The organism is Mycobacterium sp. 1165196.3, assembly GCF_001673415.1.
GTDB classification, from domain to species: domain Bacteria; phylum Actinomycetota; class Actinomycetes; order Mycobacteriales; family Mycobacteriaceae; genus Mycobacterium; species Mycobacterium europaeum_A.
Genome location: NZ_LZLU01000076.1, coordinates 1 through 49,380, shown reverse-complemented (window position 1 = coordinate 49,380; position 49,380 = coordinate 1). Strand labels below are relative to the sequence as shown.

Annotated in this window: 43 protein-coding genes and 1 tRNA gene; 22 read left to right on the top strand and 22 right to left on the bottom strand. The window is 67.8% G+C overall.

The window, feature by feature from the left end:
- From A5659_RS07950 to A5659_RS07940, 3 genes are all read left to right on the top strand, one after another.
- Window positions 1-567, top strand: a 567-nt coding sequence (locus A5659_RS07950) for a thiamine pyrophosphate-binding protein (RefSeq protein WP_231997772.1), incomplete at its 5' end; no start/stop codon positions are given.
- A gap of 11 nt (window positions 568-578) precedes the next feature.
- Entirely contained in the window at window positions 579-1,136 is a 558-nt protein-coding gene (locus tag A5659_RS07945; protein WP_231997771.1) for a DUF3592 domain-containing protein, read from the top strand.
- 51 nt (window positions 1,137-1,187) lie between these two features.
- Entirely contained in the window at window positions 1,188-2,342 is a 1,155-nt protein-coding gene (locus tag A5659_RS07940; RefSeq protein ID WP_067180258.1) for a glycosyltransferase family 1 protein, read from the top strand.
- Between the two features lie 13 nt (window positions 2,343-2,355).
- Here the strand turns inward: A5659_RS07940 and A5659_RS07935 are convergent, their stop codons facing one another.
- A complete protein-coding gene (locus tag A5659_RS07935) occupies window positions 2,356-3,594 on the bottom strand; it encodes a cytochrome P450 (protein WP_067180254.1) in 1,239 nt (412 codons plus the stop codon).
- Between the two features lie 194 nt (window positions 3,595-3,788).
- Here A5659_RS07935 and A5659_RS07930 point away from each other — a divergent pair, with 194 nt between their 5' ends.
- Entirely contained in the window at window positions 3,789-6,962 is a 3,174-nt protein-coding gene (locus A5659_RS07930; RefSeq protein ID WP_067180251.1) for an adenylate/guanylate cyclase domain-containing protein, read from the top strand.
- 7 nt (window positions 6,963-6,969) lie between these two features.
- Here A5659_RS07930 and A5659_RS07925 read toward each other — a convergent pair whose 3' ends face one another.
- The 3 genes from A5659_RS07925 to A5659_RS07915 form a co-directional block, all read right to left on the bottom strand.
- Complete coding sequence (locus A5659_RS07925) at window positions 6,970-8,457, bottom strand: FAD-dependent oxidoreductase (RefSeq protein WP_067180248.1); 1,488 nt, start codon at window positions 8,455-8,457, stop codon at window positions 6,970-6,972.
- 113 nt (window positions 8,458-8,570) lie between these two features.
- Window positions 8,571-8,762: a CsbD family protein gene (locus A5659_RS07920; protein WP_066866423.1), complete on the bottom strand. Its 192-nt coding sequence runs from the start codon at window positions 8,760-8,762 to the stop codon at window positions 8,571-8,573.
- A gap of 159 nt (window positions 8,763-8,921) precedes the next feature.
- Entirely contained in the window at window positions 8,922-9,746 is an 825-nt protein-coding gene (locus A5659_RS07915; RefSeq protein ID WP_067180244.1) for an SDR family oxidoreductase, read from the bottom strand.
- Between the two features lie 57 nt (window positions 9,747-9,803).
- Here A5659_RS07915 and A5659_RS07910 point away from each other — a divergent pair, with 57 nt between their 5' ends.
- A complete protein-coding gene (locus A5659_RS07910) occupies window positions 9,804-10,496 on the top strand; it encodes a demethylmenaquinone methyltransferase (protein ID WP_067180241.1) in 693 nt (230 codons plus the stop codon).
- Window positions 10,497-10,503: 7 nt separating this feature from the next.
- Here A5659_RS07910 and A5659_RS07905 read toward each other — a convergent pair whose 3' ends face one another.
- Window positions 10,504-10,920 carry a DUF732 domain-containing protein gene (locus A5659_RS07905; protein ID WP_066866417.1) on the bottom strand — a complete coding sequence of 139 codons (417 nt, stop codon included), beginning with the start codon at window positions 10,918-10,920 and terminating at the stop codon, window positions 10,504-10,506.
- A 112-nt stretch (window positions 10,921-11,032) separates the two neighbouring features.
- Entirely contained in the window at window positions 11,033-12,271 is a 1,239-nt protein-coding gene (menJ, locus tag A5659_RS07900) for a menaquinone reductase (RefSeq protein WP_067180238.1), read from the bottom strand.
- A 22-nt stretch (window positions 12,272-12,293) separates the two neighbouring features.
- Between menJ and grcC1 the strand changes: the two genes are divergently transcribed.
- The 3 genes from grcC1 (at window position 12,294) to A5659_RS07885 (ending at window position 14,604) form a co-directional block, all read left to right on the top strand.
- Window positions 12,294-13,301 carry a nonaprenyl/(2E,6E)-farnesyl/geranylgeranyl diphosphat synthase gene (grcC1, locus tag A5659_RS07895; protein ID WP_067180235.1) on the top strand — a complete coding sequence of 336 codons (1,008 nt, stop codon included), beginning with the start codon at window positions 12,294-12,296 and terminating at the stop codon, window positions 13,299-13,301.
- Window positions 13,302-13,458: 157 nt separating this feature from the next.
- Window positions 13,459-14,322 (top strand): zinc metalloprotease HtpX, encoded by an 864-nt coding sequence (htpX, locus tag A5659_RS07890; RefSeq protein ID WP_066866411.1) that lies wholly within the window; start codon window positions 13,459-13,461, stop codon window positions 14,320-14,322.
- Between the two features lie 57 nt (window positions 14,323-14,379).
- A complete protein-coding gene (locus tag A5659_RS07885) occupies window positions 14,380-14,604 on the top strand; it encodes a helix-turn-helix transcriptional regulator (protein ID WP_067020956.1) in 225 nt (74 codons plus the stop codon).
- 54 nt (window positions 14,605-14,658) lie between these two features.
- On the opposite strand, the gene A5659_RS07880 is transcribed toward A5659_RS07885, so the two are convergent.
- The 4 genes from A5659_RS07880 to A5659_RS07865 all read right to left on the bottom strand — a co-directional run bounded on the left by A5659_RS07880 (window position 14,659) and on the right by A5659_RS07865 (window position 19,635).
- The gene (locus A5659_RS07880) at window positions 14,659-16,212 is read right to left on the bottom strand and encodes a SulP family inorganic anion transporter (RefSeq protein WP_231997769.1); all 1,554 of its coding nucleotides are present in this window, start codon (window positions 16,210-16,212) and stop codon (window positions 14,659-14,661) included.
- A 242-nt stretch (window positions 16,213-16,454) separates the two neighbouring features.
- On the bottom strand, window positions 16,455-17,480 hold the full coding sequence (locus tag A5659_RS07875; protein ID WP_066866407.1) for an NAD(P)H-dependent glycerol-3-phosphate dehydrogenase: 1,026 nt from the start codon (window positions 17,478-17,480) through the stop codon (window positions 16,455-16,457).
- Window positions 17,481-17,541: 61 nt separating this feature from the next.
- Complete coding sequence (locus tag A5659_RS07870) at window positions 17,542-19,053, bottom strand: NAD(P)/FAD-dependent oxidoreductase (protein ID WP_067180231.1); 1,512 nt, start codon at window positions 19,051-19,053, stop codon at window positions 17,542-17,544.
- A 90-nt stretch (window positions 19,054-19,143) separates the two neighbouring features.
- Entirely contained in the window at window positions 19,144-19,635 is a 492-nt protein-coding gene (locus tag A5659_RS07865; protein WP_066866403.1) for a YajQ family cyclic di-GMP-binding protein, read from the bottom strand.
- A 69-nt stretch (window positions 19,636-19,704) separates the two neighbouring features.
- Here A5659_RS07865 and A5659_RS07860 point away from each other — a divergent pair.
- The 4 genes from A5659_RS07860 to A5659_RS07845 all read left to right on the top strand — a co-directional run bounded on the left by A5659_RS07860 (window position 19,705) and on the right by A5659_RS07845 (window position 22,812).
- Window positions 19,705-19,788: transfer RNA gene (locus A5659_RS07860), tRNA-Tyr, on the top strand.
- A 166-nt stretch (window positions 19,789-19,954) separates the two neighbouring features.
- Window positions 19,955-20,161 carry a hypothetical protein gene (locus A5659_RS07855; protein ID WP_066866401.1) on the top strand — a complete coding sequence of 69 codons (207 nt, stop codon included), beginning with the start codon at window positions 19,955-19,957 and terminating at the stop codon, window positions 20,159-20,161.
- A gap of 255 nt (window positions 20,162-20,416) precedes the next feature.
- Window positions 20,417-22,258: an alpha/beta hydrolase gene (locus A5659_RS07850; RefSeq protein ID WP_066866398.1), complete on the top strand. Its 1,842-nt coding sequence runs from the start codon at window positions 20,417-20,419 to the stop codon at window positions 22,256-22,258.
- An 8-nt stretch (window positions 22,259-22,266) separates the two neighbouring features.
- Window positions 22,267-22,812 (top strand): hypothetical protein, encoded by a 546-nt coding sequence (locus A5659_RS07845; protein WP_231997768.1) that lies wholly within the window; start codon window positions 22,267-22,269, stop codon window positions 22,810-22,812.
- Here A5659_RS07845 and A5659_RS07840 read toward each other — a convergent pair.
- Window positions 22,800-23,765: a DMT family transporter gene (locus tag A5659_RS07840; protein ID WP_066866396.1), complete on the bottom strand. Its 966-nt coding sequence runs from the start codon at window positions 23,763-23,765 to the stop codon at window positions 22,800-22,802. The genes A5659_RS07845 and A5659_RS07840 overlap by 13 nt on opposite strands.
- 116 nt (window positions 23,766-23,881) lie before the next feature.
- Here A5659_RS07840 and A5659_RS07835 point away from each other — a divergent pair, with 116 nt between their 5' ends.
- Window positions 23,882-24,382 carry a hypothetical protein gene (locus A5659_RS07835; RefSeq protein WP_231997767.1) on the top strand — a complete coding sequence of 167 codons (501 nt, stop codon included), beginning with the start codon at window positions 23,882-23,884 and terminating at the stop codon, window positions 24,380-24,382.
- A gap of 45 nt (window positions 24,383-24,427) precedes the next feature.
- Here A5659_RS07835 and A5659_RS07830 read toward each other — a convergent pair whose 3' ends face one another.
- The gene (locus tag A5659_RS07830; RefSeq protein WP_066866394.1) at window positions 24,428-25,435 is read right to left on the bottom strand and encodes an Lrp/AsnC family transcriptional regulator; all 1,008 of its coding nucleotides are present in this window, start codon (window positions 25,433-25,435) and stop codon (window positions 24,428-24,430) included.
- 99 nt (window positions 25,436-25,534) lie between these two features.
- Between A5659_RS07830 and A5659_RS07825 the strand changes: the two genes are divergently transcribed.
- Both A5659_RS07825 and A5659_RS07820 read left to right on the top strand, forming a co-directional pair.
- On the top strand, window positions 25,535-26,275 hold the full coding sequence (locus A5659_RS07825) for an SDR family oxidoreductase (protein WP_066866441.1): 741 nt from the start codon (window positions 25,535-25,537) through the stop codon (window positions 26,273-26,275).
- Window positions 26,276-26,289: 14 nt separating this feature from the next.
- Window positions 26,290-27,147, top strand: a complete 858-nt coding sequence (locus A5659_RS07820) for an LLM class flavin-dependent oxidoreductase (protein WP_066866392.1) — start codon at window positions 26,290-26,292, stop codon at window positions 27,145-27,147.
- A gap of 204 nt (window positions 27,148-27,351) precedes the next feature.
- On the opposite strand, the gene A5659_RS07815 is transcribed toward A5659_RS07820, so the two are convergent.
- Window positions 27,352-27,705: a hypothetical protein gene (locus A5659_RS07815; RefSeq protein ID WP_156748903.1), complete on the bottom strand. Its 354-nt coding sequence runs from the start codon at window positions 27,703-27,705 to the stop codon at window positions 27,352-27,354.
- A gap of 145 nt (window positions 27,706-27,850) precedes the next feature.
- Window positions 27,851-29,836 carry a molybdopterin-dependent oxidoreductase gene (locus A5659_RS07810; RefSeq protein WP_066866388.1) on the bottom strand — a complete coding sequence of 662 codons (1,986 nt, stop codon included), beginning with the start codon at window positions 29,834-29,836 and terminating at the stop codon, window positions 27,851-27,853.
- 128 nt (window positions 29,837-29,964) lie between these two features.
- Here A5659_RS07810 and A5659_RS07805 point away from each other — a divergent pair, with 128 nt between their 5' ends.
- Window positions 29,965-31,272, top strand: coding sequence for an NRAMP family divalent metal transporter (locus A5659_RS07805; RefSeq protein ID WP_066866386.1), 1,308 nt, complete (start codon window positions 29,965-29,967; stop codon window positions 31,270-31,272).
- 14 nt (window positions 31,273-31,286) lie between these two features.
- On the opposite strand, the gene A5659_RS07800 is transcribed toward A5659_RS07805, so the two are convergent.
- From A5659_RS07800 to A5659_RS07790, 3 genes are all read right to left on the bottom strand, one after another.
- Complete coding sequence (locus A5659_RS07800; RefSeq protein ID WP_066866384.1) at window positions 31,287-32,648, bottom strand: hypothetical protein; 1,362 nt, start codon at window positions 32,646-32,648, stop codon at window positions 31,287-31,289.
- 116 nt (window positions 32,649-32,764) lie between these two features.
- Window positions 32,765-33,994 carry a cytochrome P450 gene (locus A5659_RS07795; protein ID WP_066866440.1) on the bottom strand — a complete coding sequence of 410 codons (1,230 nt, stop codon included), beginning with the start codon at window positions 33,992-33,994 and terminating at the stop codon, window positions 32,765-32,767.
- A gap of 150 nt (window positions 33,995-34,144) precedes the next feature.
- On the bottom strand, window positions 34,145-35,032 hold the full coding sequence (locus A5659_RS07790; protein ID WP_066866382.1) for an NYN domain-containing protein: 888 nt from the start codon (window positions 35,030-35,032) through the stop codon (window positions 34,145-34,147).
- A gap of 47 nt (window positions 35,033-35,079) precedes the next feature.
- Here A5659_RS07790 and A5659_RS07785 point away from each other — a divergent pair, with 47 nt between their 5' ends.
- On the top strand, window positions 35,080-35,958 hold the full coding sequence (locus tag A5659_RS07785) for an alpha/beta fold hydrolase (RefSeq protein ID WP_066866379.1): 879 nt from the start codon (window positions 35,080-35,082) through the stop codon (window positions 35,956-35,958).
- Here A5659_RS07785 and A5659_RS07780 read toward each other — a convergent pair.
- Together A5659_RS07780 and A5659_RS07775 are read right to left on the bottom strand one after the other, a co-directional pair.
- On the bottom strand, window positions 35,955-37,214 hold the full coding sequence (locus A5659_RS07780; protein WP_066866377.1) for a cytochrome P450: 1,260 nt from the start codon (window positions 37,212-37,214) through the stop codon (window positions 35,955-35,957). The two genes, A5659_RS07785 and A5659_RS07780, sit on opposite strands and share 4 nt — an antisense overlap.
- Window positions 37,215-37,308: 94 nt before the next feature.
- Window positions 37,309-39,531, bottom strand: coding sequence for an FUSC family protein (locus A5659_RS07775; RefSeq protein WP_066866375.1), 2,223 nt, complete (start codon window positions 39,529-39,531; stop codon window positions 37,309-37,311).
- 111 nt (window positions 39,532-39,642) lie between these two features.
- Here A5659_RS07775 and galT point away from each other — a divergent pair, with 111 nt between their 5' ends.
- The 4 genes from galT to A5659_RS07755 all read left to right on the top strand — a co-directional run bounded on the left by galT (window position 39,643) and on the right by A5659_RS07755 (window position 43,463).
- Window positions 39,643-40,749 (top strand): galactose-1-phosphate uridylyltransferase, encoded by a 1,107-nt coding sequence (galT, locus tag A5659_RS07770; RefSeq protein WP_066866373.1) that lies wholly within the window; start codon window positions 39,643-39,645, stop codon window positions 40,747-40,749.
- Window positions 40,746-41,840 (top strand): galactokinase, encoded by a 1,095-nt coding sequence (locus A5659_RS07765; protein ID WP_066866371.1) that lies wholly within the window; start codon window positions 40,746-40,748, stop codon window positions 41,838-41,840. The genes galT and A5659_RS07765 overlap by 4 nt, the downstream gene beginning before the upstream one ends.
- Complete coding sequence (locus tag A5659_RS07760; protein ID WP_066877616.1) at window positions 41,837-42,592, top strand: Mut7-C RNAse domain-containing protein; 756 nt, start codon at window positions 41,837-41,839, stop codon at window positions 42,590-42,592. The genes A5659_RS07765 and A5659_RS07760 overlap by 4 nt, the downstream gene beginning before the upstream one ends.
- 184 nt (window positions 42,593-42,776) lie before the next feature.
- A complete protein-coding gene (locus A5659_RS07755) occupies window positions 42,777-43,463 on the top strand; it encodes a PAS and ANTAR domain-containing protein (protein WP_067180228.1) in 687 nt (228 codons plus the stop codon).
- A gap of 12 nt (window positions 43,464-43,475) precedes the next feature.
- Here A5659_RS07755 and A5659_RS07750 read toward each other — a convergent pair whose 3' ends face one another.
- Both A5659_RS07750 and A5659_RS07745 read right to left on the bottom strand, forming a co-directional pair.
- Window positions 43,476-43,961, bottom strand: coding sequence for a hypothetical protein (locus tag A5659_RS07750; RefSeq protein WP_066877618.1), 486 nt, complete (start codon window positions 43,959-43,961; stop codon window positions 43,476-43,478).
- Between the two features lie 40 nt (window positions 43,962-44,001).
- Entirely contained in the window at window positions 44,002-44,679 is a 678-nt protein-coding gene (locus A5659_RS07745; RefSeq protein ID WP_066866365.1) for an LpqN/LpqT family lipoprotein, read from the bottom strand.
- A 202-nt stretch (window positions 44,680-44,881) separates the two neighbouring features.
- On the opposite strand from A5659_RS07745, the gene A5659_RS07740 reads away from it, so the two are divergent.
- The gene (locus tag A5659_RS07740) at window positions 44,882-47,515 is read left to right on the top strand and encodes a GH92 family glycosyl hydrolase (protein WP_066877620.1); all 2,634 of its coding nucleotides are present in this window, start codon (window positions 44,882-44,884) and stop codon (window positions 47,513-47,515) included.
- A gap of 4 nt (window positions 47,516-47,519) precedes the next feature.
- On the opposite strand, the gene A5659_RS07735 is transcribed toward A5659_RS07740, so the two are convergent.
- A partial coding sequence (locus A5659_RS07735; protein ID WP_066866361.1) for a lysylphosphatidylglycerol synthase transmembrane domain-containing protein occupies window positions 47,520-49,380 on the bottom strand: 1,861 nt, incomplete at its 5' end.

The following is a 49,380-nucleotide window of genomic DNA, read 5'->3' as shown; positions in this document are numbered from 1 at the left end:
GCCGACGCGCTGGTGCCCGGCGACCAACTGGTGCTCGGGGCGTCCAACCCGGTCCGCGACGCCGCGCTGGTCGGCCTGGACACCCACGGCATCCGGGTGCGGTCCAACCGCGGCGTCGCCGGCATCGACGGCACGGTATCGACCGCGATCGGCGCGGCCCTCGCCCACGAACGCCACGGCGGGCCGGACACCCCGGCACGCACGGTCGCGCTGATCGGCGACCTGACCTTCGTGCACGACAGCTCCGGGTTGCTGATCGGGCCCACCGAGCCCACGCCGCGCCGGCTGACGATCGTGGTCTCCAACGACAACGGCGGCGGCATCTTCGAACTGCTCGAGCAGGGCGACCCGCGGTTCTCCGACGTGTCGTCACGGGTTTTCGGCACCCCGCACGACGTCGACGTGGGCGCGCTGTGCCGCGCCTACCACGTCGAGAGCCGCCAGATCGAGGTCGGCGAACTGGCGGCGGCCCTCGACGAACCCGGGGCCGGGATGCGGGTGCTGGAGGTCAAGGCCGACCGGTCGTCGCTGCGCCAACTGCACGCCGCCATCAAGGCCGCGCTGTGAGGCGCGCCTAGATGGCAATATCGCCAAAGGTGCTGCTGCACATACTGATTCATGGTCGCAGTGACGCGCCGCCGAAAACTCGCGTTCGGATCGTGTTGCGGTGGGCCCGGATTGCGGTGCTGATCGTCATCGGCCTGGTCACCTTGCAGTCGCTGTTGCTGGTGGCCGGCGCCTGGCGCGACGACATCGCGATCACCCACAACATGGGCGTCGCGCAGGCCGAGGTGCTCAGCGCCGGGCCGCGCCGCTCCACCATCGAATTCGTCACCCCCGAACGGGTCACCTATCGTCCCGAGCTCGGTGTGCTCTATCCGTCCCATCTGGCCACCGGGATGCGGATTTACGTCGAGTACAACAAGAACGATCCGAACCTGGTTCGCGTGCAACACCGCAACGCCGGGTTGGCGATCATCCCGGCCGGCTCGATCGCGGTGGTGGGCTGGCTGGGCGCGGCGGCGATCCTGATCGTGCTGGCGCTGCTGGACAAGTGGCTGGACCGCCGCGACGCGCCCCGAGACGGACCGCCGAGCTCGGCCGCAGACGGTGCCCGACCTGCAGATTTCGCGTGACGTATGCCAGCAGGAAACCTTGTCGACAGTCGATGCTGACACGGTAGTGATGTGCGCGTTGCCATCGTCGCGGAATCCTTCCTCCCCGAAGTCAACGGTGTCAGCAACTCGGTGATCCGGGTGCTCGAGCATCTGCGCCGGACGGGTCACGAAGCCCTCGTCATCGCCCCCGACACGCCCCCGGGCCAGCCTCGGGCGGACCGCATCTACGACGGCATTCGCGTGCACCGGGTGCCGTCGCGGATGTTCCCGAAGGTGACCAGCCTGCCGCTCGGGGTGCCCACCCCCCGGCTGGTGAAGGTGTTGCGTGGATTTGATCCCCATGTGGTGCACCTGGCCTCGCCGGCGCTGTTGGGCTACGGCGGGCTGCGCGCGGCGCGGTGGTTGGGGGTGCCGACGGTGGCGGTGTATCAGACCGACGTCCCGGGCTTCGCGGCGAGCTACGGCATCCCGATGACGGCGCGGGCCGCCTGGGCCTGGTTCCGTCACCTGCACGGGCTCGCCGACCGTACCCTGGCACCGTCCAGCGTCACGATGGAAGCTCTTGTCGCGCACCGCTTTCCGCGCGTGCACCGGTGGGCGCGCGGTGTCGACGTGCTGCGGTTCGCGCCGTCGGCGCGCAGCGAGGCGCTCCGGCGGCAGTGGTCGCCGTTGGGCAAGCCCATCGTCGGTTTTGTGGGCCGGCTCGCGCCCGAGAAGCACGTCGAGCGCCTGGCCGGCCTGGCCGCCAGCGACGCGGTTCAGCTCGTCATCGTGGGTGACGGCGTCGACCGCGCCAAGCTGCAATCGGCAATGCCGGCAGCGATTTTCACGGGCGCGCTCTACGGCGACGAACTCGCCGCGGCGTACGCCAGCATGGACGTGTTCGTGCATCCCGGTGAGCACGAGACGTTTTGTCAGGTCGTGCAAGAAGCGCTGGCGTCGGGGCTGCCGGTGATCGCCCCCGACGCCGGCGGCCCACGTGACCTCGTCACCCCGTGGCGTACCGGTCTGTTGTTGGCCGTCAACGAGTTCGAACCCCGGCTGTCCGACGCGGTCGCACACCTGATCGCCGAACGGCCGCGCTACGCGCTGGCCGCCCGGCGCAGCGTGGTCGGGCGCAGCTGGCCGGTCATCTGCGACGAGCTGCTCGGCCACTACGAGGCGGTGCTCTCGCCGTTTGCCCGGCGACAACTGAGCGCGACGCGTCACGCCCAAGGCGAATGAGCTAGGGCCCCGTTCACCCAACCGGGCCGAATTCGATTGGGAGCGTGAGTGGTCCGCTCAGTCCGGTGAGCGGCTTCCATGGGGCAGGGCCGGTGCGGTGAGCGTTGGGCATGCGTTGTGCCATCACCGTCAGGGCCTCGGCGAGCTCGAGCCGAGCCAGATTGGCACCCAGGCAGTAGTGCATGCCGGCGCCGAACGTCTGCATCGGCGCCGCCGCCGCGCGGGTGATGTCCAGCCGGTCGGGGTCGTCGTAGGCGGCGGGGTCACGGTTGGCCGCAGCGGTGTTGGCGATCACCAGCGTGCCGGCCGGGATCGTGAACCCCGCAATCTCGACGTCCTCGAGGGCGGTGCGCAGGGTGGCGCCCGCGATCGGCGAATGCCGCATCGTCTCCTCGACCGCGTTGGCCGCCAGCTCGGGATGCTCGGCCAGCATCGTCCACTGGTCGGGGTGGTCGCACAGCACCTGCACCGAGGCGGCCAGCTGGTTGCGGGTGGTGTCGGTGCCGGCCACCAGCAGGCCCGCCGCCAGCATCCGCAGCTCGTCGATGCTGAGGCGGTCCCCGTCGTCCTCGGCCCGGATCAGTTCGGAGATCAGGTCGTCGGTCAGCCGGTCGCGGCGCTGGGCGACCATGCCGTCGATGTAGGCGTCGAGTTCGTCCCAGGCCGCCAAGATCGTCTCTTGGTGGCCGGCGACCTCCCAGCTGAAGGCCTTGAAGATGTCGTCGGTCCATTCCGAGAACAGCCTCCAATCCTCGGCCGGGGCGCCCAACAGCGCGCAGATGATCGGGATCGGATACTGGCGAGCGATGTCGGCGACCACCTCGCAGCGCCCGGTCGCGGTGTGGCGGTCAACGAGTTGGTTGATCACCTCGACGATGGTCGTGCCCAGCCGCGCGGTGGCTCGCGGCGTGAAGGCATGGGAGACCAGTCGGCGTAGCCGGTGGTGCTCGGGCCCGTCGAGACTGATCAGGTTCGTCGCGACGCGGTCCCACAGCGGTCCGCTGGTAATCCCTTGGGAGGCAAGGAACATGCCTTGCGGTATACGGAACCGCGGGTCGCGCAGCACGGTGCGCACCAGTTCATAGGTCAGGAACTCCGGCCCGTGCGGGCCGATGGCGATCGGCGCCCGGCGGCGCGCCTCGCTGATGATCGCGTGGGCCTCCTCGAGGCTTCCGCAGAGCTCATAATCGATCGCCGGCAGGCCGGCATCGAAGACATTGGGGCAAACCGGCGGGTCAATCGTGGTGGTCATGGTGAGGCCTCAGTCGTCGGCGATGTGCTTCCATACCGAGTCTCGGCCGCACCCCCGCGCGGCACATGCGTAGCCGACTACCTGTCTTGCCCTGTCTTGCCGGCCTGGAATCAACACTCCCAAGCGGGGTGTTCAGCGGCCTATCCTTTCGGAGAACCACTGCAGACGTGGGGGCCGGATCAGCGGAGGGGCGGATGACGGCCATAGCAGCGTGCCGGACATGTGGCACCGAAACTCTTGATAACGCCCGGTTTTGTCATCACTGCGGCGCACGGGTACGCGACGGTGCTACCCGCGCCGAATACAAGCAGGTCACGGTCCTGTTTGCCGACGTGGTCCGCTCGATGGACATCGCCGCAACCGTCGGGACGGAGCGGCTGCGCGAGATCATGGTCGACCTGGCCAACCGCTGCGCGGCCGTCGTCCGGCGGTACGGCGGCACGGTGGACAAGTTCACCGGCGACGGCATCATGGCGGTGTTCGGCGCGCCGGCGGCAATGGAGGACCACGCCCTGCGCGCATGCCTCGCGGCGCTGAGCATTCAGGAAGAAGCCAAGGCGCTGGGCAACGAGGTGCAGGGCCGAGACGGTGCGACGTTGCTCGTGCGGGTGGGGCTGAACTCCGGTCAGGTGATCGCCGGTGAGCTCGGTTCTGGATCCTTCGGCTACACCGCGATGGGTGATCAGGTGGGCCTGGCCCAGCGGATGGAATCGGTCGCACCGCCGGGCGGGGTGATGCTCAGCGTCTCCACCGCGCGACTGGTTGACGAGGCGGCGGCGCTAAGCGAACCGGCGTTGGTCCGCATCAAGGGCGTCAACGAACCAGTCACCGCCCACCGGTTACTGGGCATCGGAGACCGGCACCGCGCCGCCGGTCGCGCCGACTCGAATCTGGTTGGTCGTCGGTGGGAGATGTCCGCCGTGGAGGGCTTGTTGGAGCGCGCCCTCGCCGGTCACGGCGCTGTGGTTGTGGTGGTGGGCGAACCCGGCATCGGCAAGAGCCGCCTGGCGCGCGAGGTGGCCGCGATGGCAGCGGTTCGGGGTGCGGAGGTGTTGACCGCCTGTTGTGAGTCACACACCAGCCAGGTCCCATTCCATGCCGTGGCGCGGCTGCTGCGGGCGGTCACGGGCATCGAAGGTCTTGGGGGACAGGCGGCCCGCGCGCGAGTACGGGACCGATTTCCGGACGCAGATCCCGAGGACGTGCTGCTGCTCGACGACCTGCTGGGCATCGCCGACCCGACCACCGCCGTGCCCGCGGTTGATCCCAATGCGCGTCGCAGGCGGTTGACCGCGTTGGTGCACGCCGCCAGACTGGCCCGCCAGCGCCCGGCGGTCTTTGTCGTCGAGGACGCCCACTGGATCGACGAGATCAGCGAGTCGATGCTGACCGATTTCCTCGAGGTGGTCCCGCGAACGCCCACGCTGGTGTTGGTCACCCACCGGCCGGAGTACCGGGGTGCGTTGACCCGGGTGTCCGATGCGCGCGCCATAGCCCTTGCACCGCTGAGTATTTCAGAAACGGCAGCACTGGTCACACATCTGCTCGGGCCGGACCCGTCGGTCGGTGCCCTGGGTCGCAGAGTCGCCGAGCGCGCCGCCGGTAATCCATTCTTCGCCGAAGAGTTGGTGCGTGAACTGGCCGATCGCGGTGTGCTACGAGGCGAGCCCGGTGCTTACACGTCGGCAACGGAGGTCGGCGAAGTGAGCGTGCCGGCCACATTGCAGGCGACCATCGCCGCGCGCATCGACCGCCTCTATCCGAAAGCCAAGCGCACGCTAGGCGCGGCGGCGGTCATCGGCTCGCGGTTCGGGCTGGACCTACTCACCGCGTTGGATGTTGAGCCCGAGATCGACGAACTGCTGGCGGCCCAGCTCATCGATGTCGTCGGCCTCACTCGGCGCCCGGAGTATGTGTTCCACCATCCGCTCATTCACTCGGTGGCCTATGGCGCACAACTCAGATCGGATCGCTCGGAGCTGCATCGGCGGGTGGCCGCCGCAATCGAAGCCCGCGATCCGCAATCGGGGGACGAAAACGCCGCGTTGATTGCCGAACATGTGCAGGCCGCCGGTGATCTGCCCGCCGCCTACGACTGGCACCTGCGCGCCGCCACCTGGGCGACCAACCGGGACATCAGCGCCGCGCGAGCGAGCTGGGGGCGCGCGGCAGACATCGCCGACGCTCTGCCCGCCGATCACCCGCGCCGGCCGGCCATGCGCATAGCGCCGCGCACCATGTTGTGCGGGACGGGCTGGCGAGTCCACGCCAGCCTTGCCGGTGACCGCTTCGATGAATTGCGGGAGTTGTGCAGCGCCGCGGGAGATAAGGCGTCACTTGGGATCGCAACGGCGGGGATGGTGGTTGGCTACGCGCATCAGGATCGGGTGCGCGAGGCGTCGCAGCTGGCCTCGGCTGCCTGGGCCCTGGCTGAGTCGGTCGCAGACCCGAACCTGACGGTGGGTCTGTCCTTCCCGGTGATCTACGGCAAGATCGAAAACGCCGAATGGTGTGACGTGCTGCAATGGTCACAAGCCACTATCGACCTGGCCGACGGTGATCCATCCAAAGGCAACTTCCTAGTGGGATGCCCGTTGGCGCTCGCCTTTGTGTCGCGGGGTATGGCGCGATATTCGCTGGGTCGTCGCGGATGGTCAGCAGACCTGCGCCACGGCTTGGCTATGGCCCGCCGCGCTGACGCCGCGTCCTACGCCGGGGTGGTCGGCTACATCTATCTGCTGGGAATACCGTTCGGCGTGCGCAGGCCCGATGACGTTGCGCTGCACGAGATCAAGAACGCGCTACGAGTCGCCGAGCGATCCAGCGATGACGTGGTGGTGGGATTCATCAAGGCGACGCTGGGCGTTGCGCTGGTGCACCGCGACAGCCATGACGAGCGCAGTCGGGGCCGGCAGGTGTTGGTTGAGATCGGGGAAGTGTTCTCGGGCCAAGGACACAATCTGAGCGATTTGCCGATTGTCGAGGTCTACGCGGCCCGTGAGTCGGCGAGGCAGGGAGATCACGACGCTTGCCTACCGGCGATTCGCGCCGCCGTCGACCATCTATTTCGTTGCGAACGCCTTCTGCTGTGGGGCATTCCGGCCACGGCGGTTCTGGTGGAGACGCTGCTGGCTCGCGCGACCGACCATGATGTGGCTGAAGCCGAGGTCGCGATCGACCGGTTGGCGACCGCTCCGGCCGATGAGGGTTTGGCGATGCGTGACATCTGGACGTCGCGGATGCGGGCGCTGCTGGCCCGCGCCCAGGGTGACGCCTTTGCTTACACGCGATTTCGGGATGAGTATCGCGATATGGCCAAAACAGTCGGCTACGAAGGGCATATCGGCTGGGCCGAGATGCTGCCATGACGGGGTACTACCTTGTCGCGCCGGACACGCGTTGCGGACTCAATGGGCCGCAACGGATTTCGAACCGCTCCCGGACCGTGTCGAGGACGCGGCGCTGGCGCTCCCGTTCGCGGCGGTGCGTGAGCATGAACCGCGCCACAGCTGGCAGGCGGCGCGCCAGCGGATACCACTTGTCGAAATCGAGGCCGTTCTCGGCGAACACGCGGCTGGGCACGTTGTCGTAGATGAGGCTGAGGTTGTGGCCGACGAGTGCGAAGAGCACGTACGGGAACGCCAGCGGCGCCTTCTGCCGCAGATGCATCCAGTCGATTTCGTAGAGCGGGATCTCTCCGAGCTTGCCCAAGAACATCAGGTGGCCCAGGAAATACCCCATGAACGCGGGCAAGTGCAGCGTGGCCGACCGCACGTTGATGGAAACCACTGCGCCACTGGGTGATACGTAGGGCTCGTATGGATATTCGTCGGGGAATTTGACGTAGCCCGTGCAGTTGACGATCCAGCTGCCCGGTTCGATCGTCTTCGTCGATCCGCTCCGCAACACCAGATCGGTGCTGCCATTGCGGTCGACCGCATCCTCGAAATAATCCATGACAAGATCGTTCAGGCCGGCGGAGATCGTGCGGTTCTCGGCCTGCGACAAGACGCCCAACACGAAGTTGTCCGACTGTGGGGTCAGGAACGTGCCATGGGTGGCGCGGTACCAGTCTTGGACTTCCGATTCGTTCGTGCCGTCGTACCGACGACTCAGCTGGGTCGCGACGGCGCTCGGCGGTGTGCCCGTCCACCAGCGGCGGGCGCCGCTCGGCAACAGGGTGTCTCGGCACGAGAAGAACGTTCCGCGGCCGGCGACCATGTTGATCTGTCGACCGGGGTAGGTCGTGATCAGTGCGTGTGCGGTGTCCATCGCGGTTTTTCCGCCGCCGATGATCCACACCGGTGCATCGCTTTGCCGGATGTCGCCCGTCCGGACGTCGCAGTAGTCGGGCGACACCGAATGGACGCGCGCGCTGGAGATCTCGAGCGGTTCGTTCGGCGTGATCCCCAGGCCATACGCCTTGATCAACCGCTTGGCCTCGACCACGAGCCTGCGGCCGTCGGCGGCGCTACAGGTGGCCCGGACGATTCCGTTCTGCTCTACCTCGGACCCCAAAGTCCAGCCGAAGTACTCGTCGACCTGCACTCGCTGCCGTATGACCTCGACGCAGTGTTCGAAATGGTCGAGCACCTCGCCCTTGGTCGCCAGGTAGCTGCGGTCCTTGCCGAGCGTCCACGCGATGTTGCCCGCCGTGAACATCGGGTGCGGTTGGTGCAGGCGGACGTAGGGGTAGACGTCGACCCACATGCCCCCGACGCGTGGCCGCCGGTCGATGAGGATCACCTTTTGCTCGCGGGACAGGTATCGGCTGGCCGCGAACAGGGCGTTCAACCCGGCGATGCCGGCTCCGACGATGCAAACGTCGCAGCTTTCCACGGGCGGGAACTGGGGTGCGGACATCGGACCGCCTTTCCTCGCAGACGTTCACAATTATCTGTCCGCTGCGTGGTGGCGGGGTGAGTAATCGACTACTCCATTGCTGCCGAGTATCGCCCGCGGCGGTTTGCTTGCGGCTAGACCTGTCGGCGCCGACGAGGCCGGAATGCGTCTTTGACCTTTTCACCGGCATCCCTCAAATGGGCCGCCCGCTGGTCCGCTCTGCCCTCAGCTGCCAACGTCGGATCGTTGGTGGCGCGGCCGGTTGCCGCCTTGAGCTTGCCCGTGATCAGCCGCACCTTGTTTCGGGCCTTATCCGCGCCGCTCATAACGTGTCCCTCGATTCCGTTCCAGGTGGTACCACAGCGCTTACCCGTTTTCGGGTTCGCCGCAACTCTCTTCTCGCGTGCTAGTTGTCCGCAATCGAGGACCAAATCGAGCAGGCGAGCCGACCTGGACAGGCCGTTACGACACGAATCGACGGCCGATCAGCCCTGCGCGAGCTCCGCGACGGGCTGCCATTCCTCCCAGTTGCGCAGCCGGCTCTCGTAGTCGGCCTTGGCGGTTTCCAGCGGGGAAGCGCCGAAAAACACTCGCAGCGGCGGCTTTTCGGCGTCGACCACCTTGAGCAAGGCGGCCGCGGACGCCGACGGGTCACCCGGGCTGGCCCACCGGCGGCTGCGCTCGGCCTGCACGGCGGCGCGAACGTCGTCGTAGGCCGGCAGCGGATCGGCGTGCTTGGCCGAGTCGCCGGCCCAGTCGGTGTCGAAACCGCCCGGCTCGATCAGCGTGACGTGCACCCCGAACGGGGCGACCTCCTGGGCCAGCGCCTGCGAGAAGCCCTCCAGCGCCCACTTCGACGCGTGGTAGATGCCGACCAACGGGAACGCGGTGATGCCCCCGATCGAGGACACTTGGATGATGTGGCCGCTGCCCTGCTCTCGCAGGTACGGCAGCGCGGCCTGGGTGATCCACAGTGCCCCAAAGACATTGGTCTCGATCTGATCGCGTGCGTCCCGCTCGGAGAGTTCCTCGACGAACCCGAATTGGCCGTAGCCGGCATTGTTCACCACGATGTCGAGCCGGCCGAAGTGGTCGTGCGCTTCCTTGACCGCCGCGAAGTCGGCCGCCCGGTCGGTCACGTCCAGTCGGATCGGCAGCAGCGCGTCGCCGTACTTGCCCACGAGGTCGTCCAGCGTGGCGATGTTGCGCGCCGTGGCCGCGACCTTGTCGCCGCGCTCCAGCGCCGCGATCGTCCACGCCCGTCCAAAACCTCGCGATGTCCCGGTGATAAACCAAACTTTTTCCGTCACGCCCCCATACAACGCCGACCGCGCCACCTCATTCCCCGAACAGGTAGCGTTTGCCTGGTGAGTCGCGCGGAGCTGGACAAGGATCCCCGGGACGTCGCGTCCATGTTCGACGGCGTCGCCCGCCGCTACGACCTGACCAACACCGTGCTGTCGATGGGTCAGGACCGGTACTGGCGCAAGGCGACCCGGTCGGCGCTGGCCATCGGTGCCGGCCAGAAGGTGCTGGACCTCGCCGCGGGCACCGCGGTGTCCACCGTGGAACTGAGGAAATCCGGGGCGTGGTGCGTGGCCGCCGATTTCTCGGTCGGCATGCTGGCGGCCGGTGCCGCGCGCAACGTTCCCAAGGTCGCCGGCGACGCCACCAGGCTGCCGTTCGGTGACGACGTATTCGACGCCGTGACAATCAGTTTCGGGCTGCGCAACGTCGTCGACACCCAGGCCGCGCTGAGCGAGATGGCCCGCGTCACGCGGCCGGGTGGCCGGCTGGTGGTGTGCGAGTTCTCCACGCCCACCAACACGCTGTTCGCCACCGTGTACAAGGAGTACTTGATGCGGGCGCTGCCGCGGGTCGCCCGGGCGGTGTCCAGCAACCCCGACGCGTACGTGTACCTCGCGGAATCGATTCGGGCGTGGCCCGATCAGGCGGGGTTAGCGCAGCAGATCACCCGGACCGGTTGGTCGGGGGTGCGCTGGCGCAACCTGACCGGCGGCATCGTCGCCTTACACGCCGGGTACAAACCGTTGCGCTGAGAAAGCTTTAGTGATTGCCGGCGGCCTGCACGAAGCCGACCTTGTCGGGGCAGTAATGGTCCACCGCCGCGCCGAGGAACTGGAACGCCTGGCCCTGAGTGGTGCCGCGCGGCAGGTTGCGCTGGATGAAGGTGGCCGACTTGTACGCGTCGCCGTCCACGCCCCTACCGATCCGCTCGCAGGTGATCTTGCCCAGCCACGCCAGCTGGTCCTGCGGCTGGTAGATGCCGAAGCCGTTGACGGTGTTCTTGAATGGGGCGTCGTAGTCGCTCGGGGGCGACGGGGTGCGCGGCGTCGGGTATGGCGCCGTCGGTGGCGGGTCGGCCTGCGCGGGCGCGGAAAGCTGCGCCGGCCCGGCCAGCGCGATAGCAGCAGCAGCGGCGGCGGCAGCGGCTCCGATAGTAGCCAGCCTCGTTCCCTTCATTAGCTGGACTATACACGCCTCGCCGCGGGTGCGCGGACGAAAGTAGATCGACGATCGCCGGCCCCGTGGGACCGCGGCCGGCCCGCCGACCAGCGGTGATACGCACGCTCGGTCAGCTGAACGGCGTGCGGCGGTCGAGCAGCCGCGACAGCCGCCCGCCGCCGCGCCAGGCGCGGGCCACCCAGTCCGCGTCGTCGTCGGTGACCAGGTTGGCCATCACCCGCACGGCGATGGTCATCAGCGCCGTCGAGCGCATGGCGATCGGTCCGGTCGACGGCAAGAACCGCTGAAAAGTCAGCAGCAACGCCAGCCGCCGGGCGACCGAGAAGCCCCGACCGTAGTGCTCCTGCAACAGCGACGGCCACACCTGCGACAGGTCGGGGTGGTCCAGCAGCGCCGCCGCCAGCCGCCCGGTCTCGAGCCCGTAGTCGATGCCTTCGCCATTGAGCGGGTTGACGCAGGCCGCGGCGTCACCGATGAGCATCCAGTTGGCACCGGCCACCCCCGACACCGCGCCGCCCATCGGCAGCAGCGCCGAGGCCACCGCGCGGGGCCGGCCGGAGAATCCCCACTCGTCGCGGCGCAGGTCGGTGTAGTAGTCGATCAACGGCCGCAGCGCCAAATCGGCGGGCCGCTTGGACGTCGACAACGCCCCGACGCCGATGTTCACCTCGCCGTTGCCGAGCGGGAAGATCCAGCCATACCCCGGCAACACGGCCCCCTCGGGTCCGCGCAGCTCCAGATGCGACGTCAGCCAGGGGTCGTCGGCGCGCGCGGTGGCCAGATAGCCGCGGGCGGCGACGCCGTACACCGTTTCCTGGTGCCAGCGCCGGCCCAGCTTGCGGCCCAGCGTCGACCGGGCCCCGTCGGCCACGATCAGCTGGGCGCAGCTCACCTCGGTGCCGTCGGCCAACGTCACCGACGTCACCCGGCCCGACGAATCCTGTTGTGCGGCAACAGCCTTGGTCCCCAGCAACATCCGCGCCCCGGAATCTTCGGCGACCTTGCGAATCCGGTCGTCCAGCTCGAGGCGGGCCACCGCGCTGCCGGTGGACGGGAACGAGGGGCCCGGCCAGTCGACCTCCACCTCGCCGCCGAACCCGCTCATCCGCAGCCCCCGATGCCGGATGCGGGTGTCCAGCCAGTCCCGCAGCCCCAGGCGCTCCAGCTCGGCGACCGCGCGGGGAGTCAGCCCGTCGCCGCAGGCCTTGTCGCGGGGAAAGCTCGCCGAGTCGACGACCAGCACCTCATAGCCCGCGCGGGCGGCCCAGGCCGCCGCCGCCGAACCGGCGGGTCCGGCGCCCACGACCACCACTTGGGCCTCGAGGGCTCGGGTCGCTCCCGTCTTCATGCACACCAGTATGTTTGGTCCCGTGAGTACTCCGGCGACGGTGGTGGCGGGCGTTGACTTCGGCGACCCGGCTTTCGCGGCGACCGTGCGCGACGGCGTCGGACGGATCGAGCAGCTCATGGACACCGAACTGCGCAGCGCCGACGACATCATGACCGAGTCGCTGACCCACCTGTTCAAGGCCGGCGGCAAGCGGTTCCGGCCGCTGTTCACCGTGTTGTCGGCGCAGATCGGGCCCAACCCGGACAGCGCGGACGTGACCATCGCCGGCGCCGTCATCGAGCTGGTGCACCTGGCCACGCTGTACCACGACGACGTGATGGACCAGGCGGAAGTTCGCCGCGGCACCCCCACCGCCAACGTGCGCTGGGGCAACAACGTGGCGATCCTGGCCGGCGACTACCTGTTCGCGACGGCATCCCGGTTGGTGTCGCGGCTGGGCCCGGAGGCGGTGCGGCTGATCGCCGAGACGTTCGCCCAACTGGTGACGGGCCAGATGCGTGAGACCCGCGGGTTCGTCGAGGGATCCGACCCGATCGAGCACTACCTGAAGGTGGTGTACGAGAAGACCGCCTGCCTGATCGCCGCGGCGGGCCGGTTCGGGGCGATGTTCTCCGGCGCCGACCCCGATCAGGTGGAGCGGCTGAGCCGCCTCGGCGGCATCGTGGGCACCGCGTTCCAGATCTCCGACGACATCATCGACATCGACAGCGACTCCCACGAGTCCGGCAAGCTGCCCGGCACCGACGTGCGCGAGGGCGTGCACACCCTGCCGATGGTCTACGCGCTGCGCGAACCCGGGCCCGAAGCTGCGCGGCTGCGCGAGCTGCTGGTCGGGCCCATCGACGACGACGAGGCGGTGGCCGAGGCGCTGGGATTGTTGCGGGCATCACCGGGCATGGCCAAGGCCAAGCAGTCGCTGCAGGAATACGCGGACCAGGCGCGCCAGGAGCTGTCCCTGCTGCCCGACGTCCCGGGCCGGCAGGCGCTGCAGACGCTGGTCGACTACACCATCAGCCGGCACGGCTAGTGGTGATCGCGAGCGCGGCGCAGCCGCGTGAAGCGGGTCGCCACCATTCGGCTAGTGGTGATCGCGAGCGCCCTGTGGAACCAACGGGGCCGTCTCGGGCGTTCTATGAGCTGTAATCGGCAGTAACGCGCGACCCGAGTGTTCCGAGGAGACACCGATGACCTGGCATCCGCATCACAACACGTTCAAGACGTTCGCGTTGTTGGTTGGCATGTCCGCGTTGATCGTGTTCGTCGGCTCGCTCTTCGGCAAGACCGCGATGTTCCTCGCGGTGCTGTTCGCCATCGGGATGAACGTCTACACGTACTACAACAGCGACAAGCTGGCGCTGCGGGCGATGCACGCGCAGCCGGTGTCGGAGGTGCAGGCGCCGGCCATGTACCGGATCGTGCGTGAGCTGGCCACCGCCGCGCACCAGCCGATGCCCCGGCTGTACATCAGCGACACCAACGCGCCCAACGCATTCGCGACCGGGCGCAACCCCCGCAACGCGGCGGTGTGCTGCACCACCGGCATTCTGGGCATCCTCACCGAGCGCGAGCTGCGTGCCGTACTGGGACACGAGCTTTCGCACGTCTACAACCGCGACATCCTGATCTCGTGCATCGCCGGGGCGCTGGCGTCGGTGATCACCGCGCTGGCCAACATGGCCATGTTCGCCGGCATGTTCGGCGGTAACGACCGCGACGGCGAGAATCCCTTTGCGCTGCTGCTGGTTTCGTTGCTGGGCCCGATCGCGGCGACGGTGGTCCGGTTGGCGGTGTCGCGATCACGCGAATACCAGGCGGACGAATCGGGCGCGGTGCTGACCGGTGACCCGCTGGCCCTGGCGTCGGCCCTGCGCAAGATCTCCGGCGGGGTGCAGGCGGCCCCGTTGCCGCCCGAGCCCCAGCTGGCCAGCCAGGCGCACCTGATGATCGCCAATCCGTTCCGCGCGGGCGAGCGGATCGGGTCGCTGTTTTCGACGCACCCGCCGATCGAGGACCGCATCCGCCGGCTGGAACAAATGGCCGGGCGGTAGCCCTGACCCACGTACATCGGAGTTGGACGGTGATTGGCGGTGACTGAACCCAACTCGATGGACATTCACGAAGCCGGGCTGGCATTGGATCTGCTCGACTTGATCTTCGAAACGCGCGCCGGTGCGGGGATGAACCAGGCCCAGCTGGCCGAGGCGCTGGGCACCACCCAGGCCGAGGTCGCCGCCTGGGAGGACGGGACCGAGGTGCCCCGGGGCGACGTGCTGCAACGGCTGGCGCAGGTGTGCGGCAAGCGGCTACACGTCCGCATCGACGTGGACTGACCGGCCGGGCACCCGCGGCGCCTCGTCCCCGAACCGGCTCAACCCGAGCGCCAATTATGCTGCGGCACCCGGGCTTTGGGCCTCGACCAGCGGTTGGTGCACGTCGCGGCGGCCCGTGTCGGTCCCGCCCCGGATGTGCACCGTCCCGCCCGTCGCCTCGTGCTGTTGCTGCCAGTCGGTGATCGTCTGATGGGCGGCGTGATCGAGGTAGTGGACCGCAAGGGTCACCGTCGCCGTCGCGCCCTGCGGAATCGACGCCAGCAGCCGCGTCAGCCTCGGGAGCGCCAGGAAGGTGCATGCCGCGCCCTCGATGCTCACCCGCCACTCGTCGTCGCCCACCGGCGTTGCCTCGATCTTGGCCCGGATCACCCGCCATCCGGTCAGGGCGATGGCCAGCGCGAGCCCGATCATGACGCCGTGCAGCAGGTTGAGGAAGATGACGCTGACGGCGGTCACGACGTACACCGCCAGATCGCCGTGCTTCATTGCGGTTTCGATGTGGGCCGGCTTGAGCAGCTGAATGCCGATGACGATGAGTAGTCCGGCCAACGCGGCGGTGGGGATCTCTTCGACCAGCCCGGCGAACGGGATGGTGAACAGCAGGATCCAGACGCCGTGCATGATCGCCGAGGCGCGAGACTTGGCGCCCGCGTTGACATTTGTCGAGCTACGGACGATGACCCCGGTCACCGGCAGCCCACCGATGGTGCCCGACACGATGTTGGCGGCTCCCTGCCCCACCAACTCGCGGTTGAAATCGGTGCGCGGACCGTTGTGCATCCGATCGACCGACACCGCCGACAGCAGGCTCTCGACGCTGGCGATGAGCGCCACCGTGATCACCCCGATCGCGACCGCACCGAAGTTGCCGTGGGGAAGATCCGGCAATCGCAGCGCGTCCAGCGGGGAGCCCTCGAGGTTGATCCGTCGCACGTGGAACGGGAAGACCACCGAGATCACCGTCACCGCGACTATGGCAACCAGGGGACCCGGAATGCGGCGCAGTTTGGCGGGAACCCAGCGCCAGCCCACCAGGATGACGATCACCAGCACGCCCAGGATGACCCCCGGCCGGTGCGCGCCGATGATCTGGCCCGGAAGCCCGATGAGGTTGTGCCACGCCGTGCTCTTGGACTTCCCGCCGAGCAACACGTGCGCCTGCTGCAGGGCGATCGTGATGCCGATGCCGGCCAGCATCGCGTGTACGACGACCGGTGAGATCGCCAGGGCCGCACGGGCGACCCGGCTCAGGCCCAGCAGCACCTGCACCACTCCGGCGGCAACGGTGATCAAACACGTTATGCCCCAACCGAAATCGGAAACCAGGTCGGCGACCACGACTGTCAGCCCGGCCGCGGGACCGCTGACCTGCAGCGGCGATCCGCCCAGCGAGCCGACGATGATGCCGCCGACGATCGCGGCGATCAGGCCGGCGAGCACCGGGGCGCCCGAAGCGATCGCGATCCCCAGTGACAGCGGGAGCGCCACCAGGAACACCACCAGCGATGACGGTAGGTCGTGCCGGATGATGCCGCGCAACCGATTGATGCGCGGTTCGCTCAGCCGACGTGCACGGGTTTTTTGGCCCGACTGTTCAACGTTGTGCATCGGTCGCGTCCCTCGATAGGAGTTAGCGGGGGATGTTCCGATATCCGCCCATAGTGCGCTCATTACTTCTTCGTAACGCGCTGGCGTACAAACGATTACGCCGGGGTGACCCGCAGGATCGCGCCCGGATACCGCTGGCCGCCTGGATTGACGGTATTTTGCTGGCAAAGACCGGTCAAGCTGGCGGGCCGTGCCCATAGAGAACGCAAAGATTTGAATTTGGCCAGCTCGGAACGACCAGTTCAGAAGCCGGAACCGTGCACCTCGTGGCCGGGTACCTCGGCGATCAGGCCGCGGTAGGCCTGCTCGACGGACGAGCCGTGGTTGATCACGGCGTCGACCTCGCGGGCGATCGGCATGGTCAGCCCGAATTCGTTGGCAAACTCCATGATCACGCTGGCGGCCTTGACGCCCTCGGCGACCTGGTTCATCGAGGCGATGATCTCGTCGATCGGCTTGCCCGCCCCCAGTTGTTCACCGACATGGCGGTTGCGGCTGCGCTGGCTGGTACAGGTGACGATGAGGTCACCCAGGCCGGCCAGGCCCGGGAAGGTATCGGGATTGCCGCCGAGGGCGACGCCCAACTTGGTCATCTCCCGCAGCGCGCGGGCGATCACCAGCGCGCGGGTGTTCTCGCCGATGCCCAGCGAGTAGCCCATCCCGACCGAGATGGCATAGACGTTCTTCAGCGCCCCGGCCATCTCCACCCCGACGACGTCGTCGGTGGTGTACACGCGGAAGCGCCGGGTGCGGAACAGGCCCGACAGCCGGGTCGCCAGGTGCTGGTCGGGCATCGCCAGCACCGCCGCGGCGGCGTAGCCCTCGCCGACCTCGCGCGCGATGTTCGGCCCGGCCAGAATGCCGGCGGGGTGGCCGGGCAGCGTCTCCTCGATGATCTGCGACATCCGCATGTTGGTGCCCTGCTCGAGCCCCTTGACCAGCGACACCACCGGCACCCACGGCCGCAGCTCCTTGGCGAGCTCGCTCAGCACCCCCCGAAAGCCGTGCGAGGGAACGCCCATCACGACGACGTCGGCGGAGTTGGCCGCCTCGGCGAAGTCGGTCGTGGCGCGCAGGGTGTCACTGAGCACGACGTCGTTGCCGAGGTAGCGGCTGTTGCGGTGGTTGTCGTTGATGTCGCTGGCGGTCGCCTCGGAGCGCACCCACTGCAGCGTCGGACCGCGACGAGCGCAGATTGATGCCACGGTGGTGCCCCAGGAACCGCCACCGAGCACAACGACTTTGGGTTCGCGCTTCTCAGATGCCATGGCGATCAGCGTATTGCGGACACCTGCGATTTAGTAGCAGTTCACGAACACTCAGACCGGGCTAGCCGGCCAGCGGTGCGCGGTCATCGACCCGGCCGAACACCATCGCCTCCTCGATCCGGTCGAAGCGGTAGTCCAGTGCGTCGGCCAGGTAGTTCTGCCGCACGTTCCACGGCCGCTTGGTGCCCGACTTCGGCAGCATGTGCACCGAGCGCAACACGTAGCCGGCGTTGATGTCCCACGACGGCTTCTCGGTCATCGGCTCGTTGCCGCGATGCGGGGCGGCACGGGTATAGCCGTGAGAGGCCATGTGCTCCATGAGTTTTGCGGTCGCCCGGGCGGTGATGTCGGCCCGCAGCGTCCACGACGCGTTGGTGTAGCCCACACACCAGAACAGGTTCGGCACGTCTTCGAGCATGTGCGCCTTATAGACGAAGCGGTCGCTGGTCTTGATCTCGGTGCCGTCCAGGCTGATCGTGGCCCCACCGAGCGCCTGCAGCTGCAGGCCGGTGGCGGTGACGATGATGTCGGCGTCGAGATGGCCGCCGGACTTCAGCGCGATGCCGGTCGCGTCGAAGTGGTCGATGTGGTCGGTGACCACCTCGGCCGAGCCCGCGGTGATCGCGTTGTACAGATCGGCGTCGGGGATCAGGCACATCCGCTGATCCCACGGGTTGTAGCGCGGCTTGAAGTGGGTGTCGACGTCGTAGCCGGCGGGCAGGCTGTTGATCGCCTTTCGCCGCAACAGCCAGCGCACGAACCCCGGCGCCTTGCGCGACAACGCGAAGAACACCGCCTCGGTCAGGGCGCTGTACATGCGAACAACAAGATGGGCGGGCTTGCGGGGCAACAGCTTTCGCGAGACGGCGGCGACAGTGCCGTACTTGGACGCCGAGATGAGATAGGTCGGCGAGCGCTGCAGCATGGTGACCTTGGCGGCCCGGTCCGACAACGACGGCAGCAGCGTGACCGCGGTCGCCCCGCTGCCGATCACCACCACCTTCTTGCCCGTGTAGTCGAGGTCTTCTGGCCAGTGCTGGGGGTGCACCACGGTGCCCTGGAACTCTTCGATGCCCGGGAAGTCGGGCGTGTAGCCCTCGTCGTAGTTGTAGTAGCCGCTGCCGAAGAACAGGAAGCGCCCGCGGTAGAGCTTGCGCGCCCCGTCCTGTTCGACGGTGACCGTCCAGGTGTCGGTCGCCGAGTCCCAGTCGGCCGACCGCACATAGCTGTTGAACCGGATGTGCCGATCGATGCCGTACTTGCGCGCGGTGGCGGCCAGGTACTCGCGGATGTGCACGCCGTCGGCCACGCCCTCTTTGCGGGTCCACGGCTCGAACGGGAAGGACAGCGTGAAGATGCTGCTGTCCGAGCGCACCCCGGGGTAGCGGAACAGGTCCCACGTCCCGCCGATCTGCGCTCGCCGCTCCAGGACGGTGTAGGTCAGGTGCGGATTGCGCTCGGTGATCCGATAGGCCGCGTCGATGCCGGAGATGCCGGCACCGACGATGATCACGTCGGTGTACCCGGCCTCGGTCGCACCACCGTCGGCGGCTTGCTGGGGAGTCACGGTCATCGCGAACCTCGCTCAAATTGTGGGACTCGTCACTAGCCTAGAGACCCACCGGTTGGTCGGGCTAGGAACCGGGAAACCGCGCCGGGCCGGTCAGCGGTAGTTGACGAACTGCAGCGCCACGTCCAGGTCGGCCTGCTTGAGCAGCGCCTGGACGGCCTGCAGGTCGTCACGCTTTTTGCTGGTGACCCGGATTTCCTCGCCCTGGATCTGCGTCTTGACGGACTTGGGGCCGTCGTCACGGATCAGCTTGGTGATCTTCTTGGCGTTCTCGCTGCTGATGCCCTGCTTGAGGGAGCCGTTGATCTTGTAGGTCTTGCCCGAGGCCTGCGGTTCGCCGGCGTCGAAGGCCTTCATCGAGATGTCCCGGCGGATCAGCTTCTCCTTGAAGACGTCCACGGCCGCCTTGACGCGTTCCTCGGTGGACGAGGTCAGCTCAATAGCCTCGTCGCCCTTCCAGGCGATTGTGGTGTCGGTGCCGCGGAAGTCGAAGCGGGTGGCCAGCTCCTTGGCGGCCTGGTTGAGCGCGTTGTCGACCTCCTGGCGATCCACTTTGCTGACGATGTCGAACGATGAGTCCGCCATGCATTCCGTCCCTTCATCCGGTGATAGGCGTTTGTGCTTTGTCTACTCGCTCGTTGTAACCTGTCTGGCGGCAGGTTGCCCGAGCGGCCAATGGGAGCGGACTGTAAATCCGTCGCGAAAGCTTCACAGGTTCGAATCCTGTACCTGCCACCAAGCCTGTTTTCGGCCGGCGCCGTGCGTAGTCCACGCTCGCCGCCGGCGCCCGCTGTGCGACACGTGCGCAATTAATACAAGACAAGTTGTAACAATTCGGTCAAGCCGGTGTCGCCGGGCGTGCTGGGGGGAATTCATCCAGCACAGCATCACCCAGGGGGCGATCATGGCTGGTTCTCCCGACGCTCTCGGCGCGTTACGCCAATGCCGTACCGCCATCCTCGCCGCCCGTGAGTCGGCCGTGTCCGCGCACGATCGCCTGGCCGGGGTCCGGCAGGCTCGCGCCGCGGAGCTGATCGAAAAGCTGGCCGACGATCTCGCCTTCGTCGATCGGCTCTTATTCGTCGTGGAGGGCGACTCACGCGCCAGGTGACCACCGTCGACAAAAGCCAGGCACCCTCCCGGTACTTCCTCCAACTCCAAGTCCACCGGGAGGGTGTCCTGCTGCTGTGCTCCTGACCTGGATTGCCTTGTCGCGCTCGCGTTTTCGAGTCCTTTTGATCGTCGGGTTCACGAATCGTCTCATGGCGAAATCCCTTGGCATCCAAAGTGACGCTCGCAGCCGAAGGTGAATTGATCGACAACCTGGCGGCGGTAATCTTTCTCCCGTGCGCGGTACGGACATGCGATGCAGTTGAAGCATCTCACCATCGCGGAGCTGATCGCGGGGGCCGGCGGCGACCCGTGGGCGATCAACCGAACCCTGCAGGCCGGTAACCCGGCCCAGATCGCGCGTCTGGCGGAAGCCTTCCATGGGGCGGGCCGCCACACGGCCGAGGCCGACCACGCATTCGCGCAGGCGCAGCAACGCTTCAACGCCGCCTGGAACCATCAGGACGGCGGCAGCCCGATCAACGACTCCGCTGAAGTGCAGCGCACCGTCAAATCGCTTGGCGCGCAATCCGAACAGTTGCCCAAAATCGGCGCAGACCTGGAGAACATCGCCGCCTCGTTGGCCGGCGCGCAACAGGCGGGAGCCCGCGAGATCGCCCAATTGGAAGGGCAATTGGAGCAGCTCGACCATCTGATCGATCTGGCGGAGCAGGATCTGCGGGACCACCCTGACGCGCAGACCCAGCGGGAACTGCACGCCATCATCGATGCCATCAAAACGTCCGCCGTCAACGACACCAAAGTCGCTCTCAACCAGCTGAACTCGATACGCAACGACTATTCGGCCACGCTGCAGAACTCGCTGGGAAATCTGCGTGCTGACGGGTATGACCCCAAGCCGCTTGCGCCGGCGGACGCCCAGGACAAACCCGAACAGATTCACATCCCGCCACCGAACACCAAACCCGAAGACGTCAAGCGGTGGTGGAATTCCCTCAGTCAGGAACAGCGCGATCAGTTGCTCGCGCAGCATCCGCCGGAGTTGGGCAACCTCAACGGCATTGAGACCGTGAGCCGGGACACGGTCAACCAGGCGGTGATGAACGACGACATCGCCCGCGTGCAAAGCGCCGCTGACCGAGCCCATGTCGGTGTTGACCAGGTGACCCAGCATCCGGAGCTGTACGGCCTGTCGCCGTCGGCCATCACCCGTTACAACAACGCGCTCAAGACACGCGACGGCCTCAACACGAACGGGACGAACCCCGATGGCAGCAAGAACCCGGTGTTCCTGCAGACCTACGATCCCGAAGCGTTCGACGGTCGGGGCAGGGAAGCCATCGCCATCGGCAACCCCGACAAGGCCGACAACACCACCGTGCTCGTACCGGGAACGGGCAGCAGCGTGCGCGACGGCTATCTGAGTCACACGGACGGACGAAACATCTACAACGAAGCGCAACGGGCCGATCCGAACAAATCGAATTCGGTTCTGGTGTGGATGGGGTATCACGCCCCAGACAGCGCATTAGATCCCCAGATCGGGCAGACGACGCTCGCCAGAAACGGAGGAGGCCTACTGGCCGGGGATGTCAACGCGCTCGGCGTGACTCACCAACCGGGCAACTCACACGTGACCGTGGTGGGTCATTCCTACGGCTCCACTACGGTGGCCGACGCCGCGGCGGGATCCGGGATGCACGCCAATGACGTTGTCCTGGTGGGCTGTCCAGGAACCGACCTTGCCCATAACGCCGGCGACTTCCACCTTCCCGAAGGCGGACACGTCTATGTCGGCGCCGCATCCACCGACCCGATCACCCACCTCGGCGGCATCCAGGGACACCTGCCCGGAACCGGAGTCACGGTCGGGCTCGGTAGCGACCCGGCCGTCGAAGGCTGGGGTTCGACACGGTTCAAGGCCGAAGCGCCGGGGCTGACCTTCCCGCTGAAGGACCACAGCTCCTACTTCACGCCCGGGAACGAATCGTTGTTCAGCATCGCCGACATCGCATCCGGTCACGGTGACGCACTAGAACACGACAATATGACCGCACAGCACCGCGGCAGTTACTGGCTCCCCGATGAATTCGACCCGGAGGCACTTCGACGCCCGACAGGAGGCCACTACCATTGAGAACAGCCATGAACACCTTAAGGGGAATCAGCAGCGCCACCTGGCGGTGGTTGCTTGCCCTCGCCGCGGCGGGGGTGCTGACCCTCGCGCTTCAATCCTGCAGCAGCGTAAGGAATCTGAGCGAAGGGGTGCCCAACCCGATGACTCCCGAACAATCCAGGGCCCAAGTGGTCAATGCGGCGCGAGAGATCGCCACCACGCTGGGACTCAAAGGCGTGTCGGCGCATTTCAGCCGCGACTCCTGTAACGACCAGGCTGTGGCGCCCTTCCGGGGAATCGTCGGCATCGCCTACGACCACGCGCCCACCCTGGAAGCATCCCGAGCCGAGATCGAGCAGATGGTTGCGACCCTGAAACAACACGGCTGGGGCGGGCCGGGAGACTTCCGCACGCACGGCTCCGCGGTCAGCAAACAAGGGGTTACGGCGGTCTTCGATCCTTACTCGCCGGTGCAGAATTCCGGCGGGTCGATCACCATCTACGGCGAATGCAAAGACATGACCACCAAAGCGAACACGCTGCCCGAACCGATACCCCAGGATCAGTTGGCGTAACGCCCGCCGCGCGGGCTTACCCCGACCGCCGTCAGCGCGGCCTCGTCACGCTCCGGCGCTGCGGTGGGCGCCTCGCCCGCGACGCCGCCGTTTTCGATGGCCTGGCTGCGGCCGAGCGCGACGGTGGCCGCCCCCATGGCCACCACCGCGAGGACGAGGACGAGCGCGCTAGCGCCGCCCACCGCCAAGTGCTCGCCGAGCACCACCACGCCGAGCAGGACGGCGACCACCGGTTCGCCCACCAGCATGATCGGCACCGACGCCTGCAGCGCGCCGGCGTGAAACGCGGAGTTCTGCACTACCGTGACCGTCACCGCGAGTCCGACCAGCACGTACGGGGCCGGGACGGTCAAGAGCGCATGCCAGCCGCCCATCGCGAAGCGGTGGGTGCAGACCTTGGTCACCACGGCGATCATGCCGAGCAGGACCGCCACGGCGACACCCAGCAGTGACGCTCGCATCCGGCCCGCGGCGCGGTGCGCGGCGACGACGCAGGCGATCACCGCGGGGACCGTGATCAGCAGCGCCAGCGTCCACGCCGGTATCGGGGGGCGGCTATGCCCTTCCCGGGGCTCGCCCACCAGCAGGAAAACCGCCAGCGCCGCCGTCAGCAGCATCGCCCACCCCCACTGGGGCCCGCTGATGCGCTGGTGGCACAGCGCCGCGCTCAGCGGCAGCGCGAACAGCAGCGACGACACCAACAACGGCTGGACCAACAGCAGCGAGCCGTGGGCCAGCGCCACGGCCTGGAACGCGTAGCCGGCAACCGCGGCAAACGTCCCGGCCCACCACAGCGGTTGGCGAACCAGCGTCGTCGCCATCGTGGCGGACATGGCCTCATCACCGGGAACCCGGTGGGTCGCGCGCTGCCGAACGACGATTCCCACCGCAGCCCAGAACGCCGAAAGCAAAGCCGAGAAGATCGCGACCGCGTGCTCGGTTACCCACCCCATGCCCGGTGGGGTACCCCTGACCTCGGGGGTTAACTCGCCCTTTGCGTGACGGGCCATCCCGCCTACCCTGAGTGGCCGGCGCGAAATTCGTCCCGGCCGGCCGATCGAAAGGAAACATGCTGCGTACCAAGGTGATCACCGTGGTGGCCGTCGCGGCGGCCATCGCATCAGCCGCATTGACACTGCTGCCCTGGGTCGACGTCAGCCGGCTGGGATTGCCCATTCGGTGGAATGGCCTGGGCGTCTACGTCGGCGAGGACAGGCAGGAATACGGCCATCTGCTCGCCGGCATGGTGGACAGCGTGCCGGGATGGGTCGTGTTGATCGCCTCCCTCGCGGCCGGCGCCGCGGTCCTGGGCGCGGCCCGAGTGCGCGTGCTCGGGCTCGTCGCATGTGGATGCGCGGTCGTCGCGTTCGTCACCGCCGTCGTGTGCCTGGTCTATCCGGCGGTACTAGCCGGCGACGCCAAGAACGAGATGGGCATTTCCCTGGTGCCGGACCGGCAAGTGCTGAACTCCGGCTCGTTGATCGCCGAAGCCGCGGCCACCGGCGTGCTGGTGATCTGCACCGCGCTCGTCGCCTTCGGAGCGAAAAGGGTTGTCCGCGAGCAGGGCTGAAGGTGCAGCCGTGCTTCATTCGACGGCGCGCCGCGCCGGGGCGGCTCACCGCCCAGTGCGGAAGGGGCGGGAGTTGATCAGCCTTCCTTGGGCCACCAGCGATCCGTGCTGCTTGAGGCGTTGAGTGCGGATGTTGACCTCGTAACTGAGAATTTCCGCGATCTGTCCGAGTTGCTCACTGAGGTACCGGTACAGATCATCGATGTCCCGGCAGATCGCAATCGCCACAAGGTTTTTGGTCCCACTAATGGCGCCGGCGAAGGCGATGTGGTGGTGCGCAGCGATGCGCTCGCCCACGGATTGGATGTCGCGGGGCGCTACTGTCAGCCACAGCATCGCGCTGAGCTGGTGGCCGAGTCGTTCCGGTAACACGTCGACGTCGAAGAGCAGGGCGCCGCCGGCTTCCAGCGCCCCGAGTCGCCGGCCCACTCTGGCCACCGACCAGCCGGCGCGTGCGGCGAGTTTCGGTTGCGACGTCCGGCCGTCCTCGGCGAGCGCCTCGAAGATCGGGCGGTCCGCGGCAGTGGGCGAGCACCGCTGAGCGCCGGGCATCCGACCGGTTCGCTCCGCCAGGATCGCTGCGGCCTGCCGGTCGGTGAGGGTGCGGCCGTAACCGGTCCACGGTGCACTGTGAGGCTGCCCGAACGAATGCAGCAGCAGGTCGATGGTGATGTCGGTGACCGAGGCTGTTCGCGGGAGTAGCTTCAGGAGATCCTCCCGGGTGTCACCCACCGGCGCACGGATGACGCAAACCAGGTCGGTCCATCCCGCCAGCACGTTGGCATGAGACACGTCTGGCCGGCGCACCAAGGCGTCGGCCAGCTGCTGGATGCGTTCGGGTGCGGCGCGCATCCGGCACACCCAACTCCCCTCCCCATCGATCCACCGGTTCTCCAGCCCGACAACGCGCACCACGCCGTCGCGGCGCAGCCGATGGTAGCGACGCGCGACCGTTTGCTCAGTGGCTTCGACGACGGTGGCGATCCGGCGAAACGACACCCGAGGAGCCAGCTGCAGGGCATGCAGAATCTGCGCGTCTAAGTCGTCAAGCACAACGAAAAGTATGCGTCGATCGCGGTCTGGGTGAGGACTTCTGCACAATTTCGCCGCAACGATCGCAAGTTCACCGCCGTCGCTGCGAGCCTGAAGTCCATGAAGCCGACAGGAAACACCATTTTGGTCACCGGTGGCGGCACCGGAATCGGTCGCGGCCTGGCCGAAACCCTGCACCGAGCCGGCAACCAGGTCGTGATCGCCGGACGCCGTCGCGGCGTGCTGCAGGCCGTCGCCGATGCCAACCCGGGCATCGAATACCGCCACTTGGACCTGGCGGAGCCGGACAGCATCAACCGGTTGGCCGCTGAGCTGACCGGCAGCCACCCCGGTCTGAACATCCTGATCAACAACGCGGGGGTGATGCGCTCCGAGGACCTGCTAACCACCTCGGCGGACATCGCCGAGCAGACGGTCGCGGTCAACCTGCTGGGCCCGATACGGCTCACGGCGGCACTGCTACGCACGCTGCTCTCCCAGCAGCACGCCGCAATCGCCAACATCACCTCCGCTTTAGCGTTCGTCCCCAGAGCGGACGCGCCGAGCTACTCAGCGACCAAAGCGGGCTTGCACGCCTACACCCAGTCGTTGCGCCACCAATTGCGTCACACCCGGGTCCAGGTCATTGAGATCATCCCGCCGCGGGTCCAGACCGACATGCTTGCCGAACGGGGCGATGGCGCGGCCACGATGTCGGTCAACGCCTTTGTCGCCGAGGCATTTTCGCTGTTGCACGGCCGGCCTGACGCCGCAGAGATCGTGGTCGATGCCGCCAAACACGTGCGATTCGCCGCCCGCGACGGCAACTACGACGACGTCTTTGCGGCAATCAACTCATAAGGAGCGATATCGCCATGCACATTGGAATCGGACTGCCCAGCCATATCGCACACGTGCCCGGGCCGTTGACCGCCGAGTGGGCGCGTCGAGCCGAACGGCGCGGTTTCGCGGCACTAGCCGCCATAGACCGGCTGGTCTACGAAAGCCTCGACTCGCTGGTCGCGATGTCTGTAGCCGCGGGCGCGACCACAAACATCGGCCTGACGACCAACGTGCTGCTGGCTCCGCTGTACCCCGCGGTGCCGCTGGCCAAGCAAGTCGCCACCCTTGCCGCCGCATCCGGTGGGCGGCTCACCCTCGGCCTGGGCATCGGCAGCCGACCCGATGACTACACCGCTGTCGGCGTGGACTATCGCCGGCGCGGGCGCATCCTCGACGAGACCGTGGCCGTGGTGCGCGCAACGTGTGACGCCCACACCGTGACGGGCGATAAGCCGCTGACCCCTGCGCCCGTGCGGATTCCGATCCTGTTCGGCGGGCGAGCGGACGCGACGATCAGCCGCGCGGCCGCGATCGGTGACGGCTGGACCGCAGGGGCGTTGCGTGACTACGCCAACCAGTCTGCGCTGGCCGATCGGGTGCGGGTGGCATGGGCGGAGGCGGGCCGCGCGGGACGCCCGTGGCTTGCGGCCAGCGTCAACTTCGCTTTCGGCGATGCCGACACCATCGCTATGGGTCGCTCCCATCTGCAGCGCTACTACGGCTTCAAGCCTGACTTCGCCGCCCTCAACGTCGCCGACATGCTCAGCTCGGCGGACGAGGCGATCGAGACCGTGCGCGCCTACCGCGACCTAGGTTTCGACGGAGTCATCTTCCATCCGTGTGTCGCCGAGATCGACCAGGTCGACCGCCTAGCCGATGCGGTCTTCTGATGACGTTCACCGAGAGCCGTTGCGGCCACGTTGTCGGTACGGCCGGGCGACACTGACATCTCACCGCGCAGCATCGACATGATCGCGGCCCACGACACCCTGTCACGACTGGGCACATCGGACAGCCGACGCGGTGATCTGTGGTGCAGATGACTTCCTCGTCTGCCGATTCATCGAGCGGTGCAAGACCTGACCGGAGCCAGTTCAAGCGCCCGCGGAAGACGCTGCAGCGCGAATTCGGTCCGCGACCTTCGCCGCCCCGAAGCAGCGGAATTTGGTCACCCGGTCACCGGTGTGTATGGCGATGATTTTGGTGAGAACGCCTGGCAATAGTTCGACGGATTCGACCGAGCGGAGGCCGACGATGATGTCCAGTTGTCCCGACTGGATCGAGCGGTTGAGGGCGTTGGCGTGGAACTGAACATCGGTCTCGGTAACGGTGAGCCGGCCGCCGACCCACAGACCACCGTGGCGGCGGCGGTAACGGTCCAGGACCCGTCTATTGATCGACGTCGTCGGTACCGTGACGTCGACATCGGCGATCAGCGCGTTGGCCACGCGGGAAATGATCACCGTCACCGATTGCCCGCCCATCTAATCGACTGAACCCTCGATGCTTGATTATCCGCAAGCTGTTGCGTCACAAACTGTCTGCCTGCGCCGACTGCCCGACGTCACCAAGCAGAGCCAGGGATCTGTCCGCCTAGGCGGGGTGCAGGCTCACGGGAATGCCGGAGTAGCGCACCATGCCGGTCACCACATCGATATCGTCCTTGTTGGTCAGGCGGTTGACGTTGGCGACGTGGTGGCCGTGCGGGATCGACACCGCTCCGCGCCGGATGGAGTCGTCGACCTTTGCGATGCCGGTCAGTTCTCCGCTCGTGCTGCGGACGGTCACCCTCTGGCCGGTTATGACCCCGGCCGCTGCGCCGTCGTCGGGATGGATGAGGATCTCGGGCGCCTCACCGAGAAAGTCCAGCTGCCCGTTGAGCTTTCGGCGCTGCCGGCGCGGCACCATCACCAGGGGTGCGGGCGGTTCCAGCGCGGCGAGCTGGTCGACCAGCAGCGGCGGCGCCAGCCGCCAGCCCCCCATCCGCGCGACATGTTCGTCGACCCAGGCCGCCGGTAACTCGCGCGGAGCCTCGGCCCAACCCGCCGCCGCTACCTCCTCGAAACCCGTTCGCGCGCCTGCCAATAGGACGGCCAGCACGTCGTCGTCGGTGCTGGTGTCGGGGTTCCCGAGATTGCCGAGGTCATAGCCGAGCCGCCGGCCGAGCTCGGCGAACACCCACCACATCGAGCGCCGCTCGCCGACCGGGGCCACGACGGCCGGGCTGTACTGCACCGACACATGCGAACTCAGGATGTCGTGGATGGTGATGTCGGGCCGCTCCAGCGGATCCTTGGTGGGCAGGACGTGGGTGGCCAGTTCGGTGGTCTCGTTGTTGATGATCTCGGTGGTGGCGAACACCTCGAGGTTCTGCAGGGCCGGAATCAGCTTGCCCGTCTCGGGGAACGAGGTGACCAGACTGCCGCCGACGTTGATCAGCGCGCGGATGTTGCCGGCGGCGATTTCGTCGGGCAACACCGCGCACGGCCACTCGTTGATGAAGGCCTGCGCCTCGGGGCGGCTGCGCGGACCGGGACCGAAGACACCCTCGATCGGCGTGACGGGCAGGAACTCGCCGAAAGTCTCCAGCTGGTAAGCGAATCCGGGATGAAACCACGTCCCGCCGGGCCGGTTCATCGCGCCGGTGAGGATCATCAGCACCCACGCGAGCCACTGCGTGACGTTGGCGCGTTCGGCCGTCATGGTGACACCGGTGCCGGTTTCCACCGCGACGCACTCGGCGGCGCGCACCGCCTCGCACAGCCGGAGCAGGTCGGCTTCCGCGACATCGGCCAGCGCTGCGGTGTGCTCGAGGGTGAACGGCGCCACCGCGGCGGACAGCGCGTCGATGCCCTGCACCGGTACATCGGATTTCATTCCGTCGCACAGGATTTCGCGTACCAGATAGGCCAGCACCGCGTGGTCGGTGCTGGGCCGCGGCGCCAGATGGGCGGTGGCCAGCCGGGCGGTCTCGGTGCGGCGCGGGTCGATCACCCACACCTGACCGCGCCGGGCGATTTCGCGCACCGTGCCGGTCGGGTTGGGCATCGAGATCGCATGGCCATGCGACACAACGGGATTGACGCCAACCAGCAAAAGGAAGTCGGCGTTGTCCAGGTCGGTGCGGCCGGACAGCCCCATGAACCCGCCGACTAGATCCGAGACCAGCGGCTTGGCGGTGCCGTCGATGGTCAGCGGGCTGAACTTGGCCGGCGTGCCGATCGCGGCGTGCAGGGCCTCGGCCATCCGGAAGCCGGCGCTTTCCATGGTGGAGAAGTAGAACGCGACCGACGCCGGTCCGTGCCGATCGATGATCTCCTTCAGCCGGGTGCCCAGGTCGTCCAGGCAGGCGTCCCAGGTGGCGTCCTGCAACCGCCCGTCCACCCGCATCCGCGGACGCTCGAGCCGATCGGGGTGGTGGTGCAGCTGCGGCAGCGCGCGGCCCTTGGGGCAGGTGTAGCCGTGCGAGAAGGGATGGTCCTGATCGCCGCGGACGCGGACCACCTCGTCGCCGTCGACGTCGACGAGGATGCCGCAGACCGAGGTGCAGACGCGGCAGAAGCTACGCACCGTTTGCATACCTGGGTAACGTACTCTCGCTTTTCGAGAAGGCCTATCGCATTTTCGAGAATGGTTGTGCGTTTTCGGTCAATGGCGCTCTCCGGGATAACGCCCGCGGTTAGGCGACCCTTAGTTATCATCGCCGGGTGACCGAGACAACCACGCAACCGGTGGCCGACGGATTCGGCGACCGGCCGCCGGTATCGCTGCGAACCCGTGGCCGGTGGCTACGGTGGGGACTGCTCTCGGTGTGGGGGCCCGGCCTGGTGGTGATGCTCGCCGACACCGACGCGGGCTCGCTCATCACCGCGTCGCAGTCCGGGGCCCAGTGGGGCTACCGGATGGTGCTGCCGCAGCTGATCCTGATGCCGGTCCTCTACGTCGTGCAGGAGATGACCGTGCGGCTCGGCATCGTCACCGGACGCGGCCACGGCTCGCTGATCCGGGAGCGGTTCGGCCGCGGCTGGGCGTGGCTGTCGGCCTTCACGCTGTTCGCCTCCGCGATCGGGGCGCTGCTGACCGAGTTCGCCGGCGTCGCCGGGGTCGGCGAACTGTTCGGCGTCTCGCGCTGGGTGAGCATTCCGGTCGCCACCGCCGCCCTGCTGGGGCTGGCGCTGACCGGCAGCTACCGGCGCGTCGAACGCATCGGCCTCGTCGTCGGCGCGGCCGAGCTGGCGTTCCTGGTGGCCATGGTGATGGCCCGGCCCGATCCGAGGGCGCTGGTGGACGGTCTGTCGTCGATGCCGCTGGGCAACTCGTCGTACCTGCTGTTGGTCGCGGCCAACGTCGGCGCGGTCATCATGCCGTGGATGATCTTCTACCAGCAGGGCGCGGTCGTCGATAAGCGCTTGTCGGAGAGCACGATTCGACAGGCTCGCTACGACACCGCGTTCGGCGCGGTGCTGACCCAGCTGATCATGATCGCGGTGGTGATCACGATGGCTTCCACTATTGGGACCATCGGAAAACACGGCGGCGGGGCGGAGCTGGAAACCGTCGGCCAGATCGCCCAATCGCTGACGCCCTATCTGGGCCACGTCGGCGGGACGGTGCTGTTCGGCCTGGGCATGCTGGGCGCGGCGCTGGTGGCCGCCATCGTGGCCTCGCTGGCCGGGGCCTGGGGGCTCGCGGAGGTGTTCGGCTGGAAGCACACGCTCAACGAGCGGCCCAACCGTGCGACCGCCAAGTTCTACGTCACCTACGCGCTCGCCCACATCGTGGGCGCGGTGCTGGTGTTGGCCAGTGTCGACCTGGTCAACCTGGCGGTCGACGTCGAGGTCATGAACGCGCTGTTGCTGCCGATCGTGCTGGGCCTGCTGCTGGCGCTGGAGGCCAGGGCGTTGCCCGAGCGGTGGCGCATGCGGGGGCTGCACAAATACGTCACCCGCGCACTGTGTTTCGTGACCATCGGCTTCGGTCTGTACATGGTGCCGCAGGCCCTCGGCCTGTTCTAGTGCGCGACCGAACGTCAGAACCAGGGCCCGGGGTAGTGGCCGTCCTGGTCTTGCACCATGACGATTTCCTTGCACTCGCCGTTGGCGCCCGGCGCCGTCTCACCGCGACACACCAGCGTCCATCCGGAGATCCGCTCGAACGGGCGTAGCGCCCAGTTGGGTGCGACGGGATCGGTTGCGGGCAAGGCGATCACGGAATTCGTCCCGCCGGTGCCGGTGATGTAGAGGTGGTCTTCGAAGAACGCCAGCTTGGAGACCGACAGCTTCTTGGCGTCGTCGCGGCTCTTTTGGAAGTCCCATTGTTGGGTGCGCAGATTCCAGACGCCGAAGCCGAATTGCGAAGTGTCCGAACCGTGGCCGTCGACGAACAGCTTCCCGTCGGACAGCGCCGCGCTCAGCCCACCGCCGGAAATCCGGTCCGAATCACCGATCTTGATGATGGACTTGGCGTTGAGGTCGTAGAACATCGTCGACAGCGCCGGGGGGTTATACGAATCCCAGTGCGTGAGCTTCACCAGTTTGTTCGGCCCGTCGGTCAATTCGGCGTCGACGGACTGCACGTCGTTGTCCTGAAAGATCGCCTCCCCGCTGGGCCGGCGCAACTCGGCGCCGGATGTCTTGCCGGGTTCGGTGTTGCGCTGGAACGCGAGCACGTCCTGCCAGACCCGGCCGGGCTGCGGATCGGTCCAGATCGTCGACAGGTCACCGCCGGACAGCACGACGGTGCGCGGCGGCGACGCGGCGCCGTGGCCGTCGGTGAAGGCGTTCAGCCACGCCACGCCGGAGGCGGTCGATCCCAGTCCCCAGTCCTTGGGTGCGGTCGGCTTCAGGTCGAGCGACGGCGGCTGCAGCTCCTTGGTGGCGACCTGCTGGCCCGATTTGGAGTCGTAGACGTACGCGGTGGTTTTGGTGGCTGCGGGCGCGGGTGGCTGCGCCGGCCCGGTGGTGGCGACGAGATAGACGACCTTCATGTCGTCGGCCGTGCCGGTCAGCGCGCACATGCCGCCGATGAGGCTCTCCCCGGCCGGCACGGTGGGGATGGCGGGCGCGACGTATTGCCCGGTCTTCGGGTCGAAGATTTTCGGCCGGATGTCCTCGAGCGCCGATTTGCCGGCCGAGAATTTCTCCGGGCAGCCGAAATAGGCCGTGCCGCCGTAACTTTTCCAGTCCTTTTCCAGCGGCCCGGTGATCGGTGCGGGCGGGGCCGCCGCGCGGGTGCTGGTCTTGGAGACGGATGTGGAGGTGGTGGCGGTGAGCGGGGGCGGCGCCGCGGTTTCCGAACAGGAGGCCAACGCCAGGCAGGCCGCCGACGCGACCGCGGCGCGCCGGTAGCGCGACCGGCGCCGCCACCGGGCACGCGCCCAGGCTGCACGCATCGAAAACCCCCATTACGTTCGTGTAACCAAGCAGCGTAAAGCCGCCCCGATGCGGCCGCGACTCGGGCGTATGGCGCGCTTTGTCACAACCTGCGCCCGGCGGAAGGGGCCGATGGTTACCGGTCGAACTCGATGGGCAGGCTCTTGGGACCGCTCAGGCTCACCATCGGCTTCCACGGTGCCGGTCCGGCGATGCGCGGGTGGCGCAGCCCGTTCGCCAGGACGTTCAGCGCTTCGGCGATCTCGCGCCTGGCCAGGTTCGCGCCCAGGCAGTAGTGCACCCCGCCGCCGAACGTCAGGATGGGCGGCGGCGCCGCGCGGGTGATGTCGACCCGGTCGGGGTCGTCGTACACCACCGGATCACGGTTGGCGGCAAAGGTATTCACCAGTACGGCGGTGCCGGCGGGAAACGAGTAGCCGTCGAGCTCGGCGTCCTCGACCACCAGCCGCAGCGTGCCGCAGGCGATCGGCGAGTGCCGCATGGTCTCCTCGACGGCACGCATCGCCAGCTCGGGACGCTGCTGCAGCAGCTCCCACTGGTCAGGATGTTCACACAGGACCTGCACCGAGGCAGCCACCTGGTTGCGGGTGGTGTCCGTCCCCGCCAGCAGCAGTCCGCCCGCCAACATGCGCAGCTCGGCGGCGTCGAGGCGGTCGCCCTCGTCCTCGGCGCGGATCAGGTCGGAGAGCAGGTCATCGGTCAAGCTGTGCCGCCGCCGGGCGACCATCTCGTCGACGTAGTCGTCGAGCTGGCGCCACGCGCGCATCACGACCGGCTCGACCGCGCGCAGGTCGACGGTGAAGCTGAAGGCCTTGAACACGTCGTCGGCCCACAACGAAAACTGTTCCCAGTCCTCGCGGGGCGCGCCGAGCAGCGCGCAGATGATCGGAACGGGGTACGGGCGGGCGATATCGGTGACGACGTCGCAGCGGCCCGCGGCCGCCACCCGGGCGACCAGCTCGTTGAGCACCCCGACCATGGTGTCGTGCAGGCGCGCGACCGTGCGCGGGGTGAAGGCCTTGGAGCACAGGCTGCGCAGCCGATGGTGCGCGTCACCCTCGAGGCACAGCAGGCTGTTGGCCACCTTGTCCCACAGCGGCCCCGAGTCGATGCCCTGGGCGAGCAGGTTGATGCCGGGCGGGATCTGGAATCGGGGATCGCGAAGCACGGAACGGACCAGGTGATAGGAGAGCACCTCGGGCCCGTGCGGTCCCAGCGCGACGGGGGCCCGCCGCTGCGCCTCGCGCAGTCGCGGGTAGACCTGGGCGGGCGTTTCCTCGGGGTCGTAGGACAGCGTCGGCAGGTCGGCCTCGAAAACGCTTGGGGGAGCGGCACCGACGGTCATGACGGTCTCCTTGGTTCCGCACAACGTGCGGACGACTTTCGAATAATGTATGGCCGGTGCCCAGGGGTGTCAACGATATCGGCGCACTGATGGACGAAGCGCCATACATCCAACGGGAAATGCATGGCGGCATCGCGCGGGTCGCGATCCTCAATCCTGCGCGCGCAGCCGCACCGTCCGCGTCGTCGAGGTCTCGTCCAGCTCGACGACGTCGGACCGCGACCGCAGGAAATCGCTGAACGAGCGGAATCCCAGGGATCTTTCGCTGAACGACGGGTCCATCCGCTTCATCTGGGCCTTCACCGCGGAGTTGTGCAGCCACTCGACGTCGTCTTTCTCCAGGCCGATCCGCAGCGCGCGGGTGAGCAGCGCGGTCGCGGCGGCCTGCGGGTCGGGCTGCTCCTCGGGCTCGTCGGCTTCCTCGGGCTGGGCCGACTTGCCGCGGCCGGCCGCTTTCTTCGGCTTGGCCGATCCCGCGTCGGCGGGCACCGGAACGCCGGGCAGCGCGTCGTAGATGACGAACTCGTCGCAGGCCGCCGCCAGCGCCCGGCTCGACGCGCCGGCCACCCCGATGCCCACCACGTACCGGCCCAGCCTCTTGCAGCGCTGGGCCAACGGAATGTAGTCGGAGTCACCGGCCACGATCACCACGTGGGTCAGGTCGGGCAGCCGGAACATGTCCTCGACTGCGTCGACCGCCAACCGGATGTCGGCGCCGTTCTTGCCGTACGCCGCCGCCGGGAACAGCTGCACCAGGTCGACCGCGCGGCCCACCAACTGTCCGCGGTACCCGGCGTTGATATCCGCCGACCAGTCCGCGTAGGCCCGGGTGAGCACCAGGGTCCCGAAGGACGACGCGAAGTCGAGGATCGCGCCGACGTCCACGGTCGCCCGGTCCAGCCGCTCAGATTGCTGCTCGAGGCCCTTGGCCTTGTCCCGCTGAAACGAGTTCCGACCGTGAATCTGGTCATATCGGGAGATCACGATGTTGTCGAAGTCGAGGTAGACGGCCACGCGGGTCGCAACCGGTTCGGTCATGCACTAGATCATCGCTGTAGGCAGCCCAAAGCGGGTACCCAGGGCGGATGAGTGAGGTGAAGGTTCTCGACCTGCACGGCGATCGCATCGCGTACCGCGACGAGGGTGACGGCGAGGTGTTGCTGCTCATCCACGGCATGGCGGGCAGCGCGGAGACTTGGCGGTCGGTGATACCGCCGTTGTCGAAGAAGTTCCGGGTCATCGCCCCGGACCTGCTCGGCCACGGCGAGTCGGCGAAGCCCCGCACGGACTATTCGCTGGGCGCATTCGCGGTCTGGCTGCGGGATTTCCTGGACGAGCTCGGCGTCAGCCAGGCGACCCTCGTCGGTCACTCCCTCGGTGGCGGGGTGGCGATGCAGTTCGTCTATCAGCACCCCGACTACGCCAAGGGGTTGATCCTGATCAGCAGCGGCGGCCTGGGCCCGGACGTGGGATGGGTGCTGCGGCTGCTCTCTGCACCCGGGGCGGAGCTGGTCTTGCCGATCATCGCGCCGCCACCCGTCCTGTCCGTCGGCAACAAGCTGCGGTCCTGGCTGCGCAGCGCCGGCATCCAGTCGCCGCGCGGTGCCGAGCTGTGGAGCGCCTACTCGTCGCTGTCGGATGGCGAGACGCGACAATCGTTCCTCAAGACGCTGCGATCGGTCGTCGACTACCGCGGACAGGCCGTCAGCGCGCTCAACCGGCTGCGGCTGCGCGAGGAGTTACCGGTCATGGCCATCTGGGGGGAGCGCGACGGCATCATTCCCGTCGCGCATGCCTACGCCGCGCACGAAGCGCGCACCGACGCGCGGCTCGAGGTGCTGCCCGACGTGGGCCACTTCGCGCAGGTGGAGGTGCCCAATCGGGTGGTCGAGCTGATCGAGGACTTCATCGCCGCGGGGGAGCGCCGGGAAACCGAGCGAGAGCAGCCTTTCCAGCCCAGCTAGCGCCCCGCCGGGCAGGTCCCGCGGTAGTCGACCTGCCAGTGCTTGATCCCGTTGATGAAGGACGACCGCAACCGTTCGGGATCGCCGGCCGGCCTCAGATCGGGCATCTGGTCGGCGATCGCGTTGAACATCAGATCGATCGTCATGCGCGCCAGGTTGGCGCCGATGCAGTAATGCGCTCCGGTGCCGCCGAATCCGACGTGCGGGTTGGGGCTGCGCATGATGTCGAAGGTGAACGGCTCGTCGAAGACCTCGTCGTCGAAGTTCGCCGACCGGTAGAACAGCACCACCCGCTGGCCCTGCTTGATGGCCACGCCGCCGAGTTCGGTGTCCGTCATCGCGGTGCGCTGGAACGCTGTGATCGGGGTAGCCCAGCGGATGATCTCGTCGGCCGCCGTCTGCGGCCGCTGTGCCTTGAACAACTCCCACTGGTCCGGGTGGTCGGTGAAGGCCATCATCCCCTGGGTGATCGAGTTGCGGGTCGTCTCGTTGCCGGCCACGGCCAGGGTGACCACGAACATGCCGAACTCGGCCTCGGAGAGTCGCTGCTCCTCGGAATCGGCCTCGATCAGCGTGGTGACGATGTCGCGATCCTTCGGGCCGGGTTCCTCGGCCTTGCGCGCCGCCAATTGCATGGCGTACCACATCAATTCACCCGCCGACGTCAGCGCGTCATTGCCGGCGAACTCCGGGTCGTCGCTGCCGATCATGTTGTTGGTCCAGTCGAACAGCTTGTCGTAGTCCTCCGTCGGCACACCGAGCAGTCCCGAAATGGCCTGCAGCGGCAGCTCGCACGCCACCTGCCGGACGAAATCGCCCGAGCCGTGCGCGGCGGCGTCGGCGGTGATGCGTCGCGCGCGTTCGGTGAGTTCGGCGCGCAGCCGCTCGACCGCCCGAGGCGTGAAGCCCCGCGAGACGATCTTGCGCAACCGGCTGTGCTCGGGGTCGTCCATCATGATCATCGACGCCCGCCCCGCCTCGATCTGCCCCTGCGCCAAGTCTTCCCGGTAGCGCGGCACGATCGACTTGGTGGCCGACGAGAAGACATCGCTGCGCAGCGACACCTCGCGCACGTCGCGGTGCTTGGTCACCACCCAGTAACCGCCGTCGCCGAAGCCCCCTTGATCCAGCGGCTGCTCGTTCCACCAGATGGGTTGCGTGGCACGCAGTTCGGCGAACTCCTGCACCGGAAGCCGACGGGCGTAGATGTCGGGGTCGGTGAAATCGAAGCCCGGCGGAAGGTTCGGTGTCGCCATCGGATTTCTCCTCGACTGCTGCCCTGGCGGTGGCGGTTAGCACGATGCTAGCCGCGTGCGTGCGGATCGCCTAGCAAATCTGCGAGGCACCGGATCAGCGCGACGCGGGACTGGCGGTCTTGACGCTCTCGCGCCCACCGAGATTGGTGGCCGCGGTGATGATGGCGCGCTCGATCTGGCGCAGGGCGTGCACGGCGGTGAGGAACCGCCGGGTGTCGGGGCTCATGGCATCGCGGCCGTCGCCGTCCTGTTGCCGGGCCACCGTCTCGGCGGCGTCGAGTTCGTCGGCCGCCGAGGTCAGCGTCGGTGCGTGGCCCCCTTCGATGGCTTCCTGCAACGCTTCGATGTTGCGCCGCGTCTGGTCCGCGGCCGCCGAAAACGCTTGCGCCAGTTCCGAGGCCAGCGAGGGTGACCCGACCGGATCGCGATACTGCTCGGCGCTGCGCGCCAGGCTTCGACCGTACCGGTCGCAGGCGGTGAAGATGCGCAGCGCGCGGCGGATGCTGCGCCGGCCGGCCAGCCCGGCGACCCCGGCCAGCAACGGCTTGGCGGTGACCCGGAACTGCTGTAGATCGCGACCGACCTGACGCGCCTGCTCCGAGGGGCTGGCGCTGTCCGCCTCGCCGAACATCGTCGCGGCCGACACCTCGATCAGGGCGGACAGGCTCGTCAAGAAGGCCCGGGTGTCGATGCGGATCGCGGTTCTGGTGTTGGTCGGCAGCACCAGGACCGCCACCGTCGCCCCGATGACGGCACCGATCGCCGTCTCTTCGATGCGCAGCATCAGCACGCCGAACGAGAACTGGCCGAGCAGGCCGTACAGCAGCGCCAGCATCGTGGTGATCCAGAACGTCATCAAGCTGTAGGTGACCGTCATGAAGTAGAAGGCGCAGAACAGGCACACGAAGATGCCGGCCAGCGCGGCGGTCTTGTGGCCGGTCAGCAACGTGGCCACCAGCACGCCGCAGGGCACGCCGAGCAGCGTGCCGAGCAGCCGTTGCCAGCCCTTGGTCAAGGTTTCGCCCCAGGAGTTGGTGCCGGCGAAGATGACGAACGCGGCGATCACCGCCCAATACCAGCGCGCGGGCGACACCAGCTCGCCGACGACGATGGCCAACGATGCGGCGACCGACACCTGGATGGCCTGCCGGGTGGTCGGCGGCAGCCCGGTGGACGGCTCTTCCTCGGTGGCCTCGTCGGGTTCGTCACCCTCGGGCGCCGCCGGGGAGGTGGCGGCGTCGTCGAGGGGGCGGCCGGTGGTGGCCCGGTCGACGATCGCCCGCACATCGGAAGTCGCTGTGGCGGCGTTGATTATCGCCAGGGCCAGGCGCCGCACGGCGGTGGCGCCCGAGTCATCGCCGGCCGGGTCCGAGGCGGGGCCGCGCTGCTCGTCCAGCAGTCGCTGCGCGCGGTCGGCGGCCCGGCGCAGCCCGTCGGGTTCGGGGAGCCGGATCGCTCGCGCCAGCTCGGTCAGCGCGTCGACGAGCGCGGCCCGGGTGGGTGCGGGGATGGCGTCCGGGGCCTCGCAGGCAAGGACGGCGGCCCGTCGACCGGCGGTGGCCACCCATTCGATGGCCAGCTCGGCATCCAGCAGCCAGGGGGCCAGTTGCTCGGTGGTGACGCCGGGCCACAGGGTGGCGGGGTCGGCCTTGTCTTCGATCTGGCTCTGCACCAACAGGGCGGTCTCGTTGAGCCGGATGGTGCGGGCCCGCATGCGGCGGCGCCGCCGCTCATCGAGGCGGCCCGTCCGCACCGCTTCGGCGGTGGTGTCGATGACGATCGCCATCCGGGCGCGCAGGGCCCGAACGGTGTCGCGCAACACCCGCTCCGGTCGATCGGGCATCACGTAGGTGCTCATCACGAACGTGCACACGGTGCCCACCGCGACCGCCCCGATCATCCAGGGCAGCTCCGCGAGGCGGGCGTGCAGATACAGCGTGAAGAAGTAGGACATGAACGCGACCATGCCCAGCGCCCTGCCCCGCGCCCCGAAGCGGCGGATGTACGCCGCGGTGAAGACCACGGCCACGAACACGACGTCACTGGCCACCAGGTGCGGGGCCAGCACCGCGGCGGCGGTGATGGACACCGCGGCCGGCAACGGCAACAGCGCCATGGTGATTCGCTGCTGGCGCGGGTCGGGTTCGTTGACGGAGCGTGACGCGACCATGGTGATGACGACGCCCAGCAGGGCGACGGTCAGGGGTTGTCCCGTCGCCTTGGTCAGGATGAAGAGCGCCAGCAGGGAGAGGCCGAGCGCGGCCGTCGTCCGGGTCGCCATGCGCAACCGAAGCAAGCCAGGATCGGAGCCGATCACCCAATTGCGGGCGCGTTCGTAAAGAACAGTTATTCCGATGACCCCTCTCGTGCGCTTACCCCCCATGGTTACCCGAACCGCGCCACGGCGACCAAAGTAGTCTTCGACATCGTGACCGAGCCGACGCGCGCGCAGCTGGCTGACGGTCGTGAGCTGCTGTTCTTCGCGCTGCCGGGGCATCACCCGGCGCCGGTCGAAGATCGCCGGCCGCTGCCGTCGCGTGCCGCTGAGCCCTCCGCGCAGTCGCAGCTGCGGTTCGACCGGTCCACCGGGCAGTGGGTGATCATCGCGGCGCTGCGCCAGGACCGCACCTACAAGCCGCCACCCGAGGCGTGCCCGCTGTGCCCGGGCCCGACCGGGCTGACCAGTGAGGTGCCCGCGCCCGATTACGACGTCGTCGTCTTCGAGAACCGCTTCCCCAGCCTGTCCGGCGCGCTGCCGTCGTCGCCGGTCTCGCCGCCCGTGCCCGCCGACGACGGCTTTGCGGCCGCGCCCGGGCACGGCCGCTGCGAAGTGATCTGCTTTTCGGCCGACCACACCGGATCCGTCGCCCAGCTCGAGCCGGCGCACGCACGGCTGGTCGTCGAGGCGTGGCGGCATCGCACCGCCGACCTGATGGCCAGGCCGGGCATCGAGCAGGTGTTCTGCTTCGAGAACCGCGGCGAGGAAATCGGGGTGACGTTGACCCACCCGCACGGTCAGATCTACGGCTACCCCTATCTGACGCCGCGCACCGCCGCCATGCTGGAGCAGGCCCGTCTGCATCGAGAACGCCACGGCGGCAACCTGTTCGCCGACCTGCTGGCCCGCGAGGTCGAGGCCGGCAGCCGCGTCATCGCGCGCAACGAGTTGTTCACCGCGTTCGTGCCGTTCGCGGCGCGCTGGCCGGTGGAGGTGCACATCTACCCGAACCGGTTCGTGCGCAACCTGACCGAACTCGGCGAGGACGAATCCTGCGCATTCGTCGACGTGTACCTCGACGTGCTCAGGCGCTTCGACCGGCTGTATTCCGCGCCGCTGCCCTACATTTCGGCGCTGCATCAGTACGCCGACACCGCCGCCCAGGCCGAGGGTTACTTCCACGTCGAATTGATGTCCATCCGGCGCAGCGCCACCAAGCTCAAGTACCTGGCGGCCTCCGAATCGGCGATGGATGCCTTCATCGGTGACGTCACGCCGGAAAGCGTGGCCCAGCTGTTGCGGGGCCTCGCGCAATGACCACGCCGATCCGCTACGCCGCCCCGGGGCGGATCAACCTGATCGGCGAACACACCGACTACAACCTGGGTTTCGCGCTGCCCATCGCGCTACCGCAGCGCACCGTGGCGACGTTCACGCCCACCGACGACGACGCGATCACCGTCGTCAGCGACCGCGCCGATGCCCCGGTGCGCGTTCGGATCGGCACCGTTCCCGGCGAGGTGGCCGGCTGGGCGGCCTACGTGGCCGGGGTGATCTGGGCGCTGCGCCAGGGCGGCCACCCGGTGCCGGGCGGCGCCATGTCGATCACCAGCGACCTGCACATGGGCTCGGGTCTGTCGTCGTCGGCGGCGCTGGAATGCGCGGCGCTGGGCGCGATCACCACGGCCGCGGGTGTCCGCATCGACCCCAAGGAACAGGCCCGGCTGGCCCAGCGCGCCGAAAACGAATACGTCGGGGCGCCAACGGGTTTGCTCGATCAGCTGGCCGCGCTCTGCGGCCGCGACGCGACGGCGGTGCTGATCGACTTCGCCGACCTCACCGTCACGCCGGTGGTTTTCGACCCGGCCGCCGCGGGTGTCACGCTGTTGCTGATCGACTCGCGGCAGCGCCACAGCCACGCCGGCGGCGACTACGCGGCGCGGCGCGCGTCGTGCGAGCGGGCGGCGGCCGAACTGTCGGCGTCCTCGCTGCGTGAGGCCGCCGATCGTGGGCCCGTCGACCTGACGGCCGTGCGCGATCCCGCCGACGCCCGGCGCGCCCGACACGTGCTGACCGAAAACCAGAGGGTCATCGATTGCGTTGCGGCGCTGCGTAATTCGGACTATTCCGAAGCCGGGAGGATCTTCACCGCCTCGCACGCCTCCATGCGTGACGACTTCGGCATCACCACCGAACGCATCGACCTGATCGCTGAGACCGCGGTGCGCGCGGGCGCGCTGGGCGCGCGGATGACCGGCGGCGGCTTCGGCGGCTGTGTGATCGCGCTGGTGCCGCACGAGCGCGCGAATGCGGTCGGCGAGGCGGTGCAACGGGCCGTGGCCGACGCCGGGTTCGAGCAGCCCGTCGTCACCCGAACCCGCGCGGCCGCGGGCGCGGGACCGGCGTGAGCGAGCCGACCGGCTACATCGAAGTTCGGGCATACGCCGAACTCAATGACTTCGTCGCGGCGCCGTTGCGCGGGCACACCGTGCGCCGGCCCTTCAAACCCCACCAGAGCGTCAAAGATGTGTTGGAGGCGATGGGAATTCCGCACACCGAGGTCGACCTCATCCTGGTGAACGATGCGGCCCGGGGGTTCGATTACCGCCCGGTCTCCGGGGACCGCGTCGCCGCCTATCCGGTGTTCGAGGCGCTCGACATCGGCCCGACCGGCAGGCTTCGGCCCGTGCCGTTGCGCGACCCGCGCTTCGTCGTCGACGTCAACCTCGGCCGGCTCGCGTGGTTGCTGCGGCTGTTCGGGTTCGACGTGTGGTGGTCGAACGACGCCGATGACCAGACCCTGGCCGAGATCAGCGGCGCGCAGCGGCGCATCCTGCTGACCCGCGACCGCGGCCTGTTGAAGCGCCGCGCCGTCACCCATGGCCTGTTTGTTCGCTCGGACGATCCGGAGGAGCAGGCGGTCGCCGTGCTCCGCCGGCTCGATTTGGAGCGACGGCTGGCGCCGCTGAGCCGGTGTGTGCGCTGCAACGGCATGTTGGCTCCGGTCGCCAAGGAGGACGTGATCGATGAGCTGGAGCCGCTGACCCGCGAGCACTACGACGACTTCAGCCGGTGCACGCAATGCGGCCGCATCTATTGGGCCGGGTCGCACCACGCGAAGCTGGTCGCCCTCGTCGAACGCCTGCGGCGCCGGATCTGAACGCCAAACTTACTCGCCCGGCAATTTTGAGATTCCGGGCATGACCAGTGGTCAGAAAATGTAACCTAACCCTCATGGGGGTATCCCACTCCTGCATGTGCAGTACCGGTTTTCCCGCCCGGGCGGTAGCGATCCAGCTGCGATCGCTACCAAATTCTGCCGCCCACTACGCGAAACGTCAGCCGTGGCTTGGAATCTAGACAGCCAAGCCGCAGCGATCGAGCGGGGGCTGGCCGGCGCCACCCCACAATCCGTGGGCTGGTTCCGCTTCTACTTCGAAGGCCACCGCTGGGTATGGTCCGACCAGGTCCAGCGCATGCACGGGTACCAACCCGGCACGGTGACACCCACCACGGAACTGGTGCTGTCGCACAAGCATCCGGCCGATCGTCCTCAGGTGACCGACGGCATCAACGACATGATCAGGCGTCGTCAGGCATTCAGCACACGGCATCGCATCGTGGACACCGGCGGCATGATCCATCACGTCCTGGTGGTGGGCGACCAATTCTGCGATGACGACGGCAACGTCGTCGGGACGCACGGCTTCTACATCGAAGTCACGCCGACGCCCGCGCGCAGCCGCGAGGAATCCATCAGCGCGAAGGTCGCCGAAATCGCCGGGCGCCGCGGCGTGATCGAGCGGACCAAGGGCATGCTGATGCTGATCTACGGCATCGACGAAGACGCCGCGTTCAACGTGCTCAAAACGCTGTCCCAGTCGGGAAACACCAAGCTCGGACTGCTCGCCCAACGGATCGCCGAGGACTTCTCGGCGCTGGGCAAAGAGGTCATCACCGCGCGCTCGCGATTCGACCAGCGCCTGCGGGGCGCCCACCTGCGCGCGCCCGAGAGCGGCGACACCACCTGAGCGGGTGCGGTGCTAGGGCGCCGGACTCAGCCGCACCGCACCCAGATGCAGCCGGTCGACCGCCTCGGCGAACTCGTCGCGGGTCGGGATGCGCTGGTCGCGAAACTTCAACCCGATCATGCGCTGCGCGCGCTGGACCCCGTAGGACTCGGCGCAGCGCACCAGCAGGTCGGAGACGACGGCCCGGTCGCGGATGAGCTCGCCGCGCATCGCCGTCGTCTTGCCGTCGTAAACGACCTGGACCGGTCCGCCGTCGCGGAAGTTCTGCTTCCACGGATTTCCGGTCAGCGCGTACAGCTCGCCGTCAATCACATGGGCGCTCAACGGAATTGAATAAGCGCGTCCCGTCTTTCGCCCGGTGAAACTCAGCACCATGAACTGCTTGCGGGCCAGCCCGGCCAGCGGGCTGCGCAGCAAGAACCCCATCACCGGATTGACCAGACGCATCAGCGCCGACGGTGGATGACCGGCGTCCACCGCATACGACTGCTCTGTCATGCGTTCACCGTAGAGGCAACCGCGCCCCGCGGCCCGCCATTCAGCCCGTGATGGTGGTCTGGTCGTCGATGATGTTGGTGGCGTCCATCAGCGGGCCCTGGTCGCTTTCCAGCCCGTCGGCGTTGAGCTGCAGCACGTAGACCGCGCCCTGGCTGGGGATCACCACGGTTTTCTGCGCGATGACCCGGGTCTGGCCGCCCCGCTGGTACGTGCCGCCCACCTGCCAGGCCTGGAAGCCGCCGAGCGTGGACGCCGAGCCGTTGCCGGTGCCCTGGTATCCGGGCAGATTCTGCACCTCGCCCGGAGCGAATTGGATGAGCTTCGCGGGATCGACATTGCCGCTCAGCTTGGAGTACAGCGCCGAGACGGTCGGCGGATCGGCGGGATTGGCGGGCTGGCTCTGCACGATGCCGCCATACGAGGTGCCGGAGTTCTGGTTGAGCTGCCAGCCCGCGGGCACCGGCAGGTCGACGTTCGGGCCGGGGTCGCCGTGGTGCACGGGTGTCTCGGCGATGTTGTTGTCCTTGACGTAGTCGGCGATGGTGTACTTGGCCTTCGCCGCGGGTGGCGCGCCGGTCTGCGACGACGTCGACGTGGCAGACGACGTCGTCGTCGAAGTGGAAGTCGACGCTTTATCGCCGGATTTGTGGTCGTGGCCGCAACCGACGAGCGCCAGACTGAGCGCCACGGAAATGGTTGCTAGCGTCAAATGTTTCATCGATCCAATCTCCCGAAAATTGGGCTGGTACCAGCGCCAGCCGTGCTGGGCATGACAGTAACGGAAAAACCTCGACGGTTTGCCGGTATCTTGTGGAGTTTTTGCCCGCGACTCGGTGCGGCCCCAATAGTTGTCCAATTCGCCGGCCGAAACGCCCCACGAATACGGCGTTTTCGGTTCGTTAGCGGAGTATTAGACAGGTATGCGGTCGCGGCGGGCCCTCATTGCGGTCATCGCGGCGTCGGCTGTCTTCATGGTCTTCATCGCGGCGGCCCCACCCAGGGGATACGACGGTCCGCCGGTGTTCGTGGCGAATCCGGTCGACCACGTCGCCACGCTCATCGGCACCGGGACGGGCGGCGAGACGGTCGGGGAGATCAACAATTTCCCCGGTGCCACGGTGCCCTTCGGGATGGTGCAGTACTCGCCGGACACCGTCGGCAACTACGCTGGCTACAACTACGACAACCCGCGCGCCACTGGCTTCAGCATGACCCACGCGTCGGTGGGATGCGCTGCGTTCGGCGACATCTCGATGCTGCCGGTCACCGGCGGGATCGGTCGGCAACCCTGGAATGCCACCGAAGGCATCGCCCACGACGACAGCGAGCAAGGCGTCCCCGGTTATTACGCGGTGCGGTTCCCCGGCACCGGCGTGAAGGCGGAACTCACCGCCACCGCGCACACGGGCGTCGGCCGTTTCAGTTATCCGCGCAACGGCCGGCCCGCGCTGCTGCAGGTGCGCTCGGGCTCGTCGTTGGCGGGCAACTCGCGCGCGACCATCCAGATCGGGGAGGACAACACCACGATCACCGGTTGGGCCACCAGCGGGGGATTCTGCGACAAACCGAACGCCTACACGGTGTACTTCGCGATGAAGTTCAGCCAGCCCTTCACCGGCTACGGGTCCTGGGACGGCACCGCCGTCTACCCCGGCGCCCGCAGCGCCAACGCGCCGTATGCCGGCGGATACGTCGAATTCCCGGCCGGCTCGACGCTCGAGGTGCGCACCGCGGTCTCCTACGTCGGGATCGAGGGGGCCCGGGCGAACCTGGCGGCCGAGGGCTCGGCCGGCTTCGACGACGTTCGCGGCGCCGCGTCCCGCGACTGGAACGCCGCGCTGTCCCGCGTCTCGGTGGCCGGCCGCAACGTCGACGACCTGAGCACCTTCTACACCTCCCTGTATCGATCCCTGTTGCACCCCAACATGTTCAACGACGCCGACGGACGCTACGTCGGGTTCGACGGCTCCATCCACACGGTCGCCGCCGGGCACACGCAGTACGCCAACTTCTCCGACTGGGACACCTACCGGTGCCTGGCGGCGCTGCAGGCGTTGCTGTTTCCGGAGCGGGCCAGCGACATGGCCCAATCGTTGGTGAACGACGCCGAGCAGAGTGGAGCGCTGCCGCGCTGGGCGTTCGCCAACGCCGCGACCGGGGAGATGAGCGGGGACAGCGTGACCCCGCTGATCGTGAATTGGAATGCGTTCGGCGCCAATGACTTCGACACGCAAAAGGCGTTGCGCTACATGGTGGACGGGGCGACCAAAGGCGGCGTGGGCCTGGCCGGTTACGTCGAGCGTCGCGGCATCGGCACCTACCTGCGGTTCGGCTATGCGCCGTTCACGTTGGAGTTCGGCCGCAACGGCTGGATCGCCGACGCGTCGATCACCCTCGAGTGGTCGATCGACGACTTCGCGATCTCCCGATTCGCCGACTCGCTGGGTGACGCCGCGACCGCCACCGAATTCGCGAACCGGGCGCAGTATTGGCAGAACCTGTTCAACCCCACCACGCGATACGTCTTGCCGCGCAGCTGGACCGGCTTCTTCCGCCCCGGTCCCGGGTTCGTGGTGGCCCCGGAGAACTTCGGCCAGGTCGGCTACGACGAGGGCAATGCCGAACAGTACGTCTGGTCGGTCCCCCACAACGTGGCGGGACTGGTGACCGCGCTCGGCGGCCGCGCCGCCGTGGCCGACCGGCTCGACCGCTTCACCGACAAGCTCAATGTCGGTCCCAACCAGCCCTACCTGTGGGCCGGCAACGAACCGAGTTTCGGTGTGCCGTGGCTGTACAACTACATCGGTCAACCATGGAAGACCCAGCACGCCGTGGACCGGGTGCGCGGGCTGTTCGCCCCGACCGCCGACGGTGAGCCGGGCAACGACGACCTGGGCGCGTTGGCCAGCTGGTACGTGTGGGCGGCGCTGGGGCTGTACCCGGCCACCCCGGGAACGCCGATCCTCACCGTCGGCGCGCCGTTGTTCGACCGTGTCGAAATCGCGCTGCCGGCAAACAAATTCATCCGGATCTTCGCGCCGGGCGCCTCGGGACCGCACCACCTCAAATACATCAGCGGCCTGAGGGTCGACGGGCAGGCCACCGACCACACGTCGCTGCCCGAGTCGATCATCCGCACCGGCGGCACACTGGCGTACTCGCTGGCCGCCTATCCCGACAAGCATTGGGGCACAGCGCAATCCGATGCGCCGCCGTCGTTCGGGGCCGGCAGCTCGGCGGTGGCCGTCAACGTTGCTCAACCCGTCGTCACGATCGCGCCCGGGAGCACGGGCACCGTCACCCTTGATGCGCAACGCATGACCGACACCGCCGACGGTTACACCGTCGCGGGCACCTCCTCCGATGTCGGGATCGGCGTGCGGCCGGCATCGGGTCAATTCCGCGCCGACGGGTCGGCCAGCGTCACCGTTTCCATCTCGGTCGCACCGTCGGTGCCCGAGGACTTCTACCTGGCGTATTTGACCACCACCGTCGGCCGAAGCGTGCGCACCTCAACGGTTCTCGTGGTCGCACAGGCCGAATCCGAGAACTAGGTCCTCAGACCATCTCGTTTTTGGTCAGCCACCGCATCACTGGCCAGCCGACGAAGACCGGCAGCCAGCAGGTCAGCACCCGGTACAGCAGGACCGAGGGCACGCCGACCGCCGCCGGCACCCCGAACGCGGCCAGGCCACCGATCAGCGCCGCCTCGACGGCCCCGACACCGCCGGGCGTGGGAGCGGCGGAGGCCAACGTGCCGCCGACCATGGTGACCACCGTGACGGCGACGAAAGTCGTTCCGCCACCGAAGGCTTCGATGCTGGCCCACAGCGCCAGCGCCGCGCCGAGGGTGGTGCCCGCACAACCCAGCAGGATCAGGGCCAGCCGCCGCGGTTCGCGGGCCAGCTTGACCAGATCGGTCACCACCTCGTTCAGCTTCGGTCGCACCTCGGTCGCCAGCCACTTGCGCAGCGTGGGCACGAACAGGAACGCACCGACGATGCCCAGCGCGATCCCGGCGATCAGGTACAGCAGTGTCGCGCTCGGCACGAAATGCCGCAGGTTCATCGAGGCGCCGGCGGCGGCGCTGAACAGCACCAGCAGCGCCAGGTGGGCGATCACCTGTACCGACTGCTGCAGCGCCACCGCCGCGGTGGCCCGCATCGCCGACAAGCCGCTCTTTTGCAGGAACCGCGTGCTCAGCGCCAGACCGCCGACGCCCGCCGGGGTGGTGGTGGCGGCAAAGGTGTTGGCCACCTGCGCGATTGACAGCGTCCAGAAGTTCACCATGCCGTCGGCGCAGGCCCATAACGCGGCTGCCGCACCGGCATACGTGAGCGCCGACACCAGCAGCCCCAGCAGCGCCCACGACCAGTTCGCCGTCCGCAGTTGGGAGAAGAACGTCGGTGCCGTGCTGATGAACGGGTAGGCGACGTAGACCAGCGCGCCGAAGAGCACCAGCTGCACGATCTGGCTGCGGGTGAACCTGGTGATGGTCGCAGGCTTGATCTGGTCGGCGCCGGTTTGGCGCTTGACCTCGGCCCGTGCGCCGGAGATGACGGTTCCAGAGTTCGGTATGGACCGCCGAATAAACCGTGGCACAGCGACTTTCGTGAGCCGGCGCGAAGCGGACAGGATGGTGTCCTTGCCGAACACCTCGATCGCCGCGCGCACCGCGGACTTCGGCTCGTACAGCGCGGACGTCGTCACCAATAGCTGCGCGATGTCGGATTGCAGTTGGGCCTCGGTGGCCCCGTATTCGGCACTTCCGAACCCACCGAACATCACGGTGTCGTCCTCCACGGTGATGTGGTGGCTGCGCAGGTCACCGTGGGCGATCTGGCGGTCGTTGAGGACTTTCAGCGATTCCCACAGCCGGGCAACGGGAGTCGTCGTCGCGCATTCGTCAATGGGGGTGCCGAGCGGGCGCCGGTGCGAGTACAGCATCCAGCCGCGGTCCAGCGGCGCGACCGCGACCGTCGCCGTGTTGGCCAGGCCCGCGTTGCCGATGGCGATCGCCATCAGCGCGCGGTGTTCGACGGCGCGGCGCATGGAGGTCACTAGGGGCGCGGTTTCGGCGTCGCGCAGCTTCAGCTTTCCCCAGAGCTGGCGCAGCGCTCCGCCGCTGCGTTGATGCGGGCCGTACAACTCGATCAGCGCCGTGTCACCGAGATGTTCGCCCTCCGCCGAAAGGATCAGCGGGCCACGGCCGGCCGGCCGGACCACGGTGAGCCGCGTGACGGTGAAGCCCGCCTTGGCCAGGGCGCGCACCGCCGCGTCCAACGGCACCTCGAGCGCGGGCGTGCCGACGACGAGCACCACCAGCGCGCCCACCACCCACCCGACCGCCAGATCGCCCACGGTGACCTGCGCAGCCACCACATCACCGTGGAGGACGACACCGTGATGTTCGGTGGGT

Coding starts and splice junctions, on each gene's coding strand:
- A5659_RS07835 (WP_231997767.1), top strand. CDS start 23,882: ATGCTGCGTACCAAGGTGATCACCGTGGTGGCCGTCGCGGCGGCCATC.
- A5659_RS07875 (WP_066866407.1), bottom strand. CDS start 17,480: ATGGCATCTGAGAAGCGCGAACCCAAAGTCGTTGTGCTCGGTGGCGGT.
- A5659_RS07935 (WP_067180254.1), bottom strand. CDS start 3,594: ATGACCACCACGATTGACCCGCCGGTTTGCCCCAATGTCTTCGATGCC.
- A5659_RS07925 (WP_067180248.1), bottom strand. CDS start 8,457: ATGTCCGCACCCCAGTTCCCGCCCGTGGAAAGCTGCGACGTTTGCATC.
- A5659_RS07825 (WP_066866441.1), top strand. CDS start 25,535: ATGAAGCCGACAGGAAACACCATTTTGGTCACCGGTGGCGGCACCGGA.
- A5659_RS07855 (WP_066866401.1), top strand. CDS start 19,955: ATGGCTGGTTCTCCCGACGCTCTCGGCGCGTTACGCCAATGCCGTACC.
- A5659_RS07920 (WP_066866423.1), bottom strand. CDS start 8,762: ATGAGCGGCGCGGATAAGGCCCGAAACAAGGTGCGGCTGATCACGGGC.
- A5659_RS07845 (WP_231997768.1), top strand. CDS start 22,267: ATGAACACCTTAAGGGGAATCAGCAGCGCCACCTGGCGGTGGTTGCTT.
- A5659_RS07905 (WP_066866417.1), bottom strand. CDS start 10,920: ATGAAGGGAACGAGGCTGGCTACTATCGGAGCCGCTGCCGCCGCCGCT.
- A5659_RS07765 (WP_066866371.1), top strand. CDS start 40,746: ATGACCACGCCGATCCGCTACGCCGCCCCGGGGCGGATCAACCTGATC.
- htpX (WP_066866411.1), top strand. CDS start 13,459: ATGACCTGGCATCCGCATCACAACACGTTCAAGACGTTCGCGTTGTTG.
- A5659_RS07745 (WP_066866365.1), bottom strand. CDS start 44,679: ATGAAACATTTGACGCTAGCAACCATTTCCGTGGCGCTCAGTCTGGCG.
- A5659_RS07810 (WP_066866388.1), bottom strand. CDS start 29,836: ATGCAAACGGTGCGTAGCTTCTGCCGCGTCTGCACCTCGGTCTGCGGC.
- A5659_RS07840 (WP_066866396.1), bottom strand. CDS start 23,765: ATGGGGTGGGTAACCGAGCACGCGGTCGCGATCTTCTCGGCTTTGCTT.
- A5659_RS07930 (WP_067180251.1), top strand. CDS start 3,789: ATGACGGCCATAGCAGCGTGCCGGACATGTGGCACCGAAACTCTTGAT.
- A5659_RS07795 (WP_066866440.1), bottom strand. CDS start 33,994: ATGACCGTCGGTGCCGCTCCCCCAAGCGTTTTCGAGGCCGACCTGCCG.
- A5659_RS07870 (WP_067180231.1), bottom strand. CDS start 19,053: ATGACCGTGACTCCCCAGCAAGCCGCCGACGGTGGTGCGACCGAGGCC.
- A5659_RS07880 (WP_231997769.1), bottom strand. CDS start 16,212: ATGCACAACGTTGAACAGTCGGGCCAAAAAACCCGTGCACGTCGGCTG.
- A5659_RS07820 (WP_066866392.1), top strand. CDS start 26,290: ATGCACATTGGAATCGGACTGCCCAGCCATATCGCACACGTGCCCGGG.
- A5659_RS07885 (WP_067020956.1), top strand. CDS start 14,380: ATGGACATTCACGAAGCCGGGCTGGCATTGGATCTGCTCGACTTGATC.
- A5659_RS07850 (WP_066866398.1), top strand. CDS start 20,417: ATGCAGTTGAAGCATCTCACCATCGCGGAGCTGATCGCGGGGGCCGGC.
- A5659_RS07945 (WP_231997771.1), top strand. CDS start 579: ATGGCAATATCGCCAAAGGTGCTGCTGCACATACTGATTCATGGTCGC.
- A5659_RS07780 (WP_066866377.1), bottom strand. CDS start 37,214: ATGGCGACACCGAACCTTCCGCCGGGCTTCGATTTCACCGACCCCGAC.
- A5659_RS07865 (WP_066866403.1), bottom strand. CDS start 19,635: ATGGCGGACTCATCGTTCGACATCGTCAGCAAAGTGGATCGCCAGGAG.
- A5659_RS07800 (WP_066866384.1), bottom strand. CDS start 32,648: ATGCGTGCAGCCTGGGCGCGTGCCCGGTGGCGGCGCCGGTCGCGCTAC.
- A5659_RS07740 (WP_066877620.1), top strand. CDS start 44,882: ATGCGGTCGCGGCGGGCCCTCATTGCGGTCATCGCGGCGTCGGCTGTC.
- A5659_RS07790 (WP_066866382.1), bottom strand. CDS start 35,032: ATGACCGAACCGGTTGCGACCCGCGTGGCCGTCTACCTCGACTTCGAC.
- A5659_RS07750 (WP_066877618.1), bottom strand. CDS start 43,961: ATGACAGAGCAGTCGTATGCGGTGGACGCCGGTCATCCACCGTCGGCG.
- A5659_RS07785 (WP_066866379.1), top strand. CDS start 35,080: ATGAGTGAGGTGAAGGTTCTCGACCTGCACGGCGATCGCATCGCGTAC.
- menJ (WP_067180238.1), bottom strand. CDS start 12,271: ATGAAGACGGGAGCGACCCGAGCCCTCGAGGCCCAAGTGGTGGTCGTG.